This is a genomic window from Methylocystis borbori, from assembly GCF_036576025.1.
Lineage (GTDB): Bacteria > Pseudomonadota > Alphaproteobacteria > Rhizobiales > Beijerinckiaceae > Methylocystis > Methylocystis borbori.
Genome location: NZ_JAZHYN010000016.1, coordinates 1 through 53,621 on the forward strand (window position 1 = coordinate 1; position 53,621 = coordinate 53,621).

The following is a 53,621-nucleotide window of genomic DNA, read 5'->3' on the forward strand; positions in this document are numbered from 1 at the left end:
CCCTCCTCCTCGCTGCGACGACGGCCGCGGCGCAGACGCCGGCGGCGGCGGAAGGCGCGAAGCCGCCGCCCACCCAAGCGGTCGCCGCCCATGGGATCGGCGCCCAAGGGATCCCCACCCATGGGATCGCCATGCATGGCGCGCCCGCCCTGCCGCCGGATTTCGATCATTACCCCTATGCCGACCCCGCCGCCAAAAAAGGCGGGAAATTGCGCGTCGGCCTCGCCGGGACCTTCGACAGCCTCAATCCCTTCAATCTGAAGTCCGGGAGCGCCGTGCAGGGGATTTCCGGGAATGTCTTCCAGACCCTGATGGCGCGCTCGCAGGACGAGCCCTTCACCCTTTACGGCCTTATCGCCCAGTCCATCGACGTCGATCCGGCGCGCGCCCATGTCACTTTTCATCTCGATCCCCGCGCGCGCTTTTCCGACGGCAAGCCGATCACCGCGGAGGACGTGCTGTTTTCCTTCGACCTGCTCAAGAACAAAGGGCGCCCGCAGCAGCGTATCGCCTATGGGCTCGTCAAATCCGTCGACGCCCCCGACGCGCATACGGTGCGTTTCGACCTCACGGGCGTCGGCGACCGCGAATTGCCGCTCATCCTCGCCATCATGCCGGTGCTGCCCAAACATGCGACGGATGTCGAAAAATTCGCTGACGCGACGCTCGCCAAGCCGATCGGCTCGGGACCCTATGTGGTGCAGGACGCCCAGGCCGGCGCGCGCCTGCTGCTGCGCCGCAATCCCGATTACTGGGGCGCCGATCTGCCGAGCCAGCGCGGCTTCTATAATTTCGACGAGATCGACATCCAATATTTCCGCGACGGCAATTCGCTTTTCGAAGCCTTCAAGGCGGGCCTTCTCGATTATCGCGACGAGACCAGCACGACGCGCTGGGCGACGGGCTATGATTTTCCCGCTTTGAACGAAGGCCGCGTCGTCAAGGAGACCTTGAAGAACGACATGCCCAAGGGGATGGAGGGCTTCGTCTTCAATACGCGAAGACCTTTGTTCCAGGACATCCGCCTGCGCGAGGCGCTCGGCATGATGTTCGATTTCGAATGGATCAACGCCAATCTTTACGCCGGCCTTTATACGCGCACGAAAAGCTTCTTCGACGAATCGGAGCTTGCTTCTACCGGTCGCCCAGCGAGCGCGGCGGAGCGCAAGCTCCTCGAACCCTTTCCGGGCGCGGTGCGCGAAGACATTCTCGAAGGCCGCTGGCGGCCGCCGGCCAATGACGGCACGGGGCGCGACCGCGAAATGGCGAAGCGCGCGCTCGAATTGCTCGAAAGCGCCGGCTACCGCATCGAGGGCGACGCGCTGCGCAAGGACGGACAGCCGATCTCTTTCGAGATCATGGTCAAGGATCGCAATCAGGAGCGCCTGGCGCTCAACTACGCTTCTTCGCTCAAGCGCATCGGCGTCGATGCGCGGGTGCGGCTCGTCGACGAGGTGCAATATCAGCGCCGGCGCCAGAAATTCGACTTCGACATGATGATCGGACAATGGATCGCCTCCGCTTCGCCCGGCAATGAGCAGCGCATGCGCTGGGGCTCCGCGAGCGCGGCGCAGGAGGCGTCCTTCAATCTCGCCGGCGCGGCGTCGCCCGCGATCGACGCCCTGATCGCGGCGCTGCTCGCCGCGGAAAGCCACGATGATTTCGTCACCGCCGTACGCGCCTACGACCGCGTCTTGCTCTCGGGATTCTATGTCGTGCCGCTCTTTCACGCCTCCGAGCAATGGATCGCGCATTCGAGCGATCTCATCCGCCCGGAGCCGATGCCGCGCTATGCGTCGCCCGTGTTCGGGCCGACGCTCGAGAGCTGGTGGCGGCGCGATCCCTGATCGCGGGCGCGCCGCTTGCGCCGGCGCACATTCGCTTCCCTTCAAGGCGCGATAAGGCTTCGTCATGCGCGCCGCTGGCGAGCGCGCGCATGGCGTCACGGCGCGCGCGATGCTAATCATGGAAGCGCGCCGTTTCGCCCGATGACGGAAATTCCGCGTCGCATCTCTCGCCGGGAGATCATTCCATGGGTTTCGCGCTCTTTATCGTTGGCGCGGTCGCAATCGGCCTCTTGGTCCTCGACCAGTCGTTCAACCTCGGCCTGCCGATCGGCCTCTTCCACAATCCGCTCTTCTGGTTCGCCTATGTCGCGCTGCTCGCGCTCTCGACCATGGTGCGCTTCGTGCGCCAGCAGACCGTGCTCGTCATCGAGCGGCTCGGGCGCTACAACCGCACGCTGGGCGCGGGCGTCAATTTCGTCTGGCCGGTCGTCGAGCGCATCGCCTATACTTTCGATCTGCGCGAACAGGTGATCGACGTGCCGGAACAGGACGCCATCACCAAGGACAACGCCACCGTCACCATCGACGGCGTTCTTTATTACAAGATCGTCAACGCCAAGGACGCCGCCTATGGCGCGCAGGACATACGCCGCGCCATCATCAATCTGGCGCAAACCTCCATGCGCTCCGCCATCGGCTCCATGGAGCTCGACAAGACTTTCGAGAATAGAAGCGAGATCAATGAGCGCGTCGTGCGCGCCGTCTCCGACGCGGCGCAGCTCTGGGGCGCGCATGTCACGCGTTATGAGATCAAGGACATCGCCATGCCCGAGTCGCTGCGCCAGTCGATGGAGCGGCAGATGAAGGCCGAGCGCGACAAGCGGGCGACGGTGCTCGAATCCGAAGGCGTCAAACAGTCCGAGATCAACCGCGCCGAGGGCGAGAAACAGGCCGCCATTCTGCGCGCCGAAGGCCAGGCGAAGGCCATCGAACTGGTGCGCACGCAAATCACCCAGCAGGGCGGCGATCAGGCGGTGCAGCTTGAAGTCGCCAAATCCGCTATCGAGCAATATGGCCGCCTCGCCAAAGCCGGCAATTCGCTGGTGCTGATGGGCGACGGCGCCGACCCCGCCGGCTGGCTCGCCAAGGCCATGGCGGTCCTCAAGATGGTCAACGCCGGCGGCGCGGCGACTCCGGCGCAACAGTCGGGCCGGGCGCAGCCCTGGCAGACGGAGTGAGCGCATGGAGCCGGCGTTCCTTTACGATCCCGCGAATGCGAGCCTCGTCGCCGGCCTCGCGCTGCTGGGGTTCGATATTGTGGTGATCGGCCTGTCGCCGGCGATGTTCGTCGCGGTCGGCGCGCTCGTAACGAGCGCGCTGCTTTACGCCACCGGCTGGCGTCCCGCGCCGGTCGAGACGCTCGCGCTTATCGCCGGCGCGAGCCTCTTCGTCGCGCTTATTGGCTGGCGGCCGCTGCGACGCTTTCAAAACGCCGACATAGAGGAAGATAAGAGCAGCGATCTCATCGGCCGCGAATTGATCGCGACGCATGAAGTGACGAAGACGCATGGAACCGTCTTCTGGTCGGGCGTCGAATGGCAGGCGCGGCTTGTCGAGAACGCGCACGTCGAAATCCTTGCGCCTGGCGCGAGGGCGCGGGTGGTTGGCGTGGAGAATCTCGCGCTGGTGCTGGCGCCTATTGCAGGAGAGGAGGGCTCGACGCACTCGAAGTAATCGGCGCGGTTCAGGCGACAGATTTTAGAGGTTTCGCGCGGGCGATACGTTCGCGCTCCTTAGGCGAATGCGTCGCTTCCCACAAATCGCTGCGCCGCTGCACGTTCAGCCAGAATTCAGGGCTGTTGCCGAATACGCGCGCAAGAATAAGCGCGGTCGGCGCGGTCACGCTCCGGCGATCGTTGCAGAGTTCATTGACATGCTTGCGCTGCACGCCCATCGCCTCGGCGAGCGCGGCCTGCGTCAACCCCATCGGCGTCATGAATTCTTCGGCCAGGATTTCGCCGACGCTCGCCGGCTTGCGTTTCGTGAACAACATTCTTAGCCTCACCGATGGCTGTGGGCGTTATATCCATATCATCGCGGGGCCTCAAGACGCCGCCGCGCCAAGGCGCGGGACGTTCACATGGGGTTACTACCCAAGCTCACCCAGCCATCAGCACGAGGAGGTGTTTCGCGACCAGTTGCTTTCTTGAAAAACTATTTCTTTTGCACGCCGCTGCCCGTTGTCGGTGCCGCAGGCTTTGCCCCTCCTGACGGCGCTTGATATCCACCCTGTACCCCTTTCGGAGCTTGGGGTGTGCTCGGAGCGGGCTGATGTCCTCTGGTTGCAGAAGTTGGAGTTTTTTCAGTCATGTGCGTTTTCCTCGACCTTCGGCTCCCAAAACTCAATATATTTGATTTCTTTTGCGGCAACAAGGATACCAACTTTGTCAGCTCTAGGCTCCCAAATGTCGGCCTTTGAAACTATGTATTCTTCTTCGATATACAAATCTCTTTCACCTGAATCCGAAGAGGCAAAAGAATTACTTCCAAAAAAACCCGCAACTTTTTCATCATTCGTGAGCGTGACCATCACAAACTGGCCACCACGAGGAACCTTTGAAAATCTCCAATCCCAAGCGGTAGGTATCACGTGAATGGTCGTGACATTGCACTTTTGTGGTATCCAACTGAACCATTCTTTTTGTGATGAAACGCCAAGGAAAATACCAAATAGAGCTGGACCGCAGAGTATCAGCATTATCCAGATTATAGCTTTCGCAATCCATGGTTCTCTCACACTTAAAGCCTGTTCGATAAACAAGACCGTCAACGAATAATATATGAGGGACAGGACAAAAAACCCCAAAACATTTTCGGTAAGCGACGGCATCCTTCCCGTTATGAAGCGCGAACGAGCGCTCACAATCACAATGCCCGGCACTATGAAAAATAGGATGAGATTGAAATTTTCGAGACCCTTGAAATCGGGCATTGGGCGCTCCTGCAAATAATGTCGAGGATAGCACCAAGTTTATGCTGTGACAGCACCTTTTCTTGCCTAGTTGCTACGCTGCCAGCAATCAGGCGATCATGCTTTGTCGCTGAAATTCGCTCGCAAATCCGCCCTGCGGACAACCATCGCGCGGCTCGGGTCGAAGGGCAGATCCTGAAATTCCCACGTTGCATACAAGCCCCTGACGCCGTCATCGAGCGGACGCGCAATTACGCCGATGCTCCCGACGGTTTCAGAAAACCGTAGTGCGGTCTTAAGCGGCGGTTTCGGCCTACGGTTTCCTTCGCCGATATGCACGCCGCTCCTCGCGTCCGTCATAGCGATTGCTCTCCCAAACTCGCTATAATTCCAAACCTCGGCCGCCTGAGCCGATTCGCCCGAACCGATCCGCCCATGCCCATTCGCCGCCTCGACCCCATCCTCGTCGACCGCATCGCCGCCGGCGAAGTGGTCGAGCGGCCGAGTTCCGCCGTCAAGGAGCTGATCGAGAATGCGCTCGACGCCGGGGCGAGCCGCATCGACGTCGCGATCGAAGAAGGCGGCAAGAAGCTCATTCGCGTTATCGACGACGGATGCGGCATGGACGCGCATGATCTCGCGCTCGCCGTCGAGCGCCATGCGACCTCGAAAATCCCGGACGGCGATCTCACCAATATCGCGACGCTCGGCTTTCGCGGCGAGGCGCTGCCGTCGATCGCGGCGGTCGCGGACCTTTCGATCGAGACGCGCGCATCGGGCGCGCCGCATGGATTTTCGATCCTTGTCGAAGCCGGCGAAAAGCGCGGCCTTGTCGCCAGCGCCTGGCCGCGCGGGACCAGGATCGAAGCGCGTGCGCTCTTCGCCGCCACGCCGGCGCGGCTGAAATTCTTGAAAACCGAACGCGCGGAAACGGCGGCCGTCGTCGATGTCGTGAAACGCCTCGCCCTGGCGCATCCCGAGGTGCGCTTCGCCTTCGGCGCCGACAGCGGCGCGCTTTTTGATTACGCCGCCTGCGGCTGCGACAGGGCGCGGCGCATCGCGCAGGTTCTCGGCGAAGAATTCCGCGCCAACGCCATCGAGATCGACGCCGCCCGCGAAGGCGTGAAGCTTTCGGGCCTTGCGAGCCTGCCGACCTTCAATCGCGGCAACGCTCAGATGCAATATGTCTATGTCAATGGACGGCCGGTGCGCGACAAGCTTTTCGCCGGCGCCATTCGCGCCGCCTATCTCGACTTCTTGAGCTCCGACCGGCATCCCGTTGTCGCGCTTTTCGTCGATTGCGATCCGCGCATCGTCGACGTCAATGTGCATCCTGCGAAGGCGGAAGTGCGCTTCGCCGATCCCGGCCTTATCCGCGGCCTTGTCGTCGGCGCGCTGAAACAGGCGCTCGACGAGAAGAGCCATCGCAGCGCCGATACAAGCGCACGCGCCGCGATCGAGGCGCTCATGCGCGGCAATAGCGCGCGCCATCATGCGCCGCCCCAAGCGAATTGGGAGGTTGCGCGCTCGCCTTACGCGCCCTCGGGCTTCGCCGAATCGCCGCAAGCCGCTTTCGACGCCGGCGCGCCGATGGCCGACGCCAGCGCGCATGAGGCGCCGGCGGGAGAATCGGACGCGCCGCTCGGCGCGGCGCGCGCGCAGCTCCATGAGACGTATATCATCGCGCAGACGCAGGACGGTCTCGTCATCGTCGACCAGCACGCGGCGCATGAGCGCATCGTCTATGAGAAATTGAAACGCCAGCGCGAGGAGACGGGCGTCGCGCGGCAGATGCTGCTGATTCCGATCGTCGTCGATCTCGACGCATCGCGCATGGAGGCGCTCGCGCCCGCGCTCGACGAACTCGGCGCGCTCGGTCTCGTGCTGGAGCCTTTCGGACCGGGCGCCGTGCTCATCCGGGAAAGTCCGGCGATCCTCGGCGAGATCGATTGCAAGCGGCTTGTCGAAGACATCGCCGACCTCCTCGCCGAAGCGGGTGACGCGCGCGGCCTCTCGCGCAAGCTCGACCATGTGCTCGCGACCTGCGCCTGCCATCATTCCGTGCGCGCCGGCAGGCGGCTTTCCGCCGCCGAGATGAACGCGCTGCTGCGCGAGATGGAGACGACGCCGGGGGCGGGCCAATGCAATCACGGCCGGCCGACCTATGTGGAGCTGAAGCTTGCCGACATCGAAAAGCTGTTCGGCCGCAGGTGACGGACGGGTCGACGCCATAAATTTTGCGCATGGAATCGATGCCATTTGCTTACGTTGCTTTGGCTGCGCCATACCTTATTTGTTGGAGCCGAGGGACAAAGAATCGATGCGGTCGGGCGTCGCCCCTCGCTCGCAATGACCCGGGAGCGCATTCATGAATCGCCGCGAATTGATGGCCGGCGCGATCGCCTTCGCAATTCCCGTTCGAAAGGCTGACGCCGGCGAGCGCGTCGAGATCGAAACATTCGACGCCAATGGGAAAAGCCTCGGCCTTTCGCGCGTCGAGAAGGTCGTCAAGAGCGACGCCGAGTGGCGCGCTCAGCTCTCTCCCCTCGCCTTCGAGGTGACGCGAAAGGAAGGCACGGAACGCGCCTATACGGGCCCCTATTGGAACGACCACGCCGACGGGCTTTATCGCTGCGTCTGCTGCGATACGGCGCTTTTCGACTCGAAGGCCAAATATGATTCAGGCACGGGCTGGCCGAGCTTCTTTTCGCCGATCTCCAAGCTCAATGTCGTCGAGAGCGTGGACAATTCATACGGCATGCGACGCGTCGCCGTCTCCTGCAAACGCTGCGACGCCCATCTCGGCCATGTCTTTACCGACGGGCCGAGGCCGACGGGGCTGCGCTATTGCATGAATGGCGTCGCCCTGCGTTTCGTCGGCCGCGGCGTCGAGGAGGGCAAAGGATGAAATATCTTCCGCTTCTCGTCGCGCTCGCGATTCTGGCGACGCCGCTTTACGCGGCGGAGCGCGCCGTCAGCCTTCCCGCGCCGGCCTACGATCCAGCGCCCGCGACGCAAGGCCCGCAAAAGCTCGTCGTAGCCGGCGGCTGTTTCTGGGGCGTGCAGGGCGTATTTCAGCGCGTCAGGGGCGTTACGCGCGCCGTTTCGGGCTACGCCGGCGGCGAGACCGAAACCGCGCGCTACGACAAGGTCTCGCGCGGCGACAGCGGCCATGCGGAATCGGTTGAAATAACCTACGACCCGAAAGAAGTGACCCTTGGCGAATTGCTGCGCGTCTATTTTTCTGTCGCGCATGATCCGACCCAGCTCAACCGCCAGGGACCGGATACGGGAACACAATATCGCTCGGCGATTTTCGTGACGAGTCCGGAAGAGGAAAAAATCGCGCGCGACTATATCGCCCAGCTCTCAGGCGCGAAGGCGTTTGCGGCGCCGATCGTCACCAGGCTGGAGCCGCTCAAGGCCTTCTATCCGGCGGAAGCCTATCATCAGGACTATCTTATCCGGCATCCCGAGCAGCCCTATGTCGCCTATAATGATCTGCCGAAGATCGACAATCTCAAACGTCTCTTCCCGGCGCTCTATCGCGACAGGCCGGCGTTGACGCTCAACTGAAGGCATTGGCGCGGAAAACGCCTTAGCGCGCTTGGAGCTGGAGCAGGTCCTGATCGAAAAGGTTTCGGAGCCCGCTCTAATCGGGAGGCGGCCGCTCCTCGGCCTCGCCGCCCTCGGCCTCATCCTCGGCGGCGTCGGCCAGCGTTTCCCGCGCGGCCTCGATCCGCTCCAGGCTCAGCGCCTCCTCATCGCACATAAGCCGCATGGCTTCTGCGATCGGATCCTCCGCCCTCGCCGCCGGCGCCAAGGCGCGAATGGCGCCGCGCAGGGCCTCCTGGGCGGCGCTGCGCTTGATGAAGTGACGCTCGAACACGCGCATGACATGGGCGACGCCCTCCTGCGTCACGCTGCGTCTGTCGGGCGCGAAATAATCGGTGGGCGCATAGCCGCCCGCGACGATTTCGTAAGAAGGGAAATAAGCCATTTGGTCGAGCGATCGCGTCAGCCGATCGCAGGCGATCCGCAACGTCGATTTCGAATAGACGGTCGAGAGAAGCACATGCCGAGGCTCTGCAGTGGCGACGAGCGGCACGGGCGAAACGGTCAGGATCACGCGCGCCTTCTTATTGACCGACCGCAATCGCTCGATGAAGGCCGTCATATCGGCGACGACCTCTTCGACGCCAAGATTGACGAATTCATGTTTCGCCGCGGAATAATCGCCCCCGGCGACGCCCGGACAAAGCGGGAAGACCGCGCCGTCTTCGCGCGAGCGCCACAGTTCGGTCAGTCCCTGCGTGAAGACGAAGACGTCGAGCTTCTCGAAGGCTTCTCTCACGCAGTGAAAGTGCCGTTCGCGATCGTAATCGAGCTCCCGCTCGGAATTGAATCCGCCCGGCTGAATCTGCGGGCGAAACGGATCGATCACGCAGGCCGCGCCTTCGCGCCAATAATTCTCTCCCGGCGCGAAACGCCCATAGGCGCGGTCGAAAAGCTGCAGCAATTGGCGGCTCGTATAGATATTGCCGTAGCGCGCGGAATAGATTCCGTAGTTCAGCGCCTCCGTCGCCTGCGGTCCGATAAAGGAATGAGGCTCCTCGGTGACGAGATAATTGCAGCCGCTCGATTTCAGATAGCGGCCGATATGCTGAGCGAAACAGCTTCCCGCCGTCGCGACCTCGTCGCGCGCCGCGAAGCGGAACGGCGCTTCGACCACGGGATCGAGCGCGCCCGGCGGAACGTCGGCGACGCCCTGCCGCCAATAGGCGTAGTCGGGAAGCTTCGAATATGGATGCGATTTCTTCGTCATTCGGCGTCGACCCGTCGAGAGGCGATCAATTCTCCCGCGCGCGCGATCATGCGCTGGCCGAAGAAGGCGTTCGCGTGCGACGCGTCGGCGCCTCTGGCGTCTTCCGCCAGGACGCCCGGCGGCTCGATGAATTCCACGGCCACTGGCGCGAACATAATATCGCATTGCGCGCAGATCTCGCGATAGAGCGCGGATTGCGTCCGCCACACCTTGTAGCGAAAGACCTCGCTCGAAAGTTTGCGGGGATCGAAGGCTTTGCGGAAGAATTCCTTCGGGAAGGCGAGAATGCGCGAATTAGGCAGAGGCGGCGGCGGCTCGAGGCAGACCAGCGGCGCGCTGGCTTCTTCGCTGATCGCCTTGATGACGGACAATGTCGGCGCCATTTTCTCGCGCAAAGTCTCGCGGACAGCCGCCTCCGTCAGAAGAATCGCGCCGGCTTCGAGCGGCAGCTCCGGCTCGGCGCCGAGAATGAAGTCGAAACGCTCCTTGGGCTGCGTCACCGAAACCGCGATATGCTCATTGCCGCCGACCGACAGGACAATGACGTCTGGCCGCTCGTCGTCGATGATCCGCCGAAGCTGCGCATTGAGCCGAAGGCGCTCGTTCTCTTCTTCGAGCGTGGGCAAGAGCTGCTCATCGTAAAGATAGACGAAACGCGAGACGACCGGCTTGCCGCAGATATGAAATGCCTGCTGCTGCAGTTCGTAACAGCCTTTGGCGATCGCGACGATATGGCTGTGCCCGAGACCCAGAATTTTCATCGTTCCTCGCGCGCGCCTCAATCCGCCGCGGTCGCGTCGCGCACTTCGACGCCGATCGGCTCGCCCTTCACGATCGGCCCCGAGATTTGACGCGCGATGCCGCGGACGACATATCGACGTCCATCGGCTTCGATCGCATGGCCGATGAGTTCGGCGCCGTCCGATCCCATGGCGAAGGGCGCGCGAATGGCGAGCATGGGCTTGCCCCTATAGCCATATCGGTAGAAAGCCTCGACCACGATCGACGCCTCCCTTGCGGCAAATGTTTCGCTTTGGCTTGACGGCATCGGCGCAGTCCCGGTTTCCTTTTACCGCGGGGTTCCCCCAATGGCGCCTCGGCGAGGTCGATGCAAGATCAGGCCGAAAAGCCGCCTTGTTTTCCCGCCCGCGCGCATGTGCTAACAGTCCTGTCGGCCTGTCCTCATGAAAATTCGTCGCGCCGCATCCATGAACAATCCATTTCAGACAGCGCCCTTGCAAGAGCTGCCGACGCCGGAAACCTTCGACGAAAAGGCTTATCTAGCGGTTAACCCCGATGTCGCGGAGGCCGTGCGGGTCGGCAAGATCGCCTCCGGCTGGTCGCATTTCAAGAAATTCGGACGGATCGAAGGCCGCCGCCAGAAGGTTTGCGACGAAGAACCTGCGACGCTCGAGAATTTCGACGAAGCGCGTTACCTCGCGGCTAATCCCGACGCGACGCGCGCGATCGAAAAGGGAGAATTCGCATCGGCCCGGGCGCATTTCGATGGACCGGGGCGCGCGCAATCGCGTCGACAGAAGCGCGCAAGTCTTCTTCCCGCCATCCGCGCGCGCAAGCTCGCCGCGCTCAAGCCTTTGCTGCTCGAACCCGAAACGCCGCTGACGGAATCGGGCAAATATTGCTTTCTCGACGAAGCGACGCGGCGCGCGCAGGATTTGTCGGCGGAGACGCCGATCAGCGAGAACGGCTATGACGACGAAACCATCGGCTTGATCGAAGACGAAGCCGAGGGCCTCATTCTCGATGTCGGCGCCGGCTACCGTCCGGTCTATTACAGCAATGTCGTCAATTTCGAAATGATGGACTATCCGACGACGGATGTGATCGGCGTCGCCGACCGGCTCCCGTTCAAAAACGACTCTTTCGAAGGCGTCGTCTCCATCGCCGTGCTGGAGCATGTGAAGGACCCCTTTCGCTGCGCCGCCGAAATCGCGCGCGTGCTCAAGCCCGGCGGCTGGCTGAAATGCTGCGCGCCCTTTCTCCAGCCGCTGCATGGCTATCCGCATCACTATTTCAACATGACGCATGAAGGGCTGCGCACGCTCTTTCAACCGCATCTCATCATCGAGCGCCAGGAAGTGACGGCGCCGACCCATCCGGTCTGGGCGCTCGCCTGGCAGTTGCGCTCCTGGTCGCAGGGACTTCCGCCGCGCGCGCGCAAAGAGTTTCTGCGGTTGCGCGTTCAGGATCTCATCGCTTTTCCCGGCCCGGCGCTGGAAAAGTCCTGGGCGCGCGAATTGCCGCGCGAAAAACTGTTCGAACTCGCCGCCGCGACGATTCTCTATGCGCGCAAACCGGCGCAGGACCGCACGCAAGTCGCGCCGTGACGCAGCTCATCGTTCACGAGGGCCTGGACGGCTGGCTGTTCCTCACGGGAGGGACGAATTTCGTCACGACGCTGTACGAGCGTGAGGGCGGCCATCTGCCCGACTCGAACCTGTGCCGCTGGCGCGACGCCATCGTCAAAAGACGGCGCCGCTGCGACGCGCTCGGCGTCGCCTACGCCCATCTCGTCGCGCCGGAAAAACTGACGATCTACGGGCACAAGCAGGCGTCGCCCCTCGTCGACGCCGATCTCGCGCCGGCGATCCGCCTGAAGGCGCTTTTCGAGGGCGAGGCGAGCGATTTCGGATGGGTCGATCTCGTTTCGCCGATGCGCGTGCGCCGCGACGAGATCGATCTCTACTGGCGCACCGACACCCATTGGACGCCCGAAGGCTGCCTTCTCGCTTACGAGCTGCTGTGCGAGGCGCTGAACTTGACGCCAAACGCCGAATTGGCGACGCGCCCCGCGCATGCGCAGAAAAAAGTCATGGACCTTGGCGGAAAATTCGATCCGCCGCTCTGGGAAGAGGTGCGGGAGGTCTACTGGCTTTCCGACGCGCGCCGGGTTTACGCCAACCGGATCGCCCATATTCTCGAAACGCCGCTTCATGGCGGCGCCATTCATGTCGGCGCGCATGTGATCTTCCGAAACGAGAAAGCGCCGAACGATAAAAAGATTCTGCTTTTCGGCGACTCCTTCTCGGCCGTCGGCGCCGATCGCCTCACCGCCCAGCTCGCGGAAACCGCGCGCGAACTTATTTTCGTCTGGTCCGCCAATGTGGATTGGCGCCTCGTCGAACGCGTAAAGCCCGACATTCTCATCACCGAGATCGCCGAACGCTATATGGCGCTCGCCCCCAACGACCGTTTCCGTCTTCGGCTCGCCGAAGCGGCGCAACTCGTCAAGGCGCGTCGCCGCGAAGCGGCGGCGTGGTGGCGCGAGACATGGGCGGCGCGGGCTCAGCGCGCAAAAAAGGGCGCATAGGCTTCGACCGCCTTGCGCCAATCGCTGTCGTCGCGAATCAAATCCGCCAGCGCTTCGCCGCGACGGGTCAGGCGCCGGAAGAGCCAGTCGCTTTCCCTATAGGGACCGGGCCCTTCGATGAATTCGAGGTCGGCTAGACGGTCGAGATCGACGAGAATTTCCGCGCGCGACCTTCTCAAGAGATGAGCGAGTTCGTCGACGGCGAGGAAGAAAGACTCGGGTGGCGAGCGCTGCGCCTCCTCCAGCGCCAGAAGCAGGTTTCTCAATGCTTCGACATCGCCGCCAAATCCATGGGTCATTTCGGGAAGCTCAAAAGGGAAGGCGGAAAGCGATTATTACGAAAAATCTCTCCAAAGGAAAGAACTTCTCCAAGTAGAAGCCGCCGTCGAATGCCTGAATACAGGGCGGCTTGGACGCGCGGCGGCCGGCGAAAGAAAATCAGCGCGGCGGTCTCGGCGAAGGGAAGATAGGATGAATGGCGGCGATTGCGGCGTTTACGCCACAACCCTATCGCCCTCTCAAACGATCCTTGAAAGCGGTTGCTAAGCCACAGCATCCCATCGGGATTTGGCGAAGCGTTCCAGTTTGCCCAGCGTTTGCAGGCCCAGCTCGACTGCGCCGAAACCTTTCGCCTCCTGAAATGCGGCCTCTGTGCTGAGCGCCATCCCCAGCGTCACCTTCGTCGCCCCATCCTGCTCCTCGAAGGACGCCCAGGCGTCGGCATGTTTCGGCCCGTTCTCGCCCCATAGCAGCATATAGGCGATCCTCTCTTCCGGTCGGACCTCGGTAAAGAGGTGGTGGTTCGGGAAGACCGCGCCATCGGGGCCTATCATGTCGAATACCCATTCGCCGCCCGTTCGCAGGTCGATCCTCTGTGTCCGGCAGGAAAACCCATCCGGCCCCCACCATTGCGGCAGCGTCTCGGGGTTCATCCAGGCGTTCCAGACGATGGTTCGCGGCGCCTGTATAACGCGCTGGAGCACCATGGTCCGCCCGGCGACTCCGGCGAGATTGCCCAGCCCCGCGTCGAAGCCCTGTCGGTAGCGGGCTTCCATGTTCTCGGCCAGCGAGGAAAGCTGCACCGTTACGACCAGCCGGCTGCGCTCCTCCGCGCCGGAGAAATCGGCCGTCACCAGCGCCGCCGATTGCGTCACTCCCCCGGACGAGACCACTTCGTAATTCACGCTGCGCAGCGCCGGCTGCAACTCCAGCCAGCCGCACTCACAGCGGACGTCCGGCTGGCCCTCAACCTTGCAGAGCGAGACTTCACGTCCCCCCACTCTTGTGTCGGCCTCCAGAAATTCCGCGCTGACGGACGGCTTGGGGGCAGACCATACCGCCCGCGCCGCCGGAGCGGTCCAAACCTGCCACAGCACGGACAATGGCGCGGCTACGTCCCGCTCGAAGGTCAGCGTCGCAAAGCGGCCTTCCGCATGATCGCGCGCCGCAGCCGTGCCTTCCCGGTCCAAGTTCGATGTCATTCCATGGGCTCCTTCATCGCCTTCATTGCAAATGCCTCCAGCCGGTCGAGTCGGGCTTCCCATATGGCTCGCTGTTCATCGAGCCATGTTCGAACCGGCTCCAGGGCTTCGGGAACGATGGCGCAGGTGCGCACCCGCCCATCCTTGGAGGTGGCGATCAGCCCTACCTCTTCCAGCACCGAAAGGTGCCGCATCACCGTGGGCAGGCGCAGACCAGTGGGGTCCGACAGGTCCGTGACCCGCGCGGGTCCTTCCGAGAGCCGGGTCAGGATCGATCGACGGGTCGGATCGGCCAGGGCATGGAAGAGGAGCGAAAGTTCAGGACAATGCTTAGCCATAATGCTAACTATCATCCAGCGCGTCTGCCGCGCAAGAGAAACTTCGTCAACCTGCTAAGTGTTGCCGGCCTTGCACGCCACGCCGAGAAGCAGTTGGCCGGCCTTGCAGAGCGTTAGAGGGCTATTCCGCTTGTTGAGGACGCGAGGACCCCGCCTCCCAGCGCGATAACATCTACTATTATTGATAATTAAAGAGATAGTGTCACTTTGTGCGTAATCGGCGGTGTTTGGCGGAGAGGGAGGGATTCGAACCCCCGATACAGTTGCCCGTATGCCGCATTTCGAGTGCGGTGCTTTCAACCACTCAGCCACCTCTCCGCAGCGCATCTCGTGGCTGGGCGCGAGATAACACGCGCCCCCGCGCGCAAGCAAGCGCGCAGGCGGCTGCTTTCGATATGAAACAGAGTCGAATCGCTTTAGGCTGCGTTCGACAAATCTCGCGAAGCGGCCGGACCGACTCCCCGTCGTAAACATGTAAGTCGGCGAAGCGACCGCGCCGACATGGCTTGCGGCGCAGTAGTTGTGAATAATCAGTTCTTGTATATACGAAGATTGACATAAGCCGCCGAGGCTGCCACCATCGCGGCATGAGCGCGACGAAAATCTTCAAATCCGGCAACAGCCTCGCGGTGCGTCTCCCAAGGGACATCGCTTTCGAAGAAGGAACAGAAGTCGTGGTGCGCCGGCAAGGCGGGAGCCTCCTCGTCACGCCCCTGCGGCTCGACATGGCGGCGCTGGTGGCGCGCCTGCGCGGGGGGCCGCCGTCGGGCCTCGCGCGACCCGAGTTCAAGCCGCCCAGGCGGCTGCTCGACGGGCATTAGCGAGAGGCCCGCGCATGGCCCGCTATCTTCTCGACACCAATATCATCATGGCCGCGGCGCTCGGCTTTCCCGGCGTGCTGGGCCGGCTCTCGGCGCTGGAAATCGGCGACGTCGCCATATCGGCGATCAGCCTTGGCGAAACGCTCGCCGGCGCGACGGGCGGCGAGAAGAACGCCCGCCTCGTCGAAAACATCGGGCTGATCGCGGAAAATCTCGATATTCTGCCCTTCGACCATGCGGCGGCGGAGGCGTTCGGGCGGCTCATGCGCAAGCTCGACCCCAAACGCCGGCGCATTCTCGACCGGATGATCGCGGCCCAGGCGCTCGCGCAGGGCCTGACCCTCGTCGCCGCGAATAATGAGGATTTCGACGACATCGCCGGTCTTGTCGTGGAGAAATGGGGCTGAACGGCTCTATTCGACATCCTCGATCTTCTCCGGCCCGCCGCCATAGATGCGCTGGGCAAGCGAGGCCTGCATGAATTCGTCGAGGTCGCCGTCGAGCACGTCGGAGGGCGTGCCCGAGGTCGCTCCTGTGCGCAAATCCTTCACGAGCTGATAGGGCTGCAGCACATAGCTACGGATCTGATGACCCCAGCCGATCTCGGTCTTGGAGGCCGCCGCCTTATTGGCCTCCTCTTCGCGCTTTTCGAGCTCCAGCTCATAGAGCCGGGCGCGCAGCATGTTCCAGGCAGTGGCGCGGTTCTTATGCTGGGAGCGCTCCGCCTGGCAGGCGACGACGATTCCCGTGGGCATATGGGTGATGCGGATCGCCGAATCCGTCGTATTGACGTGCTGGCCGCCGGCCCCCGACGATCGGTACGTATCGATCCGGCAATCGGACTCATTGACGTTCACTTCGATCCGGTCGTCCACGACGGGATAGACCCAGACCGAAGCGAAGCTCGTATGCCGCCTTGCGTTGGAGTCGAAAGGCGAGATGCGCACCAGCCGGTGCACGCCCGATTCGGTCTTCGCCCAGCCATGGGCGTTATGGCCCTTGACGAGCAGCGTGCCGGATTTGATGCCGGCTTCTTCCCCCGGCGTCTCCTCGATCACGTCCACCTTGAACTTATGGCGCTCGCCCCAGCGGGCGTACATGCGAAAAAGCATGCGCGCCCAGTCCTGGCTCTCCGTGCCGCCGGCGCCGGAATGGATTTCGATATAGGTGTCGTTGGCGTCGGCCTCGCCCGAAAAGAGCGCCTCGGTCTGGCGCGCGCGGGCTTCTTTGAGTACGGTTTTGAGCCCCTCGACGCCTTCCTTCTCGGTCGCGGGGTCGCCTTCGGCCTCGCCGAGCTCGACGAGCGTCAGCGCATCGTCGAGCTCCCTCTGGAGATGCGAGAGCGCGCCCATCTGCTCTTCGAGCTGGGTGCGTTCGCGCATCACCTTCTGCGCGGCTTCGGGATCGTTCCATAAGGCCGGGTCTTCGGCCCTGACGTTCAGTTCGGCGAGACGCCGCTCGGCGGTATCGACGTCAAAGATGCCTCCTCAGCAGCCCCATGGACTGCTCGATGTCGGCTTTCAGCGCAAGCGGTTCAGCGCGCATTTCTTTCCCATTTTCAGTCGGCGCAGGAAGTTCCCGCCGGATTCGGCGCGGAAAGTAGGCGGCGCGCGCGCGCGTGTAAACCCTCGCGGAAAGGCCCCTAAAAACTCCTGTCGGCGGGCCGGTCCCGGCGCTCCGGGGGGGCCTCCTTGTGATCATCGCTCTCTGGCGCGCCCGCGAGCCCCATGCGGCGCATCAGAAACAGCATGGCGACCGAGGCGAGGACGCAGAGGATGGTGGCGTAAAGCGAGCCATTGTCCTCTTCGGTGAACGCCAGATTTTTGGTGTTCATGCCGAAATAGCCGGTCACGAAAGTCGCCGGCAGCAGCAGCATGGTGGTCACGGTGAGCGCATAGAGACGATCATTGGTCTCGAGGCTCAGCATGGCGTTCAACTCGTCCTGGAGGAGGCGCGCCCGCTCCTGCAAGCTCGTCACGTCCTGCCCGAGGGCGCTCGCATGTTGCGCGAGCCGGGACGCCGTCGCGCGCAAATCGTCGTCGCGCAGATCGTCCTCTTCCTCCTCGATGTCTTCGAGCCGGGCGATCGTCGTCGTCAGGCCGCTGATCTGGCGCGCCAGCCGCACGGCGTCGCGGCGGGTCGCGCCGAGGGCCGCGCGCGCCTGACGGGCGCGCTGGTCGATGATGCGGTCCTCGACGCGATCGAAGGCGGCGCCGATCTCCTGCGCGATGCGCGCCAGACCGTCGATGAGCGTGTGGATCAGCATTTCGAAGAGGGCGAGAGGCGTTGTAACCGGCGCGCCGCGCGAGATCATGATCCGCGTCGCCTCAATGCTCATCATCGGCAACCGCCGGGCGCTGACGAAAAAGCTTTCGCCGCAGGCGAAGCGGACATAGTCGGTCCGGGACGTGCGCCCCGAAAGATCCCGCTCGTGATCGAGCAGCGCGCCGCTCACGACCCCGTCCGAATAGGCGAGATATTGGTGGTCGACCGGCTCGCAAAGCGATTTGCGCGCCTCTTCCGACAAAGCCGAAATGCGCGAGATGAGCGGCCGCGCGCGCACGTCGGTCAGATCCATATGCAGCCAGAGAAAGCCTTCCTCGGGCGCGTCGCCCCCCTCTGTGAGACGGTCGAAATCCTCGATCGTTCCGGCTTCGACGCCGCCGGCGGGGTTGAAGCGCAAGAGCCACAGACAGCCGGGAATGCCGGGCTGCGGCGGCAGTTTCAAATGGTGGAAAGTCATGGCGTCGCTCGGCGGAGACTGCGTGAAAAAATAACAGCCGGCGCAGTCATGACAGTATTATGACGCCTTGCGCCCCTCAGTCTTCCGAGAGCCGTGTCCGGCCGGGCCCATGCGGCTCGACGAGCGCGCCGAAGTCATGCGGCTCCTTGCGGGCGCGCCTTAACGCCGCGTCGAGAAAGCCGGCGAAGGCGTCGATGTCGTCCTCATGGGTGCGATGATTGATGATCGCCGCGCGGATCGCCGGAACGCCGTCGAGGATGGTGAGCGAAGGCGCCGCCTCGCCCCGCTCATGCAGCTCCATGACGATTTCGCGCGCGAGCGACCCGTCTTCGTCGTCCTTGACCCCGAAGCAGACGATGTTGAGCGCGACCGGCGCGCGCATGACGAAATTGCCGGACGCTTCGATCCAGGCTTCGAGCCGCTTGGCCATGCGGCAGGTCTGTTCGATGCATTCGCCGAGCCGCTTGGCGCCGAAGGTCTCGATGGTGAACCAGGTCTTGAGCGCCCGAAAGCCGCGCGACAAATCCGCGCCGAGGTCGCAGGGCCAGGTGTCGCCGGCCGCAAGTCCCCGCGGCGCGCGGGTAAGATAGGCGGCGTTGGCGGCGAAGGCGCGCTTATGCGCCTCCTTGTCGCGCACCAGGAAAAAGCCCGCGTCATAGGGGACATGCAGCCATTTATGGAAATCGAAGGCGATGCTGTCGGCGCGCTCCAGCCCTTTGACGAGCGGCTTCAGGGCCGGCGAGAGCGCCGCGAGCGCTCCGAAGGCGCCGTCGATATGGAACCACAAATCTTCGCTATGGGCGACGTCGGCCAGCCGGTCGAGCGGATCGATGGCGCCGGTGTCGACCGCCCCGGCCGTGCCGACGATGAGAAAGGGCTTGAAGCCCGCCGCCCTGTCCGCCGCGATGGCGCGGCGCAGATCGCCGATCTTGATGGCGCGGCGCGCGTCGGAGGGAATGAGCCGCAGATGGCGGGAGCCGAGCCCCGCGAGCTCCATCGCCTGGCGCACGCAATTATGCGCCTCGCGCGAGGCGTAGGCGATGAGCTGGCCTTCGAGCGCGCAAAGCCCATTGAGCCGCACGTCCTTCTCGCCATAGGCCTGGTCGCGGGCGACGAGCAGCGACAGGAAATTGGCGATCGAGGTTCCGGTGACGAAAATGCCGGAGGAATCCGCCGGAAAGCCGAAGGCCTGCGCCATCCAGGCGGCGATCTGCCGCTCGACGTCGATGGCGATATGGTTGCGCCCGCCGCAATTGGAATTCATGCCGGCGGCGAGCATTTCCGCGATCATGCCGGCGGGCGTGCCCGCGCCCTGCGCCCAGCCCATGAACATCGGATGGGTGTTGCCGGTGGCGTAGGGCTTGATGTAGCGGTCGAAATCTTCGAGCACCGCCGACAGATCGCGCCCCTCTTGCGGGAGATCGCGCTTGAAGCGCGCCCGCGCCTCCTCGCTCGGCTCGGTCCAGACCGGGCGCTCGCGGATCGCGCGCAGATAGTCGATCATCATGTCGAGCGCGCGATGGCTCTCGGCGCGAAATTCGTCCCAGTCGTGAGGGTCGAGATCGACCGGCATAGAAAGAGCCTCGCGCGCCGGCGGTTGGGGGAAAGGCGCGACTTGATGGCGCCGCACTGCAGCGGCTTTCCGCCCCCAGCACATAGCCGGCTTTGGCCGCCGGGCGCAACTCGCCTTAATTTTCGATAGTTACGCTGACAGCGCCAACCCCTTCGACCTCGCCCTCGGCGCGGTCGCCCGGCAGGAGCGGGCCGACGCCCGACGGCGTGCCGGTGAAGATGAGATCGCCCGGGGCGAGCGCGACGAAGCGCGACAGCACTGAGACGATCTCGGCGACGCCGAGAATCATATCGGAAAGGTCGCCCTGCTGGCGCGGCGCGCCATTGACCGAAAGGGCGATGCGCCCGCGCGCCGGATGGCCGATCTCGGCCGCCGGGCGGATCGCGCCGATGGGCGCGGAATTGTCGAAGCCTTTCGACATGTCCCAGGGGAGCCCCGCGGCGCGCGCCGCCGCCTGCAGATCGCGTCGCGTCAAATCGACGCCGGCGGCATAGCCGAAAACATGGCTGAGAGCCTCGTCCGCCGGAATGTCGGCCCCGCCGCCGCCGAGCGCCGCCACAAGCTCGATCTCGTGATGGAGATTTTGCGTGAGGCTCGGATAGGGAATCGCCCCGCCGCTCTCGACCAAGGCGTCGGCGGGCTTGGCGAAGAAGAAGGGCGGGGGCTCCTTCTCGCTGCCTTGCCCTTGGTCCTGCGCCTTGCGCATCTCGCGGGCGTGGGCGGCGTAATTCAGCCCGACGCAGAAAATGCGGCGCACGGGAAAGCGCCGCGATTCCTTCGCGATGGCGACGCTCGGCCGAGTCGGGGCGGCGAAAACATAGTCGGCGTTCATTTCAAATCTCCAAGACCTGCTTCCTATAGAGCGTCCAGCCGCGTTTGGCGCTATTCTCGCGCCCTGAGAGCGTTTTCCGCCAAAAAACGGGCGCCGGGGCGGCGTAGAAAACGCGTGATCGATAACCAGAGCGGCCCATGGACCTATTGGACGCCGAAAGCGACGCCTTCGCCGCCGCCCTCGCCTTCGGCGAAATCGGCCTCGCGTTTCTCGATGACGACCTCGCCGTCGTGCGCCGCATCGGGCGCCTGAGCGACTGGCTGCCGCGTGAGGGAGAGTCCGCCTGCGCCTCGCCTTTCCTGCTCAATATGGAGGAAAAACTGGCGTCCTTGCGCGCCGAAAACGGCGAAATCCTGTTTCCCTGCCTGCGCATGCCCGCGAAAACGCAGGCGCGCGCCAATATCTCTATCCGCTATAGCGCGGAAAAGCGGCGCTATCTCGTCATCACCACGCCGGCCCATGGCGCCGACCTCGTCGACCGGCTGTTCGCGCCCGAGCGGCGCGAACAAAGACTGCTGCAGCAGCAGGCGGAGGCGGCGGCCGCGCGGCTGCGCGTCGCCGACGCGCTGTATCGCGACATCGTCGAATCCTCCGAATTTTTCGTCCTGCGCTTCGGCGTCGATCTGAATGTCGTCTTCGCCAACCGCCGCGCCGCGGCATTCCTCGGCCTGCCGCAGGACGCGCTCATCGGCCGCCCCGTCGGCGATCTCTTTCCGCCGCTCGGCCTCGACGATCCCTGGCGCATCGAGGTCGCGGCGCAGGGCGCCGCCAATTTCGAGATGGCGGCGCATGACGCCGAAGGCGCGCTCCGCTGGCTCGGCTGGAGCGTGCATTTCCTCGGGGCGGAAGGCGGCGGCGAATTTCAGGCCGTCGCCCGCGACGCGACCGCCTCGCGCCTGTTGCGGATCGAACGCGGCAAGGCGCGCGAGGAGGCGCGCGCGGCGGAGCTCGCCAATGAGCGGCTGCGCATCGCCCATGATCTGCACGATACGCTCGTGCGCTCGATCGTGGCGATGATCGCGCAGACGCGCCTTATCGCCAAGACGACCGGCGACGAGAAGACGAAAGCCGCGCTGCGCGAACTCGAGTCGCAGGGCCGCGAAGGACTGCGGGAGGCGCGCGAGGCGATCGAACGCATACGCGTCTCGCGCCGCGAGGAAGATGATTTGCGCGTCATCGTCGCGCAATTCGCCGCGCGGCGCGGCGACGAAACGATGAAGATCGAGTCCGAATTCAACTTTGGGGAACGCGAATTGCCGCGCGACGCGGAAGAACTCTTCGCGCAAGTGCTGCGCGAAGCCTTGCGCAACGTCGAACTGCATTCGGGCGCGCAGCGCGTCCGCATCTCGTTCATGCGGGAAGAGCGGGCGGCGCGGCTCATCGTCTGGGACGACGGCGTGGGCTTCGATCCCGACGCCGCGACGCCCGGGCATTTCGGGGTCGACGGCATGCTGGAGCGGGCGCGCGGCGCCGGGGCGACGCTCACGATCGACAGCGCGCGGGGAGGCGGAACGCTTGTGACGCTCGTCGCGCCGCTGCCCGATTAATCGTACGTATCCCGACCCATTCGTTCGTTGGACGCGTCATTCCGGGCAGGCCGAAGGCCTGACCGGGAAACCAGAGCCGATCCAACAACGCTGCCTTTGCTCCGGATTTCCGATCGCGCGTCGCGCGTCGGGAATGACATCCAAACTATGCGAGCGGATTTCCTATCAGTCGAAATCGGCGGGTTCGAAACTGCGGAGCGTGCCGCAGAATTCGCAGGTGACGCCGATGCGCCCATCGTCGCCCACCATGTCGCCGCGCTCCTGCGGCGAGAAGCTTTTCAGCAATTTCTCGATGCGCTCGTTGGAACAGCGACAGAATTCCGCGACCGCGCGCTCGGCGAAGACCTTGACGCCGCGCTCGTGGAACAGGCGATAGAGCAGCCGCTCGCCCGAAAGCGCCGGATCGACGAGTTCATGATCTTCGAGCGTCGCGGCGAGCGCCTGTCCTTCCGTCCAATGGTCGTTTTCCGCCTCTTCTTCCAAGAGCCCTTCCGGCGCGCCGCCGCCCGGCGCGTCTCCCGGCGGCAGATCGCGCATGCGCGCGCCGCCAGTCGGAAGATATTGCAGCAGCAGCCCGCCGGCGCGCCAACTCCTTCCCTGCGGCGTGACGCTTTCCGCCACCGCGAGGCGCACGAAGGAAGGTATCTGCTCCGACTGGCGGAAATAAATATGCGCCGCCTCGGCAAGGCTCTCGCCTTCCAGAGGCACGACGCCCTGATAGCGCGCGGCGTCCTCCTCGCGCTCGATGGTGAGGGCGAGATGGCCGCGCCCGAACAGCGCCGCGGGCGAGGCGTCGCGCAGCTTCTCGACGCGCTCGAGGTCGAAGCGCGCGAAGCCGCGCAGCTTTCCCGGCGCGTCGTAATCGACGACGAGCATGTCCACGGGGCCGTCGCTGCGCGTCTGCAATTGGAAGCGGCCGTGGGATTCGAGGATCGAACCGAGGAGCGCCGCGAGCGCGACGGCCTCCCCAAGCAGACGCGCGACCTGCGGCGGATAGGGGTAATGGCTCAGAATGGAATCGACCGTGGGTCCGAGGCGCGCGAGCCGGCCGCGCAGATCGAGCGGCTCGACCGCGAAGGGCAGCACCCGGTCGTCTTCGGACGTCGAGGCGGCGGGCCGGCTTGGCGCCGGCGCGTCGCGGCGCGCCATCACGCCTGCCCCGGCGCGAGGCACCAGCAGAGCACGCCCTTCTGGACGTGCAGCCGGTTTTCGGCTTCATCGAAGACGACCGACTGCGGCCCGTCGATCACCTCCTCCGTGACCTCCTCGCCCCGATGCGCCGGCAGGCAATGCATGAAGACCGCATGTTTCGCGGCGGCGCGCATCAGCTTGGCGTCGACCTGATAGGGCGCGAGCGCGGCGCGGCGGAACTCTTCGTCGGCGTCGCCCATCGACACCCAGCAGTCGGTAATGACGGCGTCCGCGCCCGCGACCGCCTCATAGGCGTCGCGCATGAGATTGACCGCCGCGCCATTGGCCTTCGCCCAGGCGACGATCTCCGCCGATGGCGCAAGCTCGGCCGGCGTCGCGACATTGATGGTGAATCCGAGCCGCGCCGCCGCGTGAATCCAGCTCGCAAGCACATTATTGGCGTCGCCGCTCCAGGCGACCGTGCGGCCCTCGATCGGCCCGAGGCGCTCCTCGAAGGTCAGCACATCCGCCATCACCTGGCAGGGATGCGAGAATTTGGTGAGGCCGTTGATGACGGGGATCGTCGCGTAACGCCCGAGATCGACAAGATCGTCATGCGAGAGAATGCGGATCATGATCGCGTCGAGGAAGCGCGACAGGACGCGCGCCGTGTCGGCGATGGTCTCGCCGCGCCCGAGCTGCATTTCGGCGCCCGTCAGCATGATGGTCTCGCCGCCAAGATCGCGCATGGCGACGTCGAAAGAGACTCGCGTGCGGGTCGAAGGCTTGTCGAACACCATGCCGAGATATTTGCCCGCGAGCGGGCGCTCTTGCGGCTCGACGCCTTTGACGCGGCGCGCCTTCAGGGATCTGGCGATCTCCAGAATGCGGCGCAGCTCTTCGCCGGAATGATCGGAGAGATCGAGAAAGGAGCGCGGACGCGTCACCGAATGCGCGGTCATCACGCCGCTCCCACTTTCTCGGCCGGGGCGGCGAGGCGCGCGCAAGCGGCCGAGAGCCGGGACACGGCCTCGGCGATGTCGGCTTCGTCGATGATGAGCGGCGGCAGCAGGCGCACGACATTGTCGCCGGCGAGCACGGTCAAGAGCCCCTGCGCGCGGGCGGCCGCCGCGAAATCGCCGTTGGGGATGCGCGTCTTGAGCCCGAACATCAAGCCTTCGCCGCGCACCTCCTCGATGATCGCCGGATAGCGGTCTTCAAGCTCGGCGAGCCTTTGCCGCAACAGCGCGCCAAGGCGCGCGACGCGCGCGAGGAAGCCCTCGCCCAGCACGATGTCGAGCACCGCCGCGCCGACCGACGCCGCCAGCGGATTGCCGCCGAAAGTGGAGCCATGCGCGCCGAGCGTCATCCCCTTGGCCGCTTCGCGCGTCGAAAGACAGGCGCCGATCGGAAAGCCGCCGCCAAGTCCCTTGGCGAGCGCGGCGATGTCGGGCGCGACGCCAGCATGTTCGCAGGCGAGGAATGTGCCGGCGCGGCCGACGCCGCATTGAACCTCGTCGAAAACGAGCAGCAGGCCGCGCGCGTCGCAGAGCGCGCGCAACTTCGTCAGAAAGGCGGCGGAAAAGACGCGCAAGCCGCCTTCGCCCTGGATCGGCTCCAGCAGGACGCCCGCCGTTTCATTCGTGATCGCGGCTTCGACCGCCTCGAAGTCGCCGAAGGGAACCTGGTCGAAGCCCTCGAGCGGCGGACCGAAGCCTTCGAGATATTTGGCGTTGCCGCCGGCGGCGATGGTCGCAAGCGTGCGGCCGTGAAAGGCGCCCTCGAAGGTGATCAGCCGATAGCGCTCGGGCTGGCCGTTCGCCGCATGATATTTCCGCGCGGTCTTGATCGCGCATTCCACGGCCTCGGCGCCGGAATTAACGAAGAAGACAAGATCGGCGAATGTCGCCGTGCAGAGACGCTCGGCGAGACGCTCCGCCTGAGGGATGCGATAGAGATTGGAGACGTGCCAGGGGGACTCGGCGGCGCGCTTCAAAGCCTCGACGAGATGCGGATGATTATGGCCGAGCGACAGCACGGCGACTCCCGCGCCGAAATCGAGATAGCGGTCGCCGTTCTCGGCGGTCAGCCACGCGCCTTCTCCGCGCGTGAAGGCGAGATCGGCCCGCGCATAGGTCGGAAACAGCGCTGACGTCAAAAGTCCTGCTCCATCAGGCCCGCCGCCGCAGGGGCCAGAAAAACAAAGCGCCGCCTTTTTAGGGCGGCAGTTCAAGACGGGATTTTAAGCTTGCGGCGCGGCGCGGTCAAATCCATGGCGGGCCGTGGTTTGTCGGCGGCGAACCGCGGCGGCAAGCGAGGCTTTGGAGAAGATAAAAATGAGTCTCATGGGCGCCGCCCACAGCGAAAGACTGTTGAGAACCCCCTCTTGCGCTTGCCAGCGGGACTCTCGCGTGATTCAAAATAAATCCATGAGTTTTTAGTGAGCGCCCGCGGCGTGGGTTGGGGCGCGTTCTCTCGAGTGTTGATGCGCGTTTCATCGCCGCTGCGCCTAAACGCCAGCGCTGCGGTCGGGGAAAGACTCCGATCCGCGCTCGACCCGATGGAGGGGAGAATCCAATGTCATGGACCGACGAACGCGTCGAACTGCTGCGCAAACTGTGGACCGACGGCTTGAGCGCAAGCCAGGTGGCCGCTGAACTTGGACCCGGCATCACGCGCAACGCCGTGATCGGCAAGATTCATCGCCTGGGACTCGCCGAGCGGGCGAAGACGGCGGCGGCGCCACGGCCGCGCGCGGCCAAACCGCCGCGTCAGAACCAGGCGCGCATGAACGGCGCGCCCACGCATGGCAATCTCGCTTTGGCCTTCGCGCCGCACGCCCTCGCCGCGCCCCGCGTTGCGCGGGAGGAGGAAGTGGTCATCCCCATTTCGGAGCGCGTGACGCTGATGGAGCTGCGCGAGTCCATGTGCCGCTGGCCGATGGGCGATCCGACGACGCCGGAATTTCGTTTCTGCGGCGGCAAGGCGACGGTCGGCGGCGGACCCTACTGCGGCTATCATGCGCGGGTCGCCTATCAGCCGGCGCAGGACAGACGCCGCGCGCGCGATCAATTGCGGGCGCAACGCTACGCGTGATGCGCGGCGCGTCGCGCCGTCTACGCGCGAACGGCTCGGCGGCGTTCGCGATGCGTAACGAACGTCATGGATGTCGCTCAGGATTTCCGCTCGGGACTGCGCCTCGGCGGGAATGACGCCAAGCGCATGGATCAATCAGATCCGTATCAGTCGTGTCCGAAAGTCTCGTCGAAGGAATAGCCGGCGCCGCGCACGGTGCGGATCGGATCCTTTTCGCGGCCGCGGATCAGCGCCTTGCGGAGCCGGCCGACATGCACGTCGACCGTGCGCTCGTCGATCTCCGCCGACATGCCCCAGACGCTGTCGAGAAGCTGCGCGCGGGTGAAGACGCGGCCGGGCTTCTCCATGAAATATTCGAGCAGCCGGAATTCGGTCGGGCCGAGATGGATTTCACGCCCGCCGCGCCGCACGCGGCGCGTGTCGCGGTCGAGGTCAATGTCGCCGAGCGTGAGCTTAGACGCGACGCGCTCGGGACGGGCGCGACGCAGCAGCGCCCGCACCCGCGCCATGAGCTCTGGCGTCGAGAAGGGCTTGACGACGTAATCGTCGGCTCCGACCGAGAGGCCGCGCACGCGCTCCCCTTCCTCGCCGCGAGCGGTGAGCATGATCACCGGCATGTCCCTCGCGCTGTCGCGCGCGCGCAGGCGCCGGCAAATCTCCAGGCCGGAGACGCCCGGCAGCATCCAGTCCAGAATAACAAGATCGGGCGGCGACTCGGCGAGCCGCAGCTCCGCTTCGTCGCCATTGTCGACATGCTCGACCTGATAGCCTTCCGCCTCCAAATTATAGACCAGCAGCGTCGCGAGCGAGGTCTCGTCCTCGACGAGGAGAATGCGCGGCGCGCGATCGCCTTTCCCGTTCCGCTGAAGGACTGCGGAAGTCGTTTCGTTCATTGCGCCGCCTCGTCCTTGACCCCGAAGTCAGGTGCGCGCGATTTGGGCCGCTCCACCGGCATCGCCTCTCCGGTGACGAGATAGACGACAGTCTCGGAAATATTCGTGGTGTGGTCGCCGATCCGCTCGAGATTTTTCGAGCAGAACAGAAGATGCGTGCAAAAGGAGATGTTGCGCGGGTCCTCCATCATGAAGGTGAGGAGGTCGCGAAACACCGAATCCTCGAGCGCGTCGAGATCGGTGTCGTTTTCCCAGACCGCGCGCGCCCGCTCGGTGTCGCGCAGCGCATAGGCGTCGAGCGCGTCCTTCAATTGCATGGCGGCGATTTCGTGCATCGACTTGAGGCCGACGATGGCGCGCGGCACGCGCGCCTCCGAGGCGATCTTCAGCGTGCGTTTGGCGATGTTCTTGGCGAGATCGCCGACCCGCTCTATGTCGCCGGAGATGCGGATCGCGGCGATGCATTCGCGCAGATCCACCGCGAGCGGCTGGCGCCGCGCGATGGTGAGAATGGCGTTCTCCTCGATCTCGCGCTGCAGCGCGTCGAGCCGCGGGTCGCTGGAGACGACGCGATGGGCGAGATCGATGTCGAAGGCCGACAGCGCGTCCATGGCCTCGGCCAGCATCTTCTCCGCGACGCCGCCCATTTCGGCGATGCGCCGGCCGAGGGCTTCGAGGTCACGGTCATAGGATTTGACGATATGGTCGCTCATGAGCGCCGTCCTTGGATCGCTGGTTAGCCGAAACGGCCGGTGATATAGTCGAGCGTGCGCTTTTCTTGCGGCTTGTTGAACACGTCGTCGGTCTCACCGAATTCGACAAGCTCGCCGAGATACATGAAAGCGGTATAGTCGGAGACGCGCACCGCCTGCTGCATGTTGTGCGTGACGATCGCGATGGTGTAGCGGGAAGACAATTCGTCGATCAGCTCCTCGACCTTCGCCGTCGAGATCGGATCGAGCGCAGAACACGGTTCATCGAACAGAATAATCTCAGGCTGCACCGCCACGCTGCGGGCGATGCACAGGCGCTGTTGCTGGCCGCCGGAAAGACCGAGTCCGCTGGTCTGGAGCTTGTCCTTCACCTCATCCCACAAGGCGGCGCCGCGCAGCGCGGCCTCGACGCGGGCGTCCATGTCGGCGCGCGGCAGCTTCTCGTAGAGCCGGATGCCGAAAGCGATGTTTTCGTAGATCGACATCGGAAAGGGCGTCGGCTTTTGAAAGATCATGCCCACCCGGGAGCGCAACGCGTTGAGGTCGATCGCCGGATCGAGAATATTTTCGCCGTCGAGCAGCACCTCGCCTTCGGCGCGCTGGCCGGGATAGAGATCGTACATGCGGTTCAGGACGCGCAGCAGCGTGGACTTGCCGCAGCCCGACGGGCCGATGAAAGACGTCACCTTATTCGTGTATAGCGGCATGGTGACGTTTTTGAGCGAATGCGACTCGCCGTAGTAGAAGTCGAGATTGCGCATCGAGACTTTGGTCAGCGGTTCCTTTACCTGGGCGATTTGAGCAGCGGCGTTCATTTCGATTTCCTCCGCCCGGCGCTGAGGGCGCGGGCCGCGATCGAGAGAGCGAGAACAGCGACGGTGATGAGCAGCGCGCCCGTCCAGGCGAGTTGCTGCCAGTCCTTGTATGGCGAGAGCGCGAACTGGAAGATGACGACAGGCAGGCTCGCCATCGGCGCGGCGAGGTCGCTGCTCCAGAACTGGTTGTTGAGGGCGGTGAACAGGAGCGGCGCGGTCTCGCCGGAGACGCGCGCGATGGCGAGCAACACGCCGGTGACAAGGCCGGCCTTGGCGGCGCGATAAGCGACCTTGCCGACGACATGGGAGCGCGGCGCGCCGAGCGCCGAAGCCGCTTCGCGCATCGACCCCGGCACCAGCAGCAGCATGTCCTCGGTAGTGCGCACGACGACGGGAACCACCAGCAAGGCCAGCGCCACGGCGCCCGAGATCGCCGAGAAATGCCCGATCGGGTGAACGAGGATCGTATAGACGAAGAGACCGACGACGATCGAGGGCGCGCTGAGCAGAATGTCGTTGATGAAGCGCACAACCACCGTCAGCTTCGTATAGCGTCCATATTCCGCCATGTAAGTGCCGGCCAGCATGCCGAGCGGCGTGCCGATCGCGACGCCGATGAGCGTCATGACGAGCGATCCGGCGATGGCGTTGAGCAGGCCGCCGTCCATGCCCGGCGGCGGCGTCATTTGGGTGAAGACGGCGGGCGAGAGGCCGCGCACGCCCTCATAGACGAGCGAAGCGAGGATCAGGAACAACCAGAACAGGCCGAACACCGCCGCCACCCAGCACAGGGTGATGGAGATGGAGTTGGCGCTGCGGCGTGAGGCGTAAAGCGACATGACTTCGATCTTTCTCACGCTGCCTTCCGCTCGATCCGCATCAGCATGTAGCGCGCGAAAGCGAGGACGATGAAGGTGATGACGAAGAGGATGAGGCCGAGTTCGATCAGCGCCGATGTGTAGAGGTCGCCGACCGCCTCGGTGAATTCATTGGCGATGGTCGCGGAAATGGTCGTGCCCGGCGCGAGCAGCGAGCCTGATATCTTATGCGCATTGCCGATGACGAAGGTGACCGCCATCGTCTCGCCGAGCGCGCGGCCAAGACCCAGCATCACCCCGCCGATGACGCCGACGCGCGTGTAAGGCATGACAACGTAGCGCATCACTTCCCACGTCGTCGAGCCGATGCCCCAGGCCGCCTCCTTCAGCACCGGAGGCACGGTTTCGAACACGTCGCGCGAGATCGACGCGATGAAGGGCAGGACCATGATGGCGAGGATGAAGCCCGCCGTCAGCGTGCCGATGCCATAGGGCGGCCCGGCGAAAAGCGTCGAGAAGATCGGAATGTCGCCGAAGGCCGAGATCAGCGCCGGCTGCACATGCTGCTGCAGGAAGGGCGCGAGCACGAAGAGGCCCCAGATGCCGTAGATGATCGAGGGGATGCCGGCGAGCAGTTCGATCGCCGTGCCGATCGGCCGGCGCAGCGAATAGGGGCAAAGCTCGGTCAGGAAGATCGCGATCCCAAGGCCCACGGGCACGGCGATCAGCATGGCGATGACGGAGGTGAGCACCGTGCCGTAGATCGCCGGCAGCGCGCCGAAATTCTCGGTGACGGGATTCCAGGATTGCGAGACGAGGAAGCCGATGCCGAACGTCTTCATCGCCGGCCAGGAGCCGTAAACGAGCGAGATGATCACGCCGCCGAGGATGACGAGCACGATCACCGCCGAGGCGCGGGTGACCTGCAGAAACACCCGGTCGACGAGAGCCAGCCGGCCGAGGACGCGCGTTCGATCCACCGCGACGATGGGCGACGCCGATTGCTCCAGAACAATATCCGACATGTGCGAATCCGCCTCCTGCCCGGCTCCATTGGCTTCGCGCCGGTTCGGTTCGATCGAGAACATCCGCTCCACTCCCGACGCCGGGCTTTCCGTCGAGCGGCGCCTTTCGCGCGCTTTCCGATCGGACCGACATCATCCGATCGACCAGAAATCCCTCCAGATCGATCAGCCTGAGCAAGTTCCGAAAAAGTCTGTCAACTTTTTTGAGAAACTTGCTCCGGCCAGTTCCGGCGGCCGCTGAAGCCGCCGCCGGAAAATCGATCATTCGCGCGGCGCGCGCGCCGCATCAGTGCGACAGAGGCTTGCCGTCCGCGCCCTTCACGCCGGCCCAGCTCTTCTTGATGAGTTCGACCACCGGCTTGGGCATGGGAATATAGTCGAGCTCTTCCGCGGCCTTGCCGCCATTGGCGAAGGCCCAGGCGAAGAATTTCAGCGCCTCTGCCGTCGCGGCTTCGTCCTTGGGCTCCTTGGGGAGAAGGATGAAGGTCGCCGCAGTGATCGGCCAGGACTTGGCGCCGGGCTCATTGGTGAGGATTTCGTAGAAGCCCTCGGCATGCGCCCAGTCGGCGCCCGCCGCCGCGGACTGGAAGGACTCGCTGTTCGGCGCGACGACCTTGCCGTCCTTGTTGATCATCTTCGTATAGGTCAGCTTGTTCTGCTTGGCGTAGGCGTATTCGACATAGCCGAGCGCGCCCTTGGTGTTGGCGACGTTGTTGGCCACGCCCTCATTGCCCTTGGCGCCGATGCCCACCGGCCATTCGACCGAAGTGTTCTCGCCGACCTTGGTCTTCCATTCGTCGGAAACCTTCGAAAGATAGTTCGTGAAATTGAAGGTGGTTCCCGAACCGTCCGAACGATGCACGACGACGATGGGCTGCGACGGCAATTTCGCCTTGGGATTGAGCTTCTTGATCGCCGGATCGTCCCACTTGTCGATTTCGCCGAGGAAGATCTTGGCGAGCGTCGTCCCGTCGAGCGTCAGATCGCCGCCGACGATCCCTTGGAGATTGATCACCGGCACGATGCCGCCGATCACCTGCGGCCATTGGATGAGGCCGGAAGCGGCGAGATCTTCGGATTTGAGCGGCTGGTCGCTCGCCCCGAAAGTGACGGTGCGCGCCTTGATCTGCTTGATGCCGCCTCCGGAACCAATCGACTGATAATTAAGGCCGTTCCCGGTTTCCTTCCGATACGAATCCGCCCATTTCGCATAGATCGGATAGGGGAAGGTCGCCCCCGCGCCGGAAATATCCAGCGCGTTCGCCACGCCCGCCATAACGGCGAGAGCGAGCGCTGCGCCAACGCCGCGCTTGAAGATCGTCGAGAGCATTTGAAGGTCTCTTTTCAGCTCGAGAATGGATGCGCGATGCGCCCCGCGCCATCGCGAGGCGGAAACTAGCGGCTCGACAATAGGGTTTTGTGACGTTTACATTACAATAATATGACAGAAATTCTTATTTTAATTCAATGTGTCATATCAATCTGTCATATGACGTCGCCGGCAGGCAGAACCACCCGAAAAAGCGTCCCCTCGCCAAGCGCGGATTCAATCGACAGGCGCCCGCGATGGCGCAGCACGATATGCTTGACGATGGCGAGGCCAAGACCCGTGCCGCCCTTCGCGCGGCTCTTGCCGGCGTCGACCCGGTAGAAGCGCTCGGTGAGCCGGGGAATATGCTCGGGCGCGACGCCGGGGCCATGATCCCGCACCGTTAGATGAACGAGGGCGCCCTTGCGCGAGAGCGCGATCTCGACCGATTTCTTCGTCGCGTCGTCGCCGCATCCATATTTCAGCGCGTTCTCGACGAGATTTTCGACGACGCGCGCCAATTCGTCGCGATCGCCCGGCGCGACGACATTGGGGGCAAGATCGAGATGGATCGTCATCCCATTGTCTTCCGCCATTTGCGAGAGCGTGTCGACGATATGCGCGACGAGAAGCGTGAGATCGACCGGCGTCGCCGGACGAACATGCATGTGCTGCTCGATGCGGGAGAGCGACAGAAGATCGTCGACGAGGCGCGCCATGCGCTGCGCCTGCTCGCGCATGATGCCGAGGAATTTTTCGCGCGTCGCGGCGTCGTCGCGCGCCGGGCCCTGCAATGTTTCGACGAAGCCGAGGAGCGAGGCGAGCGGCGTGCGCAATTCATGGCTGGCGTTGGCGACGAAATCGACGCGCATGCGTTCGACGCGCCGGGACTCGGTCAGATCGCGCAGGCTGATCATGGCGATCGCGTCCAACCCCTCGATCTCGACCGGCGCAATATGCGCTTCGAACCAGCATTCGACCGGGAGTCGCTCGACCCAGACGGTTTTTTCCGCCTCGCCCCCGGCGAGCACCCGCGCCACGGCGTCGAGCATGTCGGGCGAACGCAGGCTGCGCGACAAGGGTTCGTCGAGGCGCACGGCGGGCGCCAAGGCCTGCGCGGCGGCGTTGGCGGCGGCGACGCGCGTCTCCGCGTCGATGAGGAAAATCGGTTCGGGCAGAGCGTTGATCGCCGCCGCGAGGAGATCTATCGCCTGCTCGCGCCATGTCGGCTTTTGCGTCACCATCGGCATTGAGGCTTGCCCTGCGCGTCGCTCAATTCGAACGTTCTTCCATAATGCGCGTGATCGTTTCGCGCAGCGACGCCCAGCGGCGCGCGCCCTCATCCGCGCCCAGAACCGCGAGCGCGACGACGAATGGAATAAAGTAATAAATCACCCGGAACAGGAGAAGCGAGGCCAGCACGCTTTCCTGCGACGCCCCCGATAGGGCGTGCAGCATGGTCGCCTCGAAAACGCCGATGCCGCCCGGCGCATGGCTGATGACGCCGAGGATGCAGGCGACGATATAGACCGCGACGAAGGGCATGAAGCTGAGCTCCACCCCCTGTGGCAGCAGCACGTAAAGCGCGCCGGCCGCGCAACAGAGATCGGCGACGCCAAGCGCGAGCTGCGCGAGCGTCGGCGCGAGGCCGGGCAGATCGAGAACATGGCCGCGCAGACGGATGAGCCGGCGCTCGACCGTCACCCAGAGAAGATAAAAGGCGACGCCCGCGAGAACGAGAATGCCGAGCCCGACATGGACAAAAGCCGGCGCGCCGTCGAGCGCGGCGAGCGCGCCGGCGCCGTAAACGAAGCCGACGCCCATCATCAGCGCCATGCCGAGCCAGAAGGTGATGCCCGCGAAAATCGTGATGTTCGCCACCTGCAGCGCGGTGACGGCGACGCGCGAATAGATCCAGTAGCGAACCGCCGCGCCGGTGACGAGCGGGAAGCCGAGATTGAAGGAAATGGCGTAGCTCGCGAAGGAGGCGAGCGCGGCGACGCGATAAGGCGCCCGGGCGCGCGTCTGATGCAAGGCGACGACGTCGTAGCCGGTGAGGAAGAAATAGGAGAGCGCGGAGAGCGCAAGCGCGGAGAAAATCTGGCGAAAGCTCGTCGCGCGAAAAGCGCCGGCGAGATCGGCGTAGCTCAAGTTGGAGAGCGTCTTGCCGAGAATATAGGCGGCGAGGGCGAAAAGAGCGAGGCTCGCCGCGACGCCCAGCCCGCTCGGCGCGCCTTTGGAGAAGCCGCGCTTCAGGCTCTCGAAAAAGCCGCTTCGGCGGGGCGCAAGGACCATGGGCAGGCCGGGAGTCCGAAATTTGATGAAATCGCTTTCGCGCGGCGTCATGTCGTCCGCGCCTCCGAGTCGCGTTTCAGTGCCTCAATCCGCTTGCTTGGCAACCAATTCCTCCGAAGCAACGTCTCCATGCCTAATTATGTCATATTGCAATCATGTCAGGCCGATGACCTACTCCCCGCAACGACAATAATTGAGCTCGGCCGAATACCGCCCCGTCAGAGCAAGAAGCATCCACGATCGCAAAAAACTTGATCTTTGAGGCCTTCGAACTAGCTGCGTGAAGAGGCCGTAAGCGAAGACTGCGGGAAGGAGCCTATCATGCACATGATGTCGAGGGAAATGCAGGCCTGTATCGACGCCTGCCTGAGCTGCTATCAAATGTGCTTCGGCATGGCGATGACACATTGCCTTGAAAAAGGCGGCGACCATGTGAAGCCCAAGCATTTTCGCGCGATGATGGCGTGCGCGGACATCTGCCGCGACAGCGCCCATATGATGCTGATGAATGCGCCGCAGGCGCAAGCGATCTGCAAGGTCTGCGCGGAAGCGTGCGAGGCTTGCGCCAAGGAATGCGATCCGCTTCCCGACATGAAGGATTGCGCCGCCGAATGCCGCCGCTGCGCCGAAGAATGCCGCAAGATGGCGGGCCAAAAGATGGCGGCGTAATGCAGCGGGGGCAAGTACCGAAAAGTTGACGGACGTTTCCGATCAGGACTTGCTCTAGCTTATCGATTTGGCGCGATGTTATCGATCGGACGGCTCCGTCTGATCGATAAACGCTTGCGCCGAGCGCGATCGGCGCGGCCTATTTGCCGGCAAGGCTCAGAATATAAGCGGCGACGGAGTCGATCTCCTCCGGCGAGAGGATGAGATTGGGCATGTTCCTGTGCGGCGTGCGCAGGAAAACCTTGAGCGACAATTCTGTCGTCGACGGCATTTTAGCGACGTCGACGAAGCGCGGCGCGCGGGCGTCCGGGCTTTTCGCCGCCGCGTCCGGCCCGACCGCGTGGCAGGTTTCGCATTCCGTCTTCGCGAGTCGCGCGCCGGCTGAAGGATCAGCCTCCGCCGCCTTTACGGGCGCGGTCATGAGACAAAGCAGGATAAAAACCGATGCGATCCTCATGAAGCGCTCCTTCTGGCCTATTGCTCGCTGGCCTATTCCTCGCCGTTCAAATCCTCGGGCCGCGGCTGCAGCATGATATTGTAGCCCGCGTCGACGAGATGCGTTTCGCCCGTCACGCCGCCCGACAGCTCGGAGAGGAGATAAAGCGCCGAGCCGCCGATTTCATCGAGCGTGATCATTCGCCGCAGCGGGCAATGCTTCTTTTGAAAAGCGCCCATCGCCCGCGCGCCGGTGATGCCGGCACCCGCCATGGTGCGCACCGGCCCCGGCGAAAGCGCATTGACGCGGATGCCGCGATCGCCGAAATCGGCGGCGAGATAGCGCACCGACGAGTCGAGCGCGGCTTTCGCCACGCCCATCACATTATAATTGGGCATGACATGGGTGCCGCCGCCAAAGCTCACCGTCAGCAGCGATCCGCCCGTCTTCATCAGCGCAGCGGCGCGGCGCGCGGCCTCGGTGAAGGAGAAGCAGGAGATGACAAGCGTGCGGATGAAATTCTCGCGCGAGGTGTCCGCGTAAAGCCCCTTCAATTCGCTCTTGTCGGAATAGGCGATGGAATGGACGAGGAAATCCATCTCGCCCCATTCGGCGGCGAGACGCGCGAAGACGTCGTCGACGGTGGAGATGTCCTCCACGTCGCAGGGCAGCACGAGGTCGGAGCCGAGCTCCTGCGCGAGCGGCTTGACGCGTTTGCCGAGCGCCTCGCCCTGATAGGTGAAGGCGAGCGTCGCGCCGTGACGCGCCAAGACGCGCGCAATGCCATAGGCGATGGAATGATCGTTGGCGACGCCCATGACGAGCCCGCGCTTACCCTGCATCAAACCTGTTGCAACGGTCATTTATGAATGTTCCTCATAGAAGGACTGGCGTGTTGGCGAAACGACAGGGGAATAAAGCCTTTTGTCTTCCCCCCGTCATGGCCGGGCTTGTCCCGGCCATCCACGTCAAGACGGAGTGAAACGGCGCCGAAACGTTGCTTTATTTGGCGCGCCGCCCTTTCGTAAAGCCTTCGCATAGCGCGTGGATGGCCGGGACAAGCCCGGCCATGACGGCCCCCGCAGGGCGGCGCCCCCCTCACGCGTCCGGATGTTTGAACACCAAAGTCGCATTGGTGCCGCCGAAGCCGAAGGAGTTCGACAGCACGGCGCCGAGCTTCACATTATCGCGGCGCTCGCGCATAATCGGCATGTCGGCGAAATCGGGATCGAGCTCCTCGATATTGGCGCTTTCGCAGATGAAGCCGTTCTGCATCATCAAAAGCGAATAGATCGCCTCCTGCACGCCCGTCGCGCCGAGCGAATGGCCGGTCAGCGATTTCGTCGCCGCGATCGGCGGGCATTTGTCGCCGACGCCGAAAACTTCGCGCAGCGCTTCGATTTCCTTGGCGTCGCCGACCGGCGTCGCGGTGGCGTGCGGATTGATGTAGTCGATCGGGCATTTCACGGTCGCGAGCGCCTGCTTCATGCAGCGCACCGCGCCTTCGCCCGAGGGCGCGACCATGTCATAGCCGTCGGAGGTCGCGCCATAGCCGGCGATCTCGGCGTAGATTTTCGCGCCGCGCGCCTTGGCGCGCTCATATTCCTCGAGCACCAGCACGCCGGCGCCGCCGGCGATGACGAAGCCGTCGCGATTCTTGTCATAGGCGCGCGAGGCCGTCGCCGGACGATCATTATAGGAGGAGGACATGGCGCCCATGGCGTCGAAGAGGACGGACAATTCCCATTCCAGCTCCTCGCAGCCGCCGGCGAAGATCATGTCCTGCTTGCCATATTGAATCATTTCATAGGCGTTGCCGATGCAATGGTTCGAGGTCGCGCAGGCGGAAGAGATCGAATAATTGACGCCCTTGATCTTGAACCAGACGGCGAGCGTCGCGGACGCTGTCGAGGACATGCATTTCGGCACGGCGAAGGGACCGACGCGCTTTGGCCCTTTCGTGCGCGTGATGTCGGCGGCTTCGACGACGGTGCGCGTCGAGGGTCCGCCCGAGCCCATGATGATGCCGGCGCGCTCATTGGAAATTTCCGCCTCGGTCAGGCCGGCGTCGCGGATCGCCTGATCCATGGCGACATGGTTCCAGGCCGTGCCGGTCGCATGGAAGCGCATGGCGCGGCGATCGACAACCGTCGAGGGGTCCAATGTCGGCATGCCATGCACCTGCGAACGGAAGCCGAGCTCGGCGTATTTTTCCGCGCGCACGATGCCGGATTTCGCCTCGCGCAGCGACGCGACGACTTCCTGTGTCGTATTGCCGATCGACGACACGATGCCCATGCCGGTGACGACGACTCGTCTCATCTCGCTCTCCCTTGACGCCTTCGCCGCGCCTGCCGCGCGTTCTCGCTTATCCGTTTCAGGCCGCCGGCGCCTCTTTGGCGAGGCAGACCTTGAGGTCCTTGGCCTCGTAAATACGCTCGCCGTCCGCCGCCACCCAGCCGTCGGCCAGCCCGATCACGAGCTTGCCGGTGCGCAGGCGCGTGAAGTCGACGCCATAGGTGACGAGCTTGGTGTGCGGCCGCACCTGGCCGGAGAATTTCACCTCGCCGACGCCGAGCGCCATGCCGCGTCCCGGATTGCCGAGCCAGGCGAGATAGAAGCCGACCATCTGCCACAGCGCATCGAGGCCGAGGCATCCGGGCATGACCGGATTGCCCTTGAAATGGCAATCGAAGAACCAGAGGCTCGGCTTGATGTCGAGTTCGGCGCGCATATAGCCCTTGCCATGCTCGCCGCCCTCTTCGAAAATCTCGGTGATCCGGTCGAACATGAGCATCGGCGGCAGCGGCAATTGGGCGTTGCCGGGGCCAAAAAGCCTCTCTTCGCCGCAGGCCAACAAATCTTCATATCCGAACGACGAGCGTCTTTCGCTCATTATAAGTCGATCCCTGCTTGGAGCCCGAAGGCCCTGTTCCTCCCATACCGCTCGCGCGGCGCCTTTTTTGTCGCGGAGCGGCTCGCGCGCTTTCCGATCCGACGGAATCGTCCGATCGATAAGAAATCGCGCCAAATTAGCAAGCTGGAGCAAGTTCTGAATCGAAAAAAAGTCTGTCAACTTTTTTAAGAACTTGCTCTAGCGGCTCCGCTTTTTTCTCGGCGGCACGATCCGTAACATAGCGGCGGGCGCGCCGAAAGCGGCGAAGCGAAAGGCCCGCAAATCCGCCGTTCCGGCGCGCGGCGTTGAATTTCCCGTCATTTTCCTTATTATGCAAAAGTCAAGGAACGCCGCGAGACGCCGATGGACGCCGACCCGATTCCGATGCCTGCGCCAGACCCCGCGCCCCGCAAGCCGGTGGGGCTGCTCCTGGGGGACGCGGGCCTGCGGCCTACCCGCCAGCGCCTGGCGCTCGGCGAATTGCTCTTCGGCCAGGGCTGCGACCGCCATGTGACGGCGGAGCGGCTTTACGAAGAGGCGATCGCGGACGGCCTCTCCGTGTCGCTCGCGACGGTCTATAACACGCTGCATCAATTCACCGAGGCCGGCCTTTTGCGCGAGATCGCCGTGGACGGCGCGCGCGTCTATTTCGACACGAATACGGCCGACCATCATCATTTCCTGTTCGAGGACGACGGGGAGCTTTACGACATACCCGGCTCCAATGTCGCGGTCTCGAATCTGCCGACGCCGCCCGCGGGCCTGCGCGTCGCGCGCGTCGACGTGGTGGTCCGGCTGCGCCGCGACGACGCCCTCTAGGCCCTATTCCACCTTCTCGCCGGGATAGACCCCCCAGAGGTTTTCCTGGGCGATATAGCCATCGAACCCCTTGCCGGCGAGGCGACACCACTTGCCGTCGCAGCCGCGCAGATTGCCGATGACGCCGGGACCGAGCTTCGCCGAAGGCGTCGAATGATCGGAGGCCATGAGGAGTTGCGGCTCCTTCTTCCAGGGCGCGACGAGGGCGGTGCGCCGGCCCGAGAGCAGCGAATGCAGAACCCAGCCTTCGGCGCCTTCCGAATCGCGGATCTTGCGCCAGGTTTCGAATTCGGCGGTGATCTCCACGGGGAGTCCCGCGCGCTCATAGATCCAGAGCGTCGGATGCTCCTTGCTCGGCCCTTCGCGCACATTGACGCGATCGGATTTGAGGCTGACGTAACGCGGCAGCGGAAGTCCGCTCACCGATCCTTTTTGCGTGCCCTGAGCGAGCGCGGGCGCGCAAAGAAACGCGCCGATCAGGGCGCCGGCGAGCGCGAGGCGCGCAAGGCTGCGGCGCCTGGCGCTTTGGCCGCGCCTCCCGTCGGGAGAGATTGAAATTGGCGTAAATTCTGCACTTTCGCGCGGCATGATCAATTATTCGCTCGTCTTGTCTTTAGCCCGTCATCTGCTAGGAAGTCTAAGGCGTCCGCAGCAGGAAGGCGTATTGGTTTTGTCGCCGATCGCCGTTAAGACCGGGTGAAGCCGGCGGGGATTCGCCGGCTCTTTGCGGCCGCTCGGACGACGCGGGAAAGATCATAGCGCAATCGCGAAGACGCCGCTGCGCGAGAAGGCGGGGAGACGACCGGGAAGATGCCGAAAAAAAAGCCGCTCGTCGTTGTGACGCGCCGACTGCCGGAAGTGATCGAAACCCGCATGTGCGAGCTCTTCGACACGCGCCTCAACGAAAGCGACAAGCCGCTCTCCCAGGATGAACTCGTCGCCGCCGTCCGCGTCGCGGACGTGTTGGTGCCGACGATCACCGACCACATCGATTCGCATCTCATCGCCCAGGCGGGCGAGCAGATGAAGCTGATCGCCAATTTCGGCAATGGCGTGGATAATATCGACGTCTCCTCCGCGCTCGACCGCTCGATCACCGTCACCAATACGCCGGGCGTCCTCACCGAAGACACCGCCGACATGACCATGGCGCTGATTCTATCGGTCGCGCGGCGGCTCGTCGAAGGCGCGAGCGCCATTCCCGACGGCTCCTGGTCGGGCTGGTCGCCGACCTGGATGCTCGGCCATCGCATCACCGGCAAGCGCCTCGGCATCGTCGGCATGGGCCGCATCGGCCAGGCGCTGGCGCGCCGCGCCAAGGCTTTCGGCCTGTCGATCCATTATCACAACCGCCGCCGCCTCGGCGCCGAGATCGAAGAGCAGCTCGAGGCGACCTATTGGGAGTCGCTCGACCAGATGCTGGCGCGAGTCGACATCGTCTCGATCCATTGCCCGCATACGCCGGCGACCTATCATCTGCTCTCCGCGCGCCGGCTCTCGCATCTGCGGTCGCACGCCATTCTCGTCAACACGGCGCGCGGCGAAATCGTCGACGAAAACGCCCTCGTGCGCATGCTGGAGGCGGATGAAATGGCCGGCGCCGGCCTCGACGTGTTCGAGCACGAGCCGGCGGTTTCGCCCAAATTGCTCAAGCTCGCGAAGGCGGGCAAGGTGACGCTCCTGCCGCATATGGGCTCGGCGACGATCGAGGGCCGCATCGACATGGGCGAGAAGGTCATTATCAATATCAAGACCTTTATGGACGGCCACCGCCCGCCTGACCGCGTTCTGCCGAGCATGCTATAAGGCTTCGCGCGGCAGGTGACAGGCCGCCCGGCGGGCGCGCCATCTTTACGGAAGGATGATTGACGCGATGAACAGAATTTTCCTCGCTCTTGTCGCCTCGCTGTGCGCCCTGGCGCTCGCCGCCGCGCCGGCCGAAGCGAAGAAGGGCTCCAAGGCGCCCGAGGGGGCTGAGCAGCAGCAACAGCAGCAGCCGGAAGAAGAGAATAAGGAGACGGGAGGCCTTCCGCGCTACCAGCCTTTCCCGCACAATCAAAATTTCGTCCTCAAGGAGATCAACGGCAAAGCCCCGCCGGTCGAGATGTGGATTTCGATCGATTCGACCGGGCGCGCCAACGGCTTTTCCGGCTGCAAGAACTGGTCGGGCGTTTTCGTGATCGGCCCGAACCGCCTGGGGCCGCGCGCCATGCCGGCGATCAATGAGCGGAAATGCGAAGGCGAGCTCGCCGCCATTGAACGCGACTATTGGACCGTGTTGCTCTCTGGCCCCTATTGGGACACCAAGGGCGACCAGCTGATCCTGAAAGGGTTCAAGGGCGGCGTGCTGACCTTCCAGCGCTCCCTCTAACGCCGGGCGAAAAGGCGGAGGTCATTCCCGACGCTCGCGAAGCGAGCGATGGGGAATCCAGAAAAAAACTCAGAGAGTCGACTTGCGACGCTGGATTCCCGGTCGGGCCTTCGGCCCGTCGGGAAAGACATCCGCCTTACCGCGCCGGCGAGGCGAGCAACGGACAGGGCGCCTCATGCAGCACACGCTCCGTGGTCGAGCCGCGCAAGGCTTCGAGCAGGCCCTGGCGGCCGCGCGTCGGCATGGCGATGAGGTCCGCCTTGATCTCCTTAGCGTAGCCCAGAATCGTCTCGACCACCGGCCCCTTGCGCAATTCGATATGCGGCAGCAGCCCCTCGAAAATCGGCAGATCGTCGCCGACATGCAGAAGCATGACGTCGGCCGCCGGATTGAGCGCATGGGCGAGGTCGGCGACATGGCGGAAGGCGTCGAGCGGCGGGACGCTCGCCTCGACCGGCATCAGCACCGTATTAAGCCTGACGGCGCCCGTCTCGCGGTCGATAAAGCCCGGCTGATCCTCGCGCAGGAACAACGCCGGCGCATGGGTCTCGCGCGCCGTCTCCTCGGCGACGGAGGCGACGAGCAGGCGCTCCAGCGCGCTGCGCGGGCGCGTCATCATGACGAGGAGATCGCATAAATGCCGGTCGACATAGGCGTTCACGCCGGCGACGGCCGATTCCGACTGGACGGAGGCCTTGACGACCCTGAGGCCCAATTGCTCCGCCACCTCCTCGCGCTTGGCGACCGGCGAGATCAGCCCCCAGCGCGCCAGCATCTCCCGCACATGCGGAAAACGGTCCCAGTCGTCGTCCTCAACTTCGGGCGCCTCTATGTGCAGGATATGAAGAAGGCTCTTGCAGGCGACCGCGATGCGCAGCGCATGAGCGAAAGCGTCCAGGCTCGCAAAGGAAAGATCGGTCGGATGGACGATTGATTTGGGCGTTTCGCCGTTCATCTGCGCTGGCTCCCTTATTCCGTTAACGAAACTATACGGCCGGGCGCTTGGCGCAACGACCCGCTTTGTCGCAGTCTAACTGCAGTTGTCCAAGGCCTCGATGACGCGCTCGATGAGCTCCGCCTCGGGGACGGCGAATTGCGCGGGCCGCGCCGCCTTCCATTCCTCATTGGTGGCGATGGTCGCGGCGGCCTTGGCGCCGGCGACGAGGTCCTTGATCGTGACTTCGCTTCTCGCCTTCTCGTCCGAACCCTGGATAAGGACCAGCGGACTGTTGCGGCGATCGGCGTATTTCATCTGCGCCTTCATGCCGGCGGCGCCGAGATAAAGTTCGGCCGCGATCCCGGCGCCGCGCAATCGCGCGACCATGCGCTGATAGTCGGCGATCCGGTCGCGGTCGAGCACGAGCACGACGACCGGGCCGACATGCGGCTTGGCGGAAACGATCGGGCTGTTCACGAGCTTCAGGGCGGCGAAGAGCCGCGAGACGCCGATCGAGAAGCCGGTGGCGGGCGTATTCTCGGGCCGAAAGCGCCCGACGAGCCCGTCGTAGCGCCCACCGCCGCCGACTGAGCCGAAACGGACGGGATGGCCCTTTTCGTCCCTGGTCTCGAAGGTGAGGTCCGCTTCGAAGACGGGGCCGGTGTAATATTCGAGGCCGCGCACGACGGAGGGGTCGATGCGGATACGATCCGGCCCGAAGCCCGCATCGCGCGCGAGGTCCTCGATCTCCAGAAGCTCCTCGGCGCCCTGGGCGCCGATTTCGCTCTTGCCGATGAGGCCGAAGAGATCGAAGGCGGGCTTGCCGTCCTGATATTGGCCGCCGAGGCTGAAGGAGAGGATCGTGTCGATCGCCGCCAGATCGAGCCCGGCGCCTTTGGTGAAATCTCCGCTGTCGTCCTTGCGGCCCTCGCCCAGCAATTGCCGCACGCCGTCGGGTCCGAGCCGGTCGAGCTTGTCGATGGCGCGCAGGACGACGAGGCGGCGCCCGGCGTTCTCGTCGCCGGCGAGGCCGATCGACTGCATGACGCCGTCGAGCACCTTGCGGCTGTTGATCTTGATGACGTAATCGCCCCGGGCGATCCCGAGCTTTTCGAGCGTCTCCGCCGCCATCATGCAGATTTCGGCGTCGGCGGCGGGCGAGGCGGAGCCGACCGTGTCGGCGTCGAACTGCATGAATTGGCGAAAGCGCCCGGGCCCCGGCTTCTCGTTGCGATAGACGGGACCGACGCGATAGGAGCGATAGGGTTTCGGCAGGCGGTCGAAATTCTGCGCGACGAAACGCGCGAGCGGCGCGGTGAGGTCATAGCGCAGCGACAACCATTGCTCGTCGTCGTCCTGGAAGGAGAAGACGCCCTCGTTCGGCCGGTCCTGGTCTGGCAGGAATTTTCCGAGCGCGTCGGTATATTCGATCGCCGGCGTCTCCAGCGCCTCGAAGCCGTAAAGCTCATAGACCGAGCGGATGACATGGAGCATGCGCGCCGTCGCGGCGAGTTCGCCCGCCTCGCGATCCGCGAGTCCGCGCGGCGTGCGGGCTTCGACTTTGTTTTTGATTTCTTCCTTGGACATCCAAACTTGTTCCGATGCGCGCGCCGCCCTCCCGTCGACGGGGAGGGTCACGTCGAAGGCGCGGGATGGGGTGAATAAACTGCCGGACTGGCTGGTCGCCTCCTGCCGCCCGCCTCAAGGGCGAGGCGACGACTCGGCCGCCTTCCTAGCATTTTCCCAGTCTGAGGGAAGCGCCGCGCCTTTCGGGAGAAGATGCAAATGCGCCGCGCAGCGCGGACAGTCGGAACTGCCGAAGCCCCGCAGGGGGATGGGTAACCCCTCCAGCGCGGCGTTGAGCGCGCATTCGTCGCCGCCTTCTTCGACAAAGGCGCCCAATATCGTCGCCGCGGCGGTCAGTTGGTCGATATGCCAATGGAGGCGTTTGTCGCGGCGCATATGACGGGCGAGCCGCGCGCGCAGGCCGCCGGAACCGCGGGCCGAGCCGCTATAGAGATAGTCGCCAGCCGGCAGGACGCCTTGCCGCTTTCCAGCCCTAACGTCGACAGGGCCGTCGAGGCGCAGCCAGAGCGCATAGGCGCCGGAGGCCGCAGGGGCGTCGGAGGCGGAGACGCAGAAGATCATCGGCGTTCTTTGACAAAACTCGGCGCCAACCTCTCCCATCGGGAGAGGGTGGCCCGGCGAAGCCGGGTCGGATGAGGGGTTAGACTCTCGCGATTTTATCCATGTCGGGAAAATATGCGTCGACGCAGCCGCTTGGTCAGTCCTCAGAAACGCAGCAACCCAATCCCCTCACCCGGTCGCCTCCGGCGACCACCCTCTCCTACGCAAGTCGAGCCTGCTCGACTTGCGGAAGAAAATGCTGAAGTCGGCAACAGCCGACTTCAGTCAGGAGAGGGTTGGCGCGCGCCGCTGATCGCGCGGGAGCGGCCAATTTTTATTGGTGTTCCACGCAAGCGCGGTGCGCGCGCCTTAGGCGATCATCGCCCGCGCCGCGCCCTGCTCGTCGCCGAGCAGCTCAAGCGCCTTGGCGACGATCGCCTTGCTGTCGAGCATCGCCCTGGCGATCATCAGCTCGTGCTTGTCGTGGTCGATATAGGCGTCGGGCAGCGTCATGCAGCGGAATTTGAACGCGCCGCGCGCGCCGTCGAGCAGGCCGTCATCGGAAAGCGCCTGGAAGACCTGCGCCCCAAATCCGCCGATGGAGCCTTCCTCGACGGAAATCACCACCTCGTGATGGACGGCGAGGCTCCGCAGCAAGTCGCGGTCGATGGGCTTGGCGAAGCGGGCGTCGGCGACGGTGGTCGAGACGCCGTAATTTTCGAGCTCTTCCGCCGCCTTCAGCGCGTCGGCGAGCCGCGTCCCGAGCGACAGGATCGCGACCTTGGTTCCTTCGCGAAGGACGCGGCCCTTGCCGATTTCGAGAACGTCGCCGCGCTCCGGCAGCTCGACGCCGAGACCCTCGCCGCGCGGATAGCGGAAGCCGATGGGGCCGGCGTCATGGGCCGCGGCGGTCGCCACCATATGCATCAATTCGCCCTCGTCGGCGGGCGCCATGACGACGAAGCCCGGCAGGCAGCCGAGATAGGCGAGGTCGAAGGCGCCGGCGTGGGTCGGCCCGTCCGCGCCGACGAGCCCGGCGCGGTCCATGGCGAAGCGCACAGGCAGGTTCTGGATGGCGACGTCATGGACGACCTGATCGTAGCCGCGCTGCAGGAAGGTCGAATAGAGCGTGCAGAAGGGCTTGTACCCCTCGCAGGCGAGGCCCGCCGCGAAAGTCACGGCATGCTGCTCGGCGATCGCCACGTCGAAAGTGCGATGCGGGAACGTCTTGCCGAAAATGTCGAGGCCGGTGCCGGACGGCATGGCGGCGGTGATGGCGACGATCTTCTCGTCATGCTCCGCCTCGGCGATGAGCGCCTTGGCGTAGACGCTCGTATAGGTCGGGGCGTTGGCCTTCGGCTTGAACTGAACGCCGGTCGCCACGTCGAATTTATTGACGGCGTGGCATTTGTCGGCGGATTCCTCGGCCGGCCCGAAGCCCTTGCCCTTCTGGGTCACGACATGGACCAGAACCGGGCCGTCGTCCTTGTCGCGAACATTCTTCAAGACGGGCAGGAGATGGTCGAGATTATGCCCGTCGATCGGCCCCACGTAATAGAAGCCGAGCTCCTCGAACATGGTGCCGCCGGTGATGAAGCTGCGCGAGAATTCCTCGGCCTTGCGCGCCTTGTCGTAGATGAAGCGCGGCAGATGGCTCGCGAGCTGCCTCGCCGCCTCGCGAATGGTGCGATAGGCGCCGCCCGACACGAGCCGCGCGAGATAGGCCGACATCGCGCCCGTCGGGGGGGCGATGGACATGTCGTTGTCGTTGAGGATGACGATGAGGCGCGAATGCAGCGCCCCGGCGTTGTTCAGGGCCTCATAGGCCATGCCGGCGGACATGGAGCTGTCGCCGATCACCGCGACGACGTGATTGTCGCCGCCGGCGAGATCGCGCGCCACCGCCATGCCGAGGCCGGCGGAAATCGAGGTCGAGGAATGGCCGGCGCCGAAGGCGTCATATTCGCTCTCGGCGCGCTTGGTGAAGCCCGAGAGTCCGCCGCCCATGCGCAGCGTGCGGATGCGGTCGCGGCGCCCGGTGAGAATCTTGTGCGGATAGGTCTGGTGGCCCACGTCCCAGATGATCTTGTCGCGCGGCGTGTCGAAAACGTAATGCAGCGCGACGGTGAGTTCGACGACCCCGAGCCCCGCCCCAAGATGGCCGCCCGTCACCGAGACCGCATCGATCGTCTCAAGGCGCAATTCGTCGGCTAGCTCTCTGAGCTGGGCGGGGCGAAGCTTGCGCAGTTCTTCGGGAGTGGCGATCCGGTCGAGAAGGGGGGTCTTCGATGTCGTCAAAGTCTTCACTCTGTGTCGCTCGTAAGCAATGCCGGAAATCCAAGCCTTACTCGCTAAAATGGGGGCCCGCAAATGCGCCGCGGCGCCCGGAACGCATTCTCTTTCGGACTGTTGCCAAGGCGCCACGGCGACGGGGTTCGGGACTCCATTTTCCACCTAAAATAGCGGCGGCTGCTCTCTAACCCATGGGGGACGGGCCGAACCGCGCCATTTTCCAACGGCTAAGGTTTGGGCGGAGCCAAGGTCGTTTCCTCCCTCAGCGGCGCGCCAGCGGCCTCGCCTTTTTTTGCTTCATCGCTATAGTGCGCGGGCCTTCCACCCCGCCGGGACGAATCGCCGTGACGCCTCAAACGCCTTCCCTTCGCCGCTTCGCCGTTGTCGCGGCGGCGCTCTTCGCCATCGGCCTTTCCGGCTGCGGCCGGCGCGGCCCGGTGGAGCTGCCGCCCGAGACTCAAGCGCGGGGCGCCTATCTCAAGGCGCAGGAGGAAGCCCGGCAGGCGAAAGCCGCCAAAGGCGCGCGTCCCGCGCCCGGCGCGGAAGAGGCTGGCGCGCCGCCGCCCATTCCCGGCACCATCGGCAATCGCCCGCCGGAGCAATATCCCTTCGTGCTCGATCCGCTCCTTTAAAAAAAGCACATGCATCACTTCGCCTATCGCGGCGGCGCGCTCCACGCCGAGGAGGTCGACGTGGCGACGCTGGCCGAAGAGGTCGGGACGCCCTTCTATTGCTATTCGGCGGCGACGATCCGGCGTCATTATCAGATCTTCGCACAGGCCTTCGCGGGGCTCGACGCGCTCGTCTGTTACGCCGTAAAGGCCAATTCCAATCAGGCCGTGCTGCGCCTTCTCGCGAAAGAGGGGGCGGGCATGGACGTGGTCTCGGGCGGCGAACTCGCGAGGGCGCTCGCCGCGGGCGTCGATCCGCGAAAGATCACTTTTTCGGGCGTCGGCAAGACGGGCGAAGAGATCGCGGCCGCGCTAGAGGCCGGCATTTTCTGCTTCAACGTCGAGTCGGAGCCGGAAATCGAGGCGCTGGCGCGGATCGCGGCGGCAAAGGGACGCAAGGCGCCGATGTCGCTGCGGGTCAATCCCGACGTCGACGCGCGCACCCATAAGAAGATTTCGACGGGGCTCGCTGAAAATAAATTCGGCGTGCCGCTGTCGCGGGCGCGCGACGTCTACGCCCATGCCGCGAAGCTCGAAGGGCTGGCGATCGCCGGCGTCGACATGCATATCGGCTCGCAGCTCACCGATCTTGCGCCTTTCGACGAAGCTTTTTCGCTGCTCGCCGAACTCGTGCAGGACCTTCGCGCCGACGGGCATGAGATTTCGCATGTCGATCTTGGCGGAGGCTTGGGGGTTCCCTATCGCGACGGCGAGGATCCGCAATCCTACCATCCCGAAAAATACGCCGAGATCATACGACGGCGCTTCGGCGATCTTGGCTGCAAGCTCGTGCTGGAGCCCGGCCGGCTCATCGTCGGCAACGCCGGCGCGCTCATTACTCGCGTCATCTACGTCAAGCATGGCGACGCCAAGACCTTCGTCATCGTCGACGCGGGGATGAACGATCTCATTCGCCCGACGCTTTACGACGCCTGGCACGATATCATCCCTGTGCGCGAATGCGCCGAGCGGCCGAAGATCGTCGCCGACATCGTCGGGCCCGTCTGCGAGACCGGCGACTATCTCGCCCATGCGCGCGAGATCGCCGAGCCGCGCGCGGGCGAATTGCTTTGCGTGCTGACCGCGGGCGCTTACGGCGCCGTGCAGTCGGGCACCTATAACACCCGCCCGCTGATCCCAGAGGTTCTGGTCGACGGCGCGCGCTACGCGGTCATCCGGAAGCGCCAGAGCGTCGCGGAGATCATCGCGCTCGACAGCGCGCCGGACTGGCTCCTCTGAGCGCCGATCAAAATTCGAGCGCGCCGTAAGTCGCGCGATAGTCGCGATACCAGGCGATGAGCGCCGTGAGGCCCGTCTCGATCGACGTATGCGGACGATAGCCGGTGAGCCGCTCCAGAAGATCGGCGGAGGCGAAAGTGCGCGGCACGTCGCCCGGCTGCATGTCGAGATAATTGCGCTTCGCCTTCTTGCCGAGAAGGCGTTCGATGGCGTCGATGACGTCGAGGAGTCGCGCCGGCTCGCCGCGGCCGATATTGACGATGCGATAGGGGGCGACGGGCGAAACGCTGTCGTCATCCGAGCCGCGCGCGGGAATGCACTCGATCAGCCGCACGACGCCTTCGACGAGATCGTCGACATAGGTGAAATCTCGCGACATGTCGCCGTGATTATAAATGTCGATGGGGCGGTCGCTCTCAATGGCGTCGATGAATTTCAACAGCGCCATGTCCGGCCGGCCCCAGGGGCCATAGACCGTGAAGAAGCGGAACATCGTCGTCGGGATCGACCACAGATGCGCATAGGAATGCGCCATGACCTCGCCGGACTTCTTCGTCGCCGCATAGAGCGTCAAAGGATGGTCGGTTCTGTCGCTCTCGTAAAAAATCTCGTTCGGGCTCGCGCCATAGACCGAGCTTGTCGAAGCGAAAAGGAAATGGCGCGGCTTCAATAGCCGCGTGATCTCCATGACATTGAAGGAGCCGACGAGATTGGCCTCGACATAGGCGCGGGGATTTTGCAGCGAATAGCGCACGCCCGCCTGCGCCGCGAGATGAATGACGACGTCCGGCGCCGCCTGCTCCGCCGCGCGCGTCAGCGCCTCCATGTCCTCTAACATGGCGACCGTGTCGCGATAGCGGTTGCTGTTGAGCAGAATCGCGCGGCGCGCCTCCTTGAGGCGCGGATCGTAATAAGGGGTCATGCCGTCGAAGCCGTCGACGAAATGCCCGGCGTCGAGCAGGCGTTTCGCCAAATGAAAGCCGATGAAGCCTGCCGTGCCGGTGATAAAGACGCGCATGAGCCGCCCGAACCTTGCGAGACGTGAGCCGAGAGGCATTTTCCGCCGAAGCGGCCGCCGGTTCAGCGTAGAAAATGCGTCATTTCAATAAACTGACGCGCATTCGCGGAACAATGGCCCATGAATGCGCGCCGGTCGTCATGGGCGATGGCGGCGCGGCTGTCAACGGAGGGCGCCGCCCTTCGCTTTCACGCTTTGGAACTATATATTTTCCGGCGAGAAGGAGAATCTCATGTCCGCCGAGGCCTCGGACGCCGTGAGACCCAAGACGGTTCACCCGCTCTTCGTGCGCGTGACGCATTGGATCAACGCCGTCGCGATCTTCGTGATGATATTGAGCGGCTGGCGCATCTATAACGCCTCGCCTCTGTTCGGATTCGAATTTCCGGCTGGCTTCACGCTCGGCGGCTGGCTCGCCGGCGCGATCGCCTGGCATTTCGCGGCGATGTGGCTGTTGATCCTGAACGGCCTCGCCTATCTCGCCTATGGCCTCCTCTCCGGCCATTTTCGCAGGAGTTTTCTTCCGATCTCGGGACGCGGCCTCTGGCGCGATCTCGCTCTTGCGCGGCAAGGCCGCCTCGACCATGCGCCGGGCCGCTATAACGCGGTTCAGCGGCTGGCCTATATCGGCGTCATTCTCGCCGCCTTCGTCGTCGTTCTCTCCGGCTTCGCCATTTGGAAGCCGGTCCAACTGCAGGAGCTGACCGCGCTCCTTGGCGGCTATGAAGCCGCGCGGCGCTGGCACTTCTTCGCCATGGCGGCGATCGTCGCCTTTCTCATTCTTCACATCTCGCTCGCCCTCTCCGTGAAAGGAATTCTTTCGCCCATGGTGACCGGCCGGGCGGAGCCGTCGCGATGAAGCCTTCCCGCAAGATCGACCTTTCCGCTTTCCGGCCGCGGATAGAGCGGATGGAGCGTCGACGCTTCCTCAAACAGGGATTGTCGCTTGGCGCCTTGTCGCTGCTCTCGGGCTGCACGCTCAAGGATGAGGACGCGGTCGACCGCCTGCTCTTCGCCATGTCGCGCTTCAACGACCGCGTGCAGGCCGCGCTCTTCAATCCGAGCAAGCTCGCGCCGACCTATTCGGAAGCAGAGGTTGTGACGCCCTTTCCTTTCAACGCCTATTACGAAGAAAAGGAAGCCCCCGTCATCAATGGCGACGATTACCGACTGAAGCTTTCGGGCCTCGTCGCCGACAAGAGGTCCTGGACGCTCGGCGAGCTGCGCGCGCTGCCGCAAACCAGCCAAATCACGCGGCTCGTTTGCGTCGAAGGCTGGAGCGCCATCGGCCAATGGCGCGGCGTTCCCTTTCGCCAATTTCTCGAGCGTGTCGGCGCAGATACGACCGCGCGCCATGTCGGCGTCGCCTGCGCCGACAAATATTCGACGAGCATCGACATGGCGACCGCCTTGCATCCGCAGACGTTGCTCGCGCTCGATTTTTCCGAAACGAAATACGGCTATCCGCTGCGGCTGCGCATTCCAACGAAGCTCGGCTTCAAGAATCCGAAATTCATCGCCGAGATTTTCGTCACCAACGACAACCCCGGCGGCTATTGGGAAGACAAGGGCTACAATTGGTTCAGCGGCTCGTGAAGCTCCAAGAGAGTTGATAGGCTTTTTCGATCAGGAGCCGCCCCGGTTTCGCGATTGGGCGCGGGTTTGCTATCGATTGAACGATTCCATGTCATCGCAACAATACGCGAAGGCGGCATGGATAATGCGTGAGTCCCCAAAAACCGGCATGTTCGTGTCATGAACATGCACTAAGCAGACAGCGCTGACCGTTCCAAGCTTGGACTCGACTCTTTCCGGCCACATTCAACGCGCCTTTGTGCGGCGGGGCGAGTCGATCGTGTCGGCGCGAGGGATTTTTGAGGAGGGACGCATGAGCAATCGTCGACCCTGCGTCAATGGCATTCTCGCCGCCGTGCTATCCGCCAGCATTATTCCGCTCCACGGCGCGCTCGCGCAAGGAAAGTCGCCCATGGCGCAAAAGCCGATCGCGAAGCTTCCAGCGACTTTGCCGGGCGAGAACGAATTCACGCCGGAGGAGGCGGTGAAGCGGGAGCCCGAAGCGGCGGCGGACGGCGAAGAATAGCGACGTTAACACTTTATTCGCCCTTGGCGCCAACTTCCCGGATTGTCGCGATTCTCGCCATAAAATGGTCCCGGAGGGGACTTGGCGGCGACGAAACAAGAGCAAGGTTGTCTGGCCTGATGCGCGTCGGGCAGGCCGATTGAGTCGGTCGGGGGGCTTTCTCTGATGAGGGGATCGCCCATGATCAATCAACGACCCTGCGTGAACGGCGTATTGGCGGCGGTGCTGTCGGCGAGTTTTCTTCCCATTCATGGCGCGCTCGCCAAGGAGGAGAAGCCGGGCAAGACGCCCATGGCCGCAAAACAGACGGCGAAGAAACAGACGAAGCCCGCCGCGCCTAAGGAAGATGCGGAAAAAGGCGACGTCGACGCGCCGGCGAACGGCGGCGCGGGCGACAAGCAATAGCGCCTTCCTTCTTTCCTAAAGGACGCGAAGCGATCAAAGCCGCGCGTCAATAATCGACAGCGACGAGATAAAGACCGTGCGGCGGGGCGACCTGCCCGCAGCGCGCACGGTCTTTTGCGTGAAGCGCCGCGACGAGATCCTCCGCGCGCCATTTGCCGGAGCCGACATGCTCGAGCGATCCGGCGATCGAGCGCACCTGATTGTGCAGAAACGAGCGCGCGCAGGTTTCGATCTCGATGCGCTCGCCTTCGCGACGCACGTCGAGCCGCTCCAGCGTGCGGATCGGCGAATTCGCCTGACATTCCGACGCGCGAAAGGTGGTGAAATCAAAACGGCCGACGAGCGCCTGTGCCGCGGCGTGCATGGCTTCGGCGTCGAGCGGGCGCTTGACGTGCCAGGCGCGGCCGAGGGCGAGCGCGAGCGGCGCGCGGCGATTGTCGATGATATAGCAATAATGGCGGCGGATCGCCGAGAAGCGCGCTTCGAAATCCTCCCCGACGCGGCGCGCCGAGAGCGCCGCGATCGGATCGGGCTTCAAATGCGCATTGAGCGCGTCGCGCAGCCGGTCGGCGCGCCAGTTGCGCACCAGATCGACATGGGCGACCTGTCCCAGCGCATGCACGCCCGCATCGGTGCGGCCGGCGCCATGCACGATCGCGCGCGCGCCGCCATTGATGGCGGCGACGGCTTCTTCGAGCCGCTGCTGCACGGAGACGCCATTGGCCTGCCGCTGCCAGCCGACGAAGGGCGCGCCGTCATATTCTATCGTGAGCGCAAACCGGGGCATTCAAACCATTATGCGTCGATATGTTTCCACAGCGTAGGGCTATCCCCTTCCCGCTGAGGGGAAAGGGATGCTGCGCCCAGTTACGATAGGAAACGCGCGTCAGCCAAGCGCGACGCCCCGCGTCAGTTTGCGGCCGCGGGCGAATTCCTCGAAATCCATCTCGCCCTTGCCGGCGCGCTGCACCCGCAAAAGCCGCAGCGCGCCTTCTCCGCAGGCGATGAGCCCGTTATCGTCGAGCGCCGTTCCCGGCGCGCCTTTTCCCGCTTCCGCCCGCGCGCGCAAGACCTTCACGCGCTCGGCGCCATGGCCGAGATCGGCCTCGAAAAACGCGCCCGGAAAGGGCGAGAGGCCGCGCACGAGATTGTGGAGGTCGCGCGCGGGCGCCCGCCAATCGATCTTCGCCTCGGCCTTCTCGATCTTTTTCGCATAGGTCGCGCCTTCTTCGCTTTGCGGCGTGAAGCGCAATTGGCCCTTGCCGAGCAGATCGAGCGCCTGCGCCATCAGCGGCG

The 53,621-nt window shown here is 64.1% G+C and carries 58 protein-coding genes and 1 tRNA gene (1 of these 59 running past the window's edge); 23 read left to right on the forward strand and 36 right to left on the reverse strand.

What is annotated here, in order from left to right; genetic code table 11:
• Positions 1-95: 95 nt before the first annotated feature.
• From V3H18_RS07160 to V3H18_RS07170, 3 genes are all read left to right on the forward strand, one after another.
• On the forward strand, positions 96-1,847 hold the full coding sequence (locus V3H18_RS07160) for an extracellular solute-binding protein (protein ID WP_408631770.1): 1,752 nt from the start codon (positions 96-98) through the stop codon (positions 1,845-1,847).
• A 185-nt stretch (positions 1,848-2,032) separates the two neighbouring features.
• Complete coding sequence (locus tag V3H18_RS07165) at positions 2,033-3,025, forward strand: SPFH domain-containing protein (protein WP_332081300.1); 993 nt, start codon at positions 2,033-2,035, stop codon at positions 3,023-3,025.
• 4 nt (positions 3,026-3,029) lie between these two features.
• Positions 3,030-3,521 (forward strand): NfeD family protein, encoded by a 492-nt coding sequence (locus V3H18_RS07170; protein WP_332081301.1) that lies wholly within the window; start codon positions 3,030-3,032, stop codon positions 3,519-3,521.
• Positions 3,522-3,531: 10 nt separating this feature from the next.
• Here V3H18_RS07170 and V3H18_RS07175 read toward each other — a convergent pair whose 3' ends face one another.
• Positions 3,532-3,840: a HigA family addiction module antitoxin gene (locus V3H18_RS07175; RefSeq protein ID WP_332081303.1), complete on the reverse strand. Its 309-nt coding sequence runs from the start codon at positions 3,838-3,840 to the stop codon at positions 3,532-3,534.
• 309 nt (positions 3,841-4,149) lie between these two features.
• Positions 4,150-4,779, reverse strand: a complete 630-nt coding sequence (locus tag V3H18_RS07180) for a DUF6338 family protein (RefSeq protein WP_332081304.1) — start codon at positions 4,777-4,779, stop codon at positions 4,150-4,152.
• Between the two features lie 414 nt (positions 4,780-5,193).
• Between V3H18_RS07180 and mutL the strand changes: the two genes are divergently transcribed.
• The 3 genes from mutL to msrA all read left to right on the forward strand — a co-directional run bounded on the left by mutL (position 5,194) and on the right by msrA (position 8,334).
• Positions 5,194-6,972 (forward strand): DNA mismatch repair endonuclease MutL, encoded by a 1,779-nt coding sequence (gene mutL, locus V3H18_RS07185; protein ID WP_332081305.1) that lies wholly within the window; start codon positions 5,194-5,196, stop codon positions 6,970-6,972.
• Positions 6,973-7,126: 154 nt separating this feature from the next.
• The gene (msrB, locus tag V3H18_RS07190) at positions 7,127-7,666 is read left to right on the forward strand and encodes a peptide-methionine (R)-S-oxide reductase MsrB (RefSeq protein ID WP_332081306.1); all 540 of its coding nucleotides are present in this window, start codon (positions 7,127-7,129) and stop codon (positions 7,664-7,666) included.
• Positions 7,663-8,334: a peptide-methionine (S)-S-oxide reductase MsrA gene (gene msrA, locus V3H18_RS07195; RefSeq protein WP_332081307.1), complete on the forward strand. Its 672-nt coding sequence runs from the start codon at positions 7,663-7,665 to the stop codon at positions 8,332-8,334. Before msrB ends, msrA begins: the two co-directional genes overlap by 4 nt.
• Positions 8,335-8,410: 76 nt before the next feature.
• On the opposite strand, the gene V3H18_RS07200 is transcribed toward msrA, so the two are convergent.
• From V3H18_RS07200 to V3H18_RS07210, 3 genes are read right to left on the reverse strand one after another with little or no spacing between them, the layout of a single operon-like run.
• On the reverse strand, positions 8,411-9,583 hold the full coding sequence (locus V3H18_RS07200; RefSeq protein ID WP_332081308.1) for a GSCFA domain-containing protein: 1,173 nt from the start codon (positions 9,581-9,583) through the stop codon (positions 8,411-8,413).
• On the reverse strand, positions 9,580-10,344 hold the full coding sequence (locus V3H18_RS07205; protein WP_332081310.1) for a hypothetical protein: 765 nt from the start codon (positions 10,342-10,344) through the stop codon (positions 9,580-9,582). The genes V3H18_RS07200 and V3H18_RS07205 overlap by 4 nt, the downstream gene beginning before the upstream one ends.
• Positions 10,345-10,361: 17 nt before the next feature.
• A complete protein-coding gene (locus V3H18_RS07210) occupies positions 10,362-10,583 on the reverse strand; it encodes a hypothetical protein (RefSeq protein WP_332081311.1) in 222 nt (73 codons plus the stop codon).
• 208 nt (positions 10,584-10,791) lie between these two features.
• On the opposite strand from V3H18_RS07210, the gene V3H18_RS07215 reads away from it, so the two are divergent.
• Positions 10,792-11,931: a class I SAM-dependent methyltransferase gene (locus tag V3H18_RS07215; protein ID WP_332081312.1), complete on the forward strand. Its 1,140-nt coding sequence runs from the start codon at positions 10,792-10,794 to the stop codon at positions 11,929-11,931.
• Positions 11,928-12,914, forward strand: a complete 987-nt coding sequence (locus V3H18_RS07220) for an alginate O-acetyltransferase AlgX-related protein (protein ID WP_332081313.1) — start codon at positions 11,928-11,930, stop codon at positions 12,912-12,914. Before V3H18_RS07215 ends, V3H18_RS07220 begins: the two co-directional genes overlap by 4 nt.
• On the opposite strand, the gene V3H18_RS07225 is transcribed toward V3H18_RS07220, so the two are convergent.
• From V3H18_RS07225 to V3H18_RS07240, 4 genes are all read right to left on the reverse strand, one after another.
• Positions 12,890-13,213, reverse strand: coding sequence for a DUF2513 domain-containing protein (locus V3H18_RS07225; RefSeq protein WP_332081314.1), 324 nt, complete (start codon positions 13,211-13,213; stop codon positions 12,890-12,892). The two genes, V3H18_RS07220 and V3H18_RS07225, sit on opposite strands and share 25 nt — an antisense overlap.
• A 243-nt stretch (positions 13,214-13,456) precedes the next feature.
• Positions 13,457-14,395, reverse strand: a complete 939-nt coding sequence (locus V3H18_RS07230) for an SRPBCC family protein (RefSeq protein ID WP_332081315.1) — start codon at positions 14,393-14,395, stop codon at positions 13,457-13,459.
• Positions 14,392-14,733 carry an ArsR/SmtB family transcription factor gene (locus V3H18_RS07235; RefSeq protein ID WP_332081316.1) on the reverse strand — a complete coding sequence of 114 codons (342 nt, stop codon included), beginning with the start codon at positions 14,731-14,733 and terminating at the stop codon, positions 14,392-14,394. Before V3H18_RS07235 ends, V3H18_RS07230 begins: the two co-directional genes overlap by 4 nt.
• A gap of 228 nt (positions 14,734-14,961) precedes the next feature.
• Positions 14,962-15,051, reverse strand: a tRNA-Ser gene (locus V3H18_RS07240).
• A gap of 269 nt (positions 15,052-15,320) precedes the next feature.
• Here V3H18_RS07240 and V3H18_RS07245 point away from each other — a divergent pair.
• Both V3H18_RS07245 and V3H18_RS07250 read left to right on the forward strand, forming a co-directional pair.
• A complete protein-coding gene (locus tag V3H18_RS07245; RefSeq protein ID WP_332081317.1) occupies positions 15,321-15,554 on the forward strand; it encodes an antitoxin in 234 nt (77 codons plus the stop codon).
• A 14-nt stretch (positions 15,555-15,568) separates the two neighbouring features.
• On the forward strand, positions 15,569-15,961 hold the full coding sequence (locus V3H18_RS07250) for a PIN domain-containing protein (protein WP_332081318.1): 393 nt from the start codon (positions 15,569-15,571) through the stop codon (positions 15,959-15,961).
• Between the two features lie 6 nt (positions 15,962-15,967).
• Here the strand turns inward: V3H18_RS07250 and prfB are convergent.
• The 4 genes from prfB to V3H18_RS07270 all read right to left on the reverse strand — a co-directional run bounded on the left by prfB (position 15,968) and on the right by V3H18_RS07270 (position 20,702).
• Positions 15,968-17,099 (reverse strand): peptide chain release factor 2 gene (gene prfB / locus V3H18_RS07255; RefSeq protein ID WP_332081319.1). Its coding sequence is split into 2 segments (ribosomal slippage): positions 15,968-17,029 and positions 17,031-17,099, totalling 1,131 coding nucleotides; the frame shifts between segments, so codons are not numbered across the junction.
• A 97-nt stretch (positions 17,100-17,196) separates the two neighbouring features.
• The gene (locus tag V3H18_RS07260) at positions 17,197-18,297 is read right to left on the reverse strand and encodes a CorA family divalent cation transporter (RefSeq protein WP_332081320.1); all 1,101 of its coding nucleotides are present in this window, start codon (positions 18,295-18,297) and stop codon (positions 17,197-17,199) included.
• A 76-nt stretch (positions 18,298-18,373) separates the two neighbouring features.
• Positions 18,374-19,870 carry a pyridoxal phosphate-dependent decarboxylase family protein gene (locus V3H18_RS07265; RefSeq protein WP_332081321.1) on the reverse strand — a complete coding sequence of 499 codons (1,497 nt, stop codon included), beginning with the start codon at positions 19,868-19,870 and terminating at the stop codon, positions 18,374-18,376.
• 115 nt (positions 19,871-19,985) lie between these two features.
• Positions 19,986-20,702 (reverse strand): fumarylacetoacetate hydrolase family protein, encoded by a 717-nt coding sequence (locus V3H18_RS07270; protein ID WP_332081322.1) that lies wholly within the window; start codon positions 20,700-20,702, stop codon positions 19,986-19,988.
• A gap of 137 nt (positions 20,703-20,839) precedes the next feature.
• On the opposite strand from V3H18_RS07270, the gene V3H18_RS07275 reads away from it, so the two are divergent.
• Entirely contained in the window at positions 20,840-22,249 is a 1,410-nt protein-coding gene (locus V3H18_RS07275) for a sensor histidine kinase (protein WP_332081323.1), read from the forward strand.
• A 165-nt stretch (positions 22,250-22,414) separates the two neighbouring features.
• Here V3H18_RS07275 and V3H18_RS07280 read toward each other — a convergent pair whose 3' ends face one another.
• The 3 genes from V3H18_RS07280 to V3H18_RS07290 are packed head-to-tail and all read right to left on the reverse strand — an operon-like array spanning position 22,415 to position 25,538.
• Complete coding sequence (locus tag V3H18_RS07280) at positions 22,415-23,398, reverse strand: Hsp33 family molecular chaperone (protein WP_332081325.1); 984 nt, start codon at positions 23,396-23,398, stop codon at positions 22,415-22,417.
• Positions 23,398-24,342, reverse strand: a complete 945-nt coding sequence (argF, locus tag V3H18_RS07285) for an ornithine carbamoyltransferase (RefSeq protein WP_332081327.1) — start codon at positions 24,340-24,342, stop codon at positions 23,398-23,400. The genes V3H18_RS07280 and argF overlap by 1 nt, the downstream gene beginning before the upstream one ends.
• Positions 24,342-25,538 carry an aspartate aminotransferase family protein gene (locus tag V3H18_RS07290; protein WP_332081329.1) on the reverse strand — a complete coding sequence of 399 codons (1,197 nt, stop codon included), beginning with the start codon at positions 25,536-25,538 and terminating at the stop codon, positions 24,342-24,344. Before V3H18_RS07290 ends, argF begins: the two co-directional genes overlap by 1 nt.
• A 419-nt stretch (positions 25,539-25,957) precedes the next feature.
• Between V3H18_RS07290 and V3H18_RS07295 the strand changes: the two genes are divergently transcribed.
• Positions 25,958-26,476, forward strand: coding sequence for a GcrA family cell cycle regulator (locus tag V3H18_RS07295; protein ID WP_332081330.1), 519 nt, complete (start codon positions 25,958-25,960; stop codon positions 26,474-26,476).
• A 146-nt stretch (positions 26,477-26,622) separates the two neighbouring features.
• Here V3H18_RS07295 and phoB read toward each other — a convergent pair whose 3' ends face one another.
• The 5 genes from phoB to pstC are packed head-to-tail and all read right to left on the reverse strand — an operon-like array spanning position 26,623 to position 30,740.
• On the reverse strand, positions 26,623-27,369 hold the full coding sequence (gene phoB, locus V3H18_RS07300) for a phosphate regulon transcriptional regulator PhoB (RefSeq protein WP_332081331.1): 747 nt from the start codon (positions 27,367-27,369) through the stop codon (positions 26,623-26,625).
• Complete coding sequence (phoU, locus tag V3H18_RS07305; RefSeq protein WP_332081332.1) at positions 27,366-28,082, reverse strand: phosphate signaling complex protein PhoU; 717 nt, start codon at positions 28,080-28,082, stop codon at positions 27,366-27,368. Before phoU ends, phoB begins: the two co-directional genes overlap by 4 nt.
• Positions 28,083-28,105: 23 nt before the next feature.
• Positions 28,106-28,897, reverse strand: coding sequence for a phosphate ABC transporter ATP-binding protein PstB (gene pstB / locus V3H18_RS07310; RefSeq protein ID WP_332081333.1), 792 nt, complete (start codon positions 28,895-28,897; stop codon positions 28,106-28,108).
• On the reverse strand, positions 28,894-29,736 hold the full coding sequence (gene pstA, locus V3H18_RS07315) for a phosphate ABC transporter permease PstA (protein ID WP_332081378.1): 843 nt from the start codon (positions 29,734-29,736) through the stop codon (positions 28,894-28,896). Before pstA ends, pstB begins: the two co-directional genes overlap by 4 nt.
• Positions 29,737-29,750: 14 nt before the next feature.
• On the reverse strand, positions 29,751-30,740 hold the full coding sequence (pstC, locus tag V3H18_RS07320; RefSeq protein WP_332081335.1) for a phosphate ABC transporter permease subunit PstC: 990 nt from the start codon (positions 30,738-30,740) through the stop codon (positions 29,751-29,753).
• Here pstC and V3H18_RS07325 point away from each other — a divergent pair.
• A complete protein-coding gene (locus V3H18_RS07325; protein WP_332081337.1) occupies positions 30,739-30,981 on the forward strand; it encodes a hypothetical protein in 243 nt (80 codons plus the stop codon). The two genes, pstC and V3H18_RS07325, sit on opposite strands and share 2 nt — an antisense overlap.
• A gap of 45 nt (positions 30,982-31,026) precedes the next feature.
• On the opposite strand, the gene pstS is transcribed toward V3H18_RS07325, so the two are convergent.
• The 3 genes from pstS to V3H18_RS07340 all read right to left on the reverse strand — a co-directional run bounded on the left by pstS (position 31,027) and on the right by V3H18_RS07340 (position 34,395).
• A complete protein-coding gene (gene pstS / locus V3H18_RS07330; protein WP_332081339.1) occupies positions 31,027-32,070 on the reverse strand; it encodes a phosphate ABC transporter substrate-binding protein PstS in 1,044 nt (347 codons plus the stop codon).
• A 155-nt stretch (positions 32,071-32,225) separates the two neighbouring features.
• The gene (locus tag V3H18_RS07335; protein ID WP_332081379.1) at positions 32,226-33,293 is read right to left on the reverse strand and encodes an ATP-binding protein; all 1,068 of its coding nucleotides are present in this window, start codon (positions 33,291-33,293) and stop codon (positions 32,226-32,228) included.
• Between the two features lie 28 nt (positions 33,294-33,321).
• Positions 33,322-34,395, reverse strand: a complete 1,074-nt coding sequence (locus V3H18_RS07340; RefSeq protein ID WP_332081340.1) for a lysylphosphatidylglycerol synthase domain-containing protein — start codon at positions 34,393-34,395, stop codon at positions 33,322-33,324.
• A gap of 270 nt (positions 34,396-34,665) precedes the next feature.
• Here V3H18_RS07340 and V3H18_RS07345 point away from each other — a divergent pair, with 270 nt between their 5' ends.
• The gene (locus tag V3H18_RS07345; protein ID WP_332081341.1) at positions 34,666-35,013 is read left to right on the forward strand and encodes a four-helix bundle copper-binding protein; all 348 of its coding nucleotides are present in this window, start codon (positions 34,666-34,668) and stop codon (positions 35,011-35,013) included.
• A 139-nt stretch (positions 35,014-35,152) separates the two neighbouring features.
• Here V3H18_RS07345 and V3H18_RS07350 read toward each other — a convergent pair whose 3' ends face one another.
• From V3H18_RS07350 to fabA, 4 genes are all read right to left on the reverse strand, one after another.
• Positions 35,153-35,470, reverse strand: a complete 318-nt coding sequence (locus V3H18_RS07350; protein WP_332081342.1) for a c-type cytochrome — start codon at positions 35,468-35,470, stop codon at positions 35,153-35,155.
• A gap of 32 nt (positions 35,471-35,502) precedes the next feature.
• Positions 35,503-36,312, reverse strand: coding sequence for an enoyl-ACP reductase FabI (gene fabI, locus V3H18_RS07355; protein WP_332081344.1), 810 nt, complete (start codon positions 36,310-36,312; stop codon positions 35,503-35,505).
• 235 nt (positions 36,313-36,547) lie between these two features.
• The gene (gene fabB, locus V3H18_RS07360) at positions 36,548-37,771 is read right to left on the reverse strand and encodes a beta-ketoacyl-ACP synthase I (RefSeq protein WP_332081345.1); all 1,224 of its coding nucleotides are present in this window, start codon (positions 37,769-37,771) and stop codon (positions 36,548-36,550) included.
• A 55-nt stretch (positions 37,772-37,826) separates the two neighbouring features.
• Complete coding sequence (gene fabA / locus V3H18_RS07365) at positions 37,827-38,345, reverse strand: 3-hydroxyacyl-[acyl-carrier-protein] dehydratase FabA (protein WP_332081346.1); 519 nt, start codon at positions 38,343-38,345, stop codon at positions 37,827-37,829.
• Positions 38,346-38,729: 384 nt separating this feature from the next.
• Here fabA and irrA point away from each other — a divergent pair, with 384 nt between their 5' ends.
• A complete protein-coding gene (gene irrA / locus V3H18_RS07370) occupies positions 38,730-39,164 on the forward strand; it encodes an iron response transcriptional regulator IrrA (RefSeq protein ID WP_332081380.1) in 435 nt (144 codons plus the stop codon).
• A 3-nt stretch (positions 39,165-39,167) separates the two neighbouring features.
• Here irrA and V3H18_RS07375 read toward each other — a convergent pair whose 3' ends face one another.
• Complete coding sequence (locus V3H18_RS07375) at positions 39,168-39,752, reverse strand: SH3 domain-containing protein (RefSeq protein WP_332081347.1); 585 nt, start codon at positions 39,750-39,752, stop codon at positions 39,168-39,170.
• Between the two features lie 222 nt (positions 39,753-39,974).
• Here V3H18_RS07375 and V3H18_RS07380 point away from each other — a divergent pair, with 222 nt between their 5' ends.
• Together V3H18_RS07380 and V3H18_RS07385 are read left to right on the forward strand one after the other, a co-directional pair.
• Positions 39,975-40,970 (forward strand): 2-hydroxyacid dehydrogenase, encoded by a 996-nt coding sequence (locus tag V3H18_RS07380; protein ID WP_332081348.1) that lies wholly within the window; start codon positions 39,975-39,977, stop codon positions 40,968-40,970.
• 67 nt (positions 40,971-41,037) lie between these two features.
• Complete coding sequence (locus V3H18_RS07385; RefSeq protein ID WP_332081350.1) at positions 41,038-41,535, forward strand: META domain-containing protein; 498 nt, start codon at positions 41,038-41,040, stop codon at positions 41,533-41,535.
• A 136-nt stretch (positions 41,536-41,671) separates the two neighbouring features.
• On the opposite strand, the gene V3H18_RS07390 is transcribed toward V3H18_RS07385, so the two are convergent.
• From V3H18_RS07390 to dxs, 4 genes are all read right to left on the reverse strand, one after another.
• The gene (locus tag V3H18_RS07390) at positions 41,672-42,490 is read right to left on the reverse strand and encodes a universal stress protein (protein ID WP_332081351.1); all 819 of its coding nucleotides are present in this window, start codon (positions 42,488-42,490) and stop codon (positions 41,672-41,674) included.
• Between the two features lie 75 nt (positions 42,491-42,565).
• The gene (gene hisS, locus V3H18_RS07395; RefSeq protein WP_332081353.1) at positions 42,566-44,059 is read right to left on the reverse strand and encodes a histidine--tRNA ligase; all 1,494 of its coding nucleotides are present in this window, start codon (positions 44,057-44,059) and stop codon (positions 42,566-42,568) included.
• Between the two features lie 114 nt (positions 44,060-44,173).
• The gene (locus V3H18_RS07400) at positions 44,174-44,620 is read right to left on the reverse strand and encodes a GIY-YIG nuclease family protein (protein WP_332081354.1); all 447 of its coding nucleotides are present in this window, start codon (positions 44,618-44,620) and stop codon (positions 44,174-44,176) included.
• 348 nt (positions 44,621-44,968) lie between these two features.
• Entirely contained in the window at positions 44,969-46,897 is a 1,929-nt protein-coding gene (gene dxs / locus V3H18_RS07405; protein WP_332081381.1) for a 1-deoxy-D-xylulose-5-phosphate synthase, read from the reverse strand.
• A gap of 338 nt (positions 46,898-47,235) precedes the next feature.
• Here dxs and lptM point away from each other — a divergent pair, with 338 nt between their 5' ends.
• The gene (gene lptM, locus V3H18_RS07410; RefSeq protein ID WP_332081355.1) at positions 47,236-47,523 is read left to right on the forward strand and encodes an LPS translocon maturation chaperone LptM; all 288 of its coding nucleotides are present in this window, start codon (positions 47,236-47,238) and stop codon (positions 47,521-47,523) included.
• 9 nt (positions 47,524-47,532) lie between these two features.
• Positions 47,533-48,801: a diaminopimelate decarboxylase gene (gene lysA, locus V3H18_RS07415; protein WP_332081357.1), complete on the forward strand. Its 1,269-nt coding sequence runs from the start codon at positions 47,533-47,535 to the stop codon at positions 48,799-48,801.
• A 7-nt stretch (positions 48,802-48,808) separates the two neighbouring features.
• Here the strand turns inward: lysA and V3H18_RS07420 are convergent, their stop codons facing one another.
• Positions 48,809-49,819 (reverse strand): NAD-dependent epimerase/dehydratase family protein, encoded by a 1,011-nt coding sequence (locus V3H18_RS07420; RefSeq protein WP_332081359.1) that lies wholly within the window; start codon positions 49,817-49,819, stop codon positions 48,809-48,811.
• Between the two features lie 232 nt (positions 49,820-50,051).
• On the opposite strand from V3H18_RS07420, the gene V3H18_RS07425 reads away from it, so the two are divergent.
• From V3H18_RS07425 to V3H18_RS07440, 4 genes are all read left to right on the forward strand, one after another.
• Positions 50,052-50,678, forward strand: a complete 627-nt coding sequence (locus V3H18_RS07425) for a cytochrome b/b6 domain-containing protein (protein WP_332081360.1) — start codon at positions 50,052-50,054, stop codon at positions 50,676-50,678.
• On the forward strand, positions 50,675-51,415 hold the full coding sequence (locus V3H18_RS07430; protein ID WP_332081361.1) for a molybdopterin-dependent oxidoreductase: 741 nt from the start codon (positions 50,675-50,677) through the stop codon (positions 51,413-51,415). Before V3H18_RS07425 ends, V3H18_RS07430 begins: the two co-directional genes overlap by 4 nt.
• A gap of 292 nt (positions 51,416-51,707) precedes the next feature.
• Positions 51,708-51,920, forward strand: a complete 213-nt coding sequence (locus V3H18_RS07435) for a hypothetical protein (protein ID WP_332081362.1) — start codon at positions 51,708-51,710, stop codon at positions 51,918-51,920.
• A gap of 180 nt (positions 51,921-52,100) precedes the next feature.
• Positions 52,101-52,325 (forward strand): hypothetical protein, encoded by a 225-nt coding sequence (locus V3H18_RS07440; protein WP_332081364.1) that lies wholly within the window; start codon positions 52,101-52,103, stop codon positions 52,323-52,325.
• A gap of 46 nt (positions 52,326-52,371) precedes the next feature.
• Here the strand turns inward: V3H18_RS07440 and truA are convergent, their stop codons facing one another.
• The gene (truA, locus tag V3H18_RS07445; RefSeq protein ID WP_332081366.1) at positions 52,372-53,112 is read right to left on the reverse strand and encodes a tRNA pseudouridine(38-40) synthase TruA; all 741 of its coding nucleotides are present in this window, start codon (positions 53,110-53,112) and stop codon (positions 52,372-52,374) included.
• A 99-nt stretch (positions 53,113-53,211) separates the two neighbouring features.
• On the reverse strand, positions 53,212-53,621 hold the end of the coding sequence (gene fmt, locus V3H18_RS07450) for a methionyl-tRNA formyltransferase (protein ID WP_332081382.1). 517 nt of this gene lie beyond the right edge of the window; 410 of the gene's 927 nt are visible here — the last part of the coding sequence; the start codon falls outside the window, past its right edge; the stop codon is at positions 53,212-53,214.

Bases quoted from the DNA above. Each gene is read 5' to 3' on its own strand.
- V3H18_RS07165 (WP_332081300.1), top strand. From the start codon at position 2,033: ATGGGTTTCGCGCTCTTTATCGTTGGCGCGGTCGCAATCGGCCTCTTG.
- V3H18_RS07170 (WP_332081301.1), top strand. From the start codon at position 3,030: ATGGAGCCGGCGTTCCTTTACGATCCCGCGAATGCGAGCCTCGTCGCC.
- V3H18_RS07175 (WP_332081303.1), bottom strand. From the start codon at position 3,840: ATGTTGTTCACGAAACGCAAGCCGGCGAGCGTCGGCGAAATCCTGGCC.
- V3H18_RS07180 (WP_332081304.1), bottom strand. From the start codon at position 4,779: ATGCCCGATTTCAAGGGTCTCGAAAATTTCAATCTCATCCTATTTTTC.
- mutL (WP_332081305.1), top strand. From the start codon at position 5,194: ATGCCCATTCGCCGCCTCGACCCCATCCTCGTCGACCGCATCGCCGCC.
- msrB (WP_332081306.1), top strand. From the start codon at position 7,127: ATGAATCGCCGCGAATTGATGGCCGGCGCGATCGCCTTCGCAATTCCC.
- msrA (WP_332081307.1), top strand. From the start codon at position 7,663: ATGAAATATCTTCCGCTTCTCGTCGCGCTCGCGATTCTGGCGACGCCG.
- V3H18_RS07200 (WP_332081308.1), bottom strand. From the start codon at position 9,583: ATGACGAAGAAATCGCATCCATATTCGAAGCTTCCCGACTACGCCTAT.
- V3H18_RS07205 (WP_332081310.1), bottom strand. From the start codon at position 10,344: ATGAAAATTCTGGGTCTCGGGCACAGCCATATCGTCGCGATCGCCAAA.
- V3H18_RS07215 (WP_332081312.1), top strand. From the start codon at position 10,792: ATGAACAATCCATTTCAGACAGCGCCCTTGCAAGAGCTGCCGACGCCG.
- V3H18_RS07225 (WP_332081314.1), bottom strand. From the start codon at position 13,213: ATGACCCATGGATTTGGCGGCGATGTCGAAGCATTGAGAAACCTGCTT.
- V3H18_RS07230 (WP_332081315.1), bottom strand. From the start codon at position 14,395: ATGACATCGAACTTGGACCGGGAAGGCACGGCTGCGGCGCGCGATCAT.
- V3H18_RS07235 (WP_332081316.1), bottom strand. From the start codon at position 14,733: ATGGCTAAGCATTGTCCTGAACTTTCGCTCCTCTTCCATGCCCTGGCC.
- V3H18_RS07245 (WP_332081317.1), top strand. From the start codon at position 15,321: ATGAGCGCGACGAAAATCTTCAAATCCGGCAACAGCCTCGCGGTGCGT.
- V3H18_RS07250 (WP_332081318.1), top strand. From the start codon at position 15,569: ATGGCCCGCTATCTTCTCGACACCAATATCATCATGGCCGCGGCGCTC.
- V3H18_RS07260 (WP_332081320.1), bottom strand. From the start codon at position 18,297: ATGACTTTCCACCATTTGAAACTGCCGCCGCAGCCCGGCATTCCCGGC.
- V3H18_RS07265 (WP_332081321.1), bottom strand. From the start codon at position 19,870: ATGCCGGTCGATCTCGACCCTCACGACTGGGACGAATTTCGCGCCGAG.
- V3H18_RS07270 (WP_332081322.1), bottom strand. From the start codon at position 20,702: ATGAACGCCGACTATGTTTTCGCCGCCCCGACTCGGCCGAGCGTCGCC.
- V3H18_RS07275 (WP_332081323.1), top strand. From the start codon at position 20,840: ATGGACCTATTGGACGCCGAAAGCGACGCCTTCGCCGCCGCCCTCGCC.
- V3H18_RS07280 (WP_332081325.1), bottom strand. From the start codon at position 23,398: ATGGCGCGCCGCGACGCGCCGGCGCCAAGCCGGCCCGCCGCCTCGACG.
- argF (WP_332081327.1), bottom strand. From the start codon at position 24,342: ATGACCGCGCATTCGGTGACGCGTCCGCGCTCCTTTCTCGATCTCTCC.
- V3H18_RS07295 (WP_332081330.1), top strand. From the start codon at position 25,958: ATGTCATGGACCGACGAACGCGTCGAACTGCTGCGCAAACTGTGGACC.
- phoB (WP_332081331.1), bottom strand. From the start codon at position 27,369: ATGAACGAAACGACTTCCGCAGTCCTTCAGCGGAACGGGAAAGGCGAT.
- phoU (WP_332081332.1), bottom strand. From the start codon at position 28,082: ATGAGCGACCATATCGTCAAATCCTATGACCGTGACCTCGAAGCCCTC.
- pstB (WP_332081333.1), bottom strand. From the start codon at position 28,897: ATGAACGCCGCTGCTCAAATCGCCCAGGTAAAGGAACCGCTGACCAAA.
- pstA (WP_332081378.1), bottom strand. From the start codon at position 29,736: ATGTCGCTTTACGCCTCACGCCGCAGCGCCAACTCCATCTCCATCACC.
- V3H18_RS07325 (WP_332081337.1), top strand. From the start codon at position 30,739: ATGTGCGAATCCGCCTCCTGCCCGGCTCCATTGGCTTCGCGCCGGTTC.
- pstC (WP_332081335.1), bottom strand. From the start codon at position 30,740: ATGTCGGATATTGTTCTGGAGCAATCGGCGTCGCCCATCGTCGCGGTG.
- pstS (WP_332081339.1), bottom strand. From the start codon at position 32,070: ATGCTCTCGACGATCTTCAAGCGCGGCGTTGGCGCAGCGCTCGCTCTC.
- V3H18_RS07335 (WP_332081379.1), bottom strand. From the start codon at position 33,293: ATGGTGACGCAAAAGCCGACATGGCGCGAGCAGGCGATAGATCTCCTC.
- V3H18_RS07340 (WP_332081340.1), bottom strand. From the start codon at position 34,395: ATGACGCCGCGCGAAAGCGATTTCATCAAATTTCGGACTCCCGGCCTG.
- V3H18_RS07345 (WP_332081341.1), top strand. From the start codon at position 34,666: ATGCACATGATGTCGAGGGAAATGCAGGCCTGTATCGACGCCTGCCTG.
- V3H18_RS07350 (WP_332081342.1), bottom strand. From the start codon at position 35,470: ATGAGGATCGCATCGGTTTTTATCCTGCTTTGTCTCATGACCGCGCCC.
- fabI (WP_332081344.1), bottom strand. From the start codon at position 36,312: ATGACCGTTGCAACAGGTTTGATGCAGGGTAAGCGCGGGCTCGTCATG.
- fabB (WP_332081345.1), bottom strand. From the start codon at position 37,771: ATGAGACGAGTCGTCGTCACCGGCATGGGCATCGTGTCGTCGATCGGC.
- fabA (WP_332081346.1), bottom strand. From the start codon at position 38,345: ATGAGCGAAAGACGCTCGTCGTTCGGATATGAAGATTTGTTGGCCTGC.
- irrA (WP_332081380.1), top strand. From the start codon at position 38,730: ATGCCTGCGCCAGACCCCGCGCCCCGCAAGCCGGTGGGGCTGCTCCTG.
- V3H18_RS07375 (WP_332081347.1), bottom strand. From the start codon at position 39,752: ATGCCGCGCGAAAGTGCAGAATTTACGCCAATTTCAATCTCTCCCGAC.
- V3H18_RS07380 (WP_332081348.1), top strand. From the start codon at position 39,975: ATGCCGAAAAAAAAGCCGCTCGTCGTTGTGACGCGCCGACTGCCGGAA.
- V3H18_RS07385 (WP_332081350.1), top strand. From the start codon at position 41,038: ATGAACAGAATTTTCCTCGCTCTTGTCGCCTCGCTGTGCGCCCTGGCG.
- V3H18_RS07390 (WP_332081351.1), bottom strand. From the start codon at position 42,490: ATGAACGGCGAAACGCCCAAATCAATCGTCCATCCGACCGATCTTTCC.
- hisS (WP_332081353.1), bottom strand. From the start codon at position 44,059: ATGTCCAAGGAAGAAATCAAAAACAAAGTCGAAGCCCGCACGCCGCGC.
- V3H18_RS07400 (WP_332081354.1), bottom strand. From the start codon at position 44,620: ATGATCTTCTGCGTCTCCGCCTCCGACGCCCCTGCGGCCTCCGGCGCC.
- lysA (WP_332081357.1), top strand. From the start codon at position 47,533: ATGCATCACTTCGCCTATCGCGGCGGCGCGCTCCACGCCGAGGAGGTC.
- V3H18_RS07420 (WP_332081359.1), bottom strand. From the start codon at position 49,819: ATGCGCGTCTTTATCACCGGCACGGCAGGCTTCATCGGCTTTCATTTG.
- V3H18_RS07425 (WP_332081360.1), top strand. From the start codon at position 50,052: ATGTCCGCCGAGGCCTCGGACGCCGTGAGACCCAAGACGGTTCACCCG.
- V3H18_RS07430 (WP_332081361.1), top strand. From the start codon at position 50,675: ATGAAGCCTTCCCGCAAGATCGACCTTTCCGCTTTCCGGCCGCGGATA.
- V3H18_RS07435 (WP_332081362.1), top strand. From the start codon at position 51,708: ATGAGCAATCGTCGACCCTGCGTCAATGGCATTCTCGCCGCCGTGCTA.
- V3H18_RS07440 (WP_332081364.1), top strand. From the start codon at position 52,101: ATGATCAATCAACGACCCTGCGTGAACGGCGTATTGGCGGCGGTGCTG.
- truA (WP_332081366.1), bottom strand. From the start codon at position 53,112: ATGCCCCGGTTTGCGCTCACGATAGAATATGACGGCGCGCCCTTCGTC.